General features: G+C 68.6%; 41 protein-coding genes (2 of these 41 cut by a window edge). 29 read left to right on the top strand and 12 right to left on the bottom strand.

The window, feature by feature from the left end; translation table 11 throughout:
• The 10 genes from ACFQ9K_RS08495 to ACFQ9K_RS08450 form a co-directional block, all read left to right on the top strand.
• On the top strand, window positions 1–3,567 hold the 3' portion of the coding sequence (locus tag ACFQ9K_RS08495) for a type I polyketide synthase (protein ID WP_378714728.1). The gene continues 1,782 nt to the left of window position 1, outside the view; only the last 3,567 of its 5,349 coding nucleotides appear in the window; its start codon lies off the left edge, out of view; its stop codon occupies window positions 3,565–3,567.
• Window positions 3,568–3,906: 339 nt separating this feature from the next.
• Window positions 3,907–4,695, top strand: a complete 789-nt coding sequence (locus ACFQ9K_RS08490; protein WP_378714729.1) for a 2OG-Fe dioxygenase family protein — start codon at window positions 3,907–3,909, stop codon at window positions 4,693–4,695.
• An 11-nt stretch (window positions 4,696–4,706) separates the two neighbouring features.
• A complete protein-coding gene (locus ACFQ9K_RS08485) occupies window positions 4,707–5,360 on the top strand; it encodes a hypothetical protein (RefSeq protein ID WP_378714731.1) in 654 nt (217 codons plus the stop codon).
• Complete coding sequence (locus ACFQ9K_RS08480) at window positions 5,357–6,394, top strand: BtrH N-terminal domain-containing protein (protein WP_378714733.1); 1,038 nt, start codon at window positions 5,357–5,359, stop codon at window positions 6,392–6,394. Before ACFQ9K_RS08485 ends, ACFQ9K_RS08480 begins: the two co-directional genes overlap by 4 nt.
• A complete protein-coding gene (gene lysX, locus ACFQ9K_RS08475) occupies window positions 6,391–7,263 on the top strand; it encodes a lysine biosynthesis protein LysX (protein ID WP_378714735.1) in 873 nt (290 codons plus the stop codon). The genes ACFQ9K_RS08480 and lysX overlap by 4 nt, the downstream gene beginning before the upstream one ends.
• Window positions 7,260–7,994, top strand: a complete 735-nt coding sequence (locus tag ACFQ9K_RS08470) for a hypothetical protein (protein ID WP_378714737.1) — start codon at window positions 7,260–7,262, stop codon at window positions 7,992–7,994. Before lysX ends, ACFQ9K_RS08470 begins: the two co-directional genes overlap by 4 nt.
• On the top strand, window positions 7,991–9,250 hold the full coding sequence (locus tag ACFQ9K_RS08465) for a cytochrome P450 (protein WP_378714738.1): 1,260 nt from the start codon (window positions 7,991–7,993) through the stop codon (window positions 9,248–9,250). Before ACFQ9K_RS08470 ends, ACFQ9K_RS08465 begins: the two co-directional genes overlap by 4 nt.
• Entirely contained in the window at window positions 9,247–10,023 is a 777-nt protein-coding gene (locus ACFQ9K_RS08460) for a thioesterase II family protein (protein WP_378714740.1), read from the top strand. Before ACFQ9K_RS08465 ends, ACFQ9K_RS08460 begins: the two co-directional genes overlap by 4 nt.
• A gap of 1 nt (window position 10,024) precedes the next feature.
• Window positions 10,025–11,170 (top strand): acyl-CoA dehydrogenase family protein, encoded by a 1,146-nt coding sequence (locus ACFQ9K_RS08455; RefSeq protein ID WP_378714741.1) that lies wholly within the window; start codon window positions 10,025–10,027, stop codon window positions 11,168–11,170.
• A gap of 5 nt (window positions 11,171–11,175) precedes the next feature.
• Window positions 11,176–12,162 (top strand): acyl-CoA dehydrogenase family protein, encoded by a 987-nt coding sequence (locus tag ACFQ9K_RS08450; RefSeq protein ID WP_378714742.1) that lies wholly within the window; start codon window positions 11,176–11,178, stop codon window positions 12,160–12,162.
• A gap of 352 nt (window positions 12,163–12,514) precedes the next feature.
• Here ACFQ9K_RS08450 and ACFQ9K_RS08445 read toward each other — a convergent pair whose 3' ends face one another.
• Complete coding sequence (locus tag ACFQ9K_RS08445) at window positions 12,515–13,015, bottom strand: hypothetical protein (protein WP_378714744.1); 501 nt, start codon at window positions 13,013–13,015, stop codon at window positions 12,515–12,517.
• Window positions 13,016–14,205: 1,190 nt separating this feature from the next.
• On the opposite strand from ACFQ9K_RS08445, the gene polA reads away from it, so the two are divergent.
• The gene (polA, locus tag ACFQ9K_RS08440) at window positions 14,206–16,911 is read left to right on the top strand and encodes a DNA polymerase I (protein WP_378982982.1); all 2,706 of its coding nucleotides are present in this window, start codon (window positions 14,206–14,208) and stop codon (window positions 16,909–16,911) included.
• A gap of 41 nt (window positions 16,912–16,952) precedes the next feature.
• On the top strand, window positions 16,953–18,548 hold the full coding sequence (locus ACFQ9K_RS08435; RefSeq protein ID WP_378719804.1) for an ATP-dependent DNA ligase: 1,596 nt from the start codon (window positions 16,953–16,955) through the stop codon (window positions 18,546–18,548).
• A 94-nt stretch (window positions 18,549–18,642) separates the two neighbouring features.
• On the opposite strand, the gene ACFQ9K_RS08430 is transcribed toward ACFQ9K_RS08435, so the two are convergent.
• Complete coding sequence (locus tag ACFQ9K_RS08430; RefSeq protein WP_378719806.1) at window positions 18,643–19,893, bottom strand: MFS transporter; 1,251 nt, start codon at window positions 19,891–19,893, stop codon at window positions 18,643–18,645.
• Window positions 19,894–20,300: 407 nt separating this feature from the next.
• A complete protein-coding gene (locus ACFQ9K_RS08425) occupies window positions 20,301–20,693 on the bottom strand; it encodes a RidA family protein (RefSeq protein WP_378719808.1) in 393 nt (130 codons plus the stop codon).
• 190 nt (window positions 20,694–20,883) lie between these two features.
• Here ACFQ9K_RS08425 and efeU point away from each other — a divergent pair, with 190 nt between their 5' ends.
• The 6 genes from efeU to ACFQ9K_RS08395 all read left to right on the top strand — a co-directional run bounded on the left by efeU (window position 20,884) and on the right by ACFQ9K_RS08395 (window position 26,518).
• Window positions 20,884–21,786, top strand: coding sequence for an iron uptake transporter permease EfeU (gene efeU, locus ACFQ9K_RS08420; RefSeq protein WP_378719810.1), 903 nt, complete (start codon window positions 20,884–20,886; stop codon window positions 21,784–21,786).
• A 32-nt stretch (window positions 21,787–21,818) separates the two neighbouring features.
• Window positions 21,819–22,940 carry an iron uptake system protein EfeO gene (efeO, locus tag ACFQ9K_RS08415; protein ID WP_378719811.1) on the top strand — a complete coding sequence of 374 codons (1,122 nt, stop codon included), beginning with the start codon at window positions 21,819–21,821 and terminating at the stop codon, window positions 22,938–22,940.
• Window positions 22,921–24,198: an iron uptake transporter deferrochelatase/peroxidase subunit gene (efeB, locus tag ACFQ9K_RS08410; RefSeq protein WP_378719813.1), complete on the top strand. Its 1,278-nt coding sequence runs from the start codon at window positions 22,921–22,923 to the stop codon at window positions 24,196–24,198. Before efeO ends, efeB begins: the two co-directional genes overlap by 20 nt.
• Window positions 24,199–24,266: 68 nt before the next feature.
• Complete coding sequence (locus ACFQ9K_RS08405) at window positions 24,267–24,776, top strand: NUDIX domain-containing protein (RefSeq protein ID WP_378719814.1); 510 nt, start codon at window positions 24,267–24,269, stop codon at window positions 24,774–24,776.
• A 181-nt stretch (window positions 24,777–24,957) separates the two neighbouring features.
• Window positions 24,958–25,764 (top strand): SDR family NAD(P)-dependent oxidoreductase, encoded by an 807-nt coding sequence (locus ACFQ9K_RS08400; RefSeq protein WP_378719816.1) that lies wholly within the window; start codon window positions 24,958–24,960, stop codon window positions 25,762–25,764.
• Between the two features lie 34 nt (window positions 25,765–25,798).
• Complete coding sequence (locus ACFQ9K_RS08395; protein WP_378719818.1) at window positions 25,799–26,518, top strand: DUF2306 domain-containing protein; 720 nt, start codon at window positions 25,799–25,801, stop codon at window positions 26,516–26,518.
• Here the strand turns inward: ACFQ9K_RS08395 and ACFQ9K_RS08390 are convergent.
• Window positions 26,481–27,005, bottom strand: coding sequence for a cytochrome P450 (locus ACFQ9K_RS08390; RefSeq protein ID WP_378719820.1), 525 nt, complete (start codon window positions 27,003–27,005; stop codon window positions 26,481–26,483). The two genes, ACFQ9K_RS08395 and ACFQ9K_RS08390, sit on opposite strands and share 38 nt — an antisense overlap.
• Here ACFQ9K_RS08390 and ACFQ9K_RS08385 point away from each other — a divergent pair.
• The gene (locus ACFQ9K_RS08385; RefSeq protein ID WP_378719822.1) at window positions 26,929–27,240 is read left to right on the top strand and encodes a cytochrome P450; all 312 of its coding nucleotides are present in this window, start codon (window positions 26,929–26,931) and stop codon (window positions 27,238–27,240) included. The two genes, ACFQ9K_RS08390 and ACFQ9K_RS08385, sit on opposite strands and share 77 nt — an antisense overlap.
• Here ACFQ9K_RS08385 and ACFQ9K_RS08380 read toward each other — a convergent pair.
• The 5 genes from ACFQ9K_RS08380 to ACFQ9K_RS08360 all read right to left on the bottom strand — a co-directional run bounded on the left by ACFQ9K_RS08380 (window position 27,221) and on the right by ACFQ9K_RS08360 (window position 30,717).
• On the bottom strand, window positions 27,221–27,913 hold the full coding sequence (locus ACFQ9K_RS08380; protein ID WP_378719823.1) for an aquaporin: 693 nt from the start codon (window positions 27,911–27,913) through the stop codon (window positions 27,221–27,223). The two genes, ACFQ9K_RS08385 and ACFQ9K_RS08380, sit on opposite strands and share 20 nt — an antisense overlap.
• A gap of 30 nt (window positions 27,914–27,943) precedes the next feature.
• Window positions 27,944–28,189, bottom strand: coding sequence for a hypothetical protein (locus ACFQ9K_RS08375; protein ID WP_378719824.1), 246 nt, complete (start codon window positions 28,187–28,189; stop codon window positions 27,944–27,946).
• A gap of 144 nt (window positions 28,190–28,333) precedes the next feature.
• Window positions 28,334–28,921, bottom strand: coding sequence for a hypothetical protein (locus tag ACFQ9K_RS08370; protein ID WP_378719826.1), 588 nt, complete (start codon window positions 28,919–28,921; stop codon window positions 28,334–28,336).
• 111 nt (window positions 28,922–29,032) lie between these two features.
• Complete coding sequence (locus ACFQ9K_RS08365) at window positions 29,033–29,782, bottom strand: ABC transporter permease (protein WP_378719827.1); 750 nt, start codon at window positions 29,780–29,782, stop codon at window positions 29,033–29,035.
• A 158-nt stretch (window positions 29,783–29,940) separates the two neighbouring features.
• Complete coding sequence (locus tag ACFQ9K_RS08360) at window positions 29,941–30,717, bottom strand: IclR family transcriptional regulator (RefSeq protein WP_378719829.1); 777 nt, start codon at window positions 30,715–30,717, stop codon at window positions 29,941–29,943.
• A 353-nt stretch (window positions 30,718–31,070) separates the two neighbouring features.
• Between ACFQ9K_RS08360 and ACFQ9K_RS08355 the strand changes: the two genes are divergently transcribed.
• From ACFQ9K_RS08355 to ACFQ9K_RS08320, 8 genes are all read left to right on the top strand, one after another.
• A complete protein-coding gene (locus ACFQ9K_RS08355) occupies window positions 31,071–32,276 on the top strand; it encodes a glycoside hydrolase family 76 protein (protein ID WP_378719831.1) in 1,206 nt (401 codons plus the stop codon).
• Window positions 32,277–32,599: 323 nt separating this feature from the next.
• Window positions 32,600–35,725: a type I polyketide synthase gene (locus tag ACFQ9K_RS08350; RefSeq protein WP_378719833.1), complete on the top strand. Its 3,126-nt coding sequence runs from the start codon at window positions 32,600–32,602 to the stop codon at window positions 35,723–35,725.
• 22 nt (window positions 35,726–35,747) lie between these two features.
• Window positions 35,748–36,719: an AfsA-related hotdog domain-containing protein gene (locus tag ACFQ9K_RS08345; RefSeq protein ID WP_378719835.1), complete on the top strand. Its 972-nt coding sequence runs from the start codon at window positions 35,748–35,750 to the stop codon at window positions 36,717–36,719.
• A 137-nt stretch (window positions 36,720–36,856) separates the two neighbouring features.
• On the top strand, window positions 36,857–43,345 hold the full coding sequence (locus tag ACFQ9K_RS08340) for an SDR family NAD(P)-dependent oxidoreductase (protein WP_378719837.1): 6,489 nt from the start codon (window positions 36,857–36,859) through the stop codon (window positions 43,343–43,345).
• A 99-nt stretch (window positions 43,346–43,444) separates the two neighbouring features.
• On the top strand, window positions 43,445–45,442 hold the full coding sequence (locus ACFQ9K_RS08335; protein WP_378719839.1) for an AMP-binding protein: 1,998 nt from the start codon (window positions 43,445–43,447) through the stop codon (window positions 45,440–45,442).
• Entirely contained in the window at window positions 45,439–51,864 is a 6,426-nt protein-coding gene (locus ACFQ9K_RS08330) for a type I polyketide synthase (RefSeq protein ID WP_378719841.1), read from the top strand. Before ACFQ9K_RS08335 ends, ACFQ9K_RS08330 begins: the two co-directional genes overlap by 4 nt.
• Window positions 51,865–51,940: 76 nt before the next feature.
• Window positions 51,941–52,828, top strand: a complete 888-nt coding sequence (locus ACFQ9K_RS08325; protein ID WP_378982977.1) for an alpha/beta fold hydrolase — start codon at window positions 51,941–51,943, stop codon at window positions 52,826–52,828.
• Window positions 52,828–54,129, top strand: coding sequence for an FAD-dependent oxidoreductase (locus tag ACFQ9K_RS08320; protein WP_378982974.1), 1,302 nt, complete (start codon window positions 52,828–52,830; stop codon window positions 54,127–54,129). The genes ACFQ9K_RS08325 and ACFQ9K_RS08320 overlap by 1 nt, the downstream gene beginning before the upstream one ends.
• 22 nt (window positions 54,130–54,151) lie before the next feature.
• Here the strand turns inward: ACFQ9K_RS08320 and ACFQ9K_RS08315 are convergent, their stop codons facing one another.
• Both ACFQ9K_RS08315 and ACFQ9K_RS08310 read right to left on the bottom strand, forming a co-directional pair.
• Window positions 54,152–54,967 (bottom strand): MBL fold metallo-hydrolase, encoded by an 816-nt coding sequence (locus ACFQ9K_RS08315; protein ID WP_378723509.1) that lies wholly within the window; start codon window positions 54,965–54,967, stop codon window positions 54,152–54,154.
• Window positions 54,968–54,973: 6 nt separating this feature from the next.
• On the bottom strand, window positions 54,974–55,537 hold the full coding sequence (locus ACFQ9K_RS08310) for an ester cyclase (RefSeq protein ID WP_378723508.1): 564 nt from the start codon (window positions 55,535–55,537) through the stop codon (window positions 54,974–54,976).
• A 115-nt stretch (window positions 55,538–55,652) separates the two neighbouring features.
• Here ACFQ9K_RS08310 and ACFQ9K_RS08305 point away from each other — a divergent pair, with 115 nt between their 5' ends.
• Window positions 55,653–56,330: a TetR/AcrR family transcriptional regulator gene (locus ACFQ9K_RS08305; RefSeq protein WP_378723507.1), complete on the top strand. Its 678-nt coding sequence runs from the start codon at window positions 55,653–55,655 to the stop codon at window positions 56,328–56,330.
• Here the strand turns inward: ACFQ9K_RS08305 and ACFQ9K_RS08300 are convergent.
• The gene (locus tag ACFQ9K_RS08300; RefSeq protein ID WP_378723506.1) at window positions 56,320–57,117 is read right to left on the bottom strand and encodes a GNAT family N-acetyltransferase; all 798 of its coding nucleotides are present in this window, start codon (window positions 57,115–57,117) and stop codon (window positions 56,320–56,322) included. The two genes, ACFQ9K_RS08305 and ACFQ9K_RS08300, sit on opposite strands and share 11 nt — an antisense overlap.
• A 26-nt stretch (window positions 57,118–57,143) precedes the next feature.
• Between ACFQ9K_RS08300 and ACFQ9K_RS08295 the strand changes: the two genes are divergently transcribed.
• Window positions 57,144–57,671: the 5' portion of a hypothetical protein gene (locus tag ACFQ9K_RS08295; RefSeq protein WP_378723505.1), read on the top strand. Its footprint extends 207 nt past the window's final position; the window shows 528 of its 735 coding nt (coding positions 1–528); the start codon lies at window positions 57,144–57,146; the stop codon falls past the right edge of the window.

Here is a 57,671-nt window from a genome sequence, read left to right as displayed (position 1 = left end):
TGGACGGTAACCCGCACGCAGGCAATGACCTTCGCGATGCAGGTGGCACTGGCCGAGGTGTGGTCGGAGCTCGGCCTGCGTCCGGGCGCGGTGATCGGGCATTCGGTCGGCGAGATCGCGGCCGCCACGGCGGCCGGGAGCCTGGACCGCGCGGCGGCGGCACGATTCGCCTGCCGCCGGGCCCGCGCGCTGGAGCGGATCGCCGGGCGCGGGGCAATGGCGATGGTGCCCATGGCCTTCGACGACGTCGAACAACGGGTCACCGGGCGCGACGGCGTGGTCGCCGCGATCGCCGCCAGCCCGCTGTCCACGGTGGTCTCCGGTGACATCGACGCGGTCGACGCACTGGTCGCCGAGCTGGCGGCCGAGGGCATTCGGGCCCGTCGGGTGAACAGCGATGTCGCGTTCCACAGTTCGCACGTGCGCGAGGTGCTGGACCAGGTGGGGGCGGCCGCCGACGAGTTGCACGCCGCCGCCGCGCGGGTGCCGCTGTACAGCACCGCGCTGGCGGACCCGCGTTCCGACGCGCTTCGCGAGGGCAAGTATTGGGTCACCAATCTGGCCGATCCGGTGCGCTTCCAGCAGGCGGTCCGCGCCGCGCTCGACGACGGCGCCCGGGTGTTCGTCGAGGTCTCCGCGCATCCGGTGGTGGCGCACTCGATCACCGAAACCGCCTTGGACGCAGGCATTCCCGACGTTCAGGTGGCGATCACGCTGCGCAAGAATCAGCCGGAGCAGCGCACGGTGCTGGCCAACCTGGCCCGCCTGCACAGCGTCGGCTGCCCGGTGACCTGGTCGTACACCGGCGAATTGGTGGACGTCCCCGGCGTGCGCTGGCAGCATCGGCCGTTCTGGATCTTCCCGGACACGCCGCCGGAGCGCGGTGTGGGCCGGGGCCACGATCCGGACACGCACACGCTGGTCGGCGGGCACACCACTGTCGCGAGCGCTCCGGTGCAGCGGGTCTGGCAGACCGAGCTGGACATGTCCAACCGGCCGTACGTGCAGTCGCACAAGGTAGTCGGTGTGGAAACGGTACCGGCGTCGGTCGTGTTGAACTCGTTCATCGGCGCCGCCACGGCTGAGGGCGAACCGGCGTGCGGGTTGCGCGACATCGTGTTCCGCACGCCGTTGGCCGCCCATCCACCGCGGGTCGTGCAGGTGGTGCTGGAACAGGACAAGGTCCGCCTGGCCAGCCGGATCAAACGCGACGAGAACAGCATCGGTCACGACGACGAATGGCTGACGCACACCACGGCGACGGTGGTCCGCGCACCGGTGGTCGGCGCGACCCGGCTGGAAGACCCGGACGCGATCCGAGCCCGCTGCCCGGTCTCCTGGACCTGGTCCAAGGTGGACGGGATCTTCCGCGCGATGGGCGTGGACGGCTACACCTTCCCGTGGGTGGTCGAGGAATTGGTCCGCGGCGACGAGGAACAACTCGCCACCGTGACCGTCGACCACACGCCGAAGCTGCACCCGTCCAGCTGGACCGCGGTGATCGACGCGGCGCTCACCGCCAGCGGCGTGCTGGTGATGGCCGAGGACTCGTCCGTGTTGCGCACCTCGTCGCACCTGGAATCGCTCGTCTTCCGCGGCGACCCGCCGGGTCGCGTCTACGTGCACACCACCCGCGATCCGCGCACGCCGGACACCATCAACATGGTGGTCGCCGACGAGAGCGGCGAGGTGGTCTGCGCGGCAACGGGATTGCGCTATGTCAAGGTGCAGGACATCGGCTCCGGCGCCGTCGGCCCGCGTCAGCTGGTGCACGGAATGACCTGGGAGCCGGTGGAAGTGCGGGCCGACGCCCGAGTTCCGCGGCAAGCCCTGCTGATCGGCAGGCCGGCCGGCTGGCCCGCGTTGACCGAGGCGCTCGCCGGGCGCGGCGTGCCGGCCAGGGCGGTGGCGGGTCCGGCCGCGATCGATGACGGTCTGCTCGCCGCCGGTGATGTCGTTATCGTCGCGCCGCAAGCGCTGCTGGCGGGGGAGACGCCCGAACTGGCGGCCCGTCGTTGCGCGGAGACGCTCGTCGACGCCGTGCAGCGGGTGGCCGCGATCCCGGACGCGCAGCGCAGGCCCGCCGTCTGGGTGCTCACCGAAGGCGTGCGCGACGGCGGCGCCGAGGCCGCGCTGTCGCACGCGCCGCTGTGGGGTGCGGGCCGGATCGTCGCGGGCGAGCGTCCCGATGTGTGGGGCGGTGTCATCGATATCGCCGAGGCCGCCGCACCCGAGTCGGTGGCCGCGCTGATCGGCGCGTTGCCGCCCACCGAGGACGTGCTGTCGGTGACCCCGGACGGCGTGTTCGCGGCCAGGCTGCGCAAGATCGAACGCCCGGCCGAGCACGAGGCGGTGGACTGCAGGCCGAACGGAACCTATTTGATCACCGGCGGTCTCGGCGCACTCGGTTTGGAGGCGGCACGTCATCTGGTCGAGCGGGGCGCCCGCCGGCTCGTGCTGATCGGCCGCCGCGGCCTGCCGCCACGCTCGGCATGGGATTCGGTGTCGGACCCGGCGGTCGCCGCGCAAGTCGCGGAGGTCGTCGCCCTCGAGGCGGCCGGAGCCACGGTACGGGTGCTGCGCCTGGACATCTCGGATGCCGAGGCGACGGCCGCGGCCCTCGACCCCGGCACGCTCGACCTGCCGCCGGTGCGCGGCATCGTGCACTGCGCCGGGGTGGTGTCCGACGCGCTGGTGGAGAAAACCCGTCCGGCGAACCTGGACACGACCATGGGCCCGAAGGTGGACGGCGCGATGGTCCTGCATCGCCTGTTCCCCGCGGGCACGCTGGACTTCTTCACCATGTTCTCCTCCTGCGGCCAGCTGGCCAGGCTCACCGGCCAGGTCAGCTACGCGGCCGCCAACTCGTTCCTGGACGGGCTGGCCGCGCTGCGGCGCGCGCAGGGTGAGTTCGGCGCGAACAGCATCGCGTGGGCCCAGTGGATCGGCCGGGGGATGGGCGAAACCACCGGCAAGACAACGATTCTGGAGGCCGAGTCGCGTGGGCTCGGCGGCATCACGGTCACCGAGGCGCTGCGCAGCTGGAGCTACGCGGACCGGTTCGGCCTGCCGTATGTCGCGGTCATGCGGGTCATGCCCGACCACACCCTGCCGATCTTCGCCCATCTCTCGGCCGCCGAGACGGGCGCGGAAAGCGTAGGCGGCGGCGCGGTGGACTGGACCACCGTGCCCGCCGACGAGCTGGCCGGTCTGGTCCTGGCGGAGACGCACGAGCAGGTGGCGGCCGAGCTCAACCTCGCGCCGGACGACATCGCGATCGACCGGCCGCTGCTCGAGCTCGGCGTCGACTCGGTGCTCACGGTCGCCCTGCGGGTGCGGCTGCACCGGTGCTTCGGGGTGGACCTGCCGCCGACCATCCTGTGGAGCAACCCGACCGTCCGCGCGCTGGCCGAACTGCTGGCGACCGAGGTCGGGGGAGCACGGGCGGACGAGGAAACGGTCGTCGAGGGCGAACCCACGCCCGCGGCGGACGCCAACGGTAGCTCGGTACCGGCCGAGGTGCTGGAGGTACCGGTAGCAGCCCCGGTGACCGAACCGGTCGGCTGAGGCTGGTCGCGGCGGCGGCAACCTCGCCGCCGCGATCCGACCGGGCCCGGGACGGTGCGATACGCCCGCCCCGGACCCGGCCATGGCCGCGCAGACTCTATAAATACCACAGTGTCTGCATATATCCCCGGAACGCTTCGAATTTGCCAAAGTCCCTGTTAGAGAGGCTAACTGCCGCAGCGGGCGGGGGCGCCACTCGACAAGGCATCGATATAGTTTGTAGTATCTTGCTTAGAAAGACTGTGGGCCCTTTGTGTAGAGATTGTCATCGACACAGGTCTGGGTCGACCGGCCTTCGCGCACGTTGAATCCACGTTGAATCGCCGAGGGGAACCACTGATGGACGACTCCGACCGGGCATCCGAGCATGCGGTCGTTGCCGGTGCAACGGCGCTCGGCAGTCCGCGCACGGACGATTTCACCCGGCACGGCTGGGCGCACGGCCGGCTGCGCGTGCGCACCGAGGGACCCGGCTGGAAACAGTTCGCGGCCGCCTGGGACGACCTGGTCCCGGATGCCTATCTGGACTCGGCCCGGTGTCGCCGCAATCGCCGGTACGGCCGGGTGCTCGCGCATCGCGACGGCACCCTGGAACCGTTGCGCGGCTCGCAGTTTTTCCAGAGCAAGGCGGTCAACCCGGTGTTCGGCGGTCAGCTGCGAGTATTCGAGCCGCTGCCCGAGGCGTCCTTCGCCAGCCTCGAGTTCGCCGACATCCTGCGCGAGTCGGTCGTTTTCGTCAACCGGGTGGCCGGGACGCACGACTGGGAACTCGGCATCCACTTCATCCGGGTGATCGCCGATCCGTACCAGGGCGCGGACCCCGCGCCGGAGGGCAGGCACTCCGACGGCCACGCGTACGTGTCGATCCATCTGATCGGCAGGCACCAGTGCGTCGGCGGGGAGAACCAGGTGTTCCGGCGCGGACTGCCGGACGCGGAGTACGCCGTGACCATGACCGAACCCCTGGAAGTCCTGATGTTGTCCGACACGACGATGGAGCACGGGGTCAGCGAGATCCGGGCGATGGATCCGCGTCTGTCCGGCTGGCGCGACACCTTGATCGTCGATTTCAACCTCGTGCCCGACCCCGCGGAAGTGCCGGGACGCACGCACAGCTCGATGCACTGACCGGAGGTTCCATGAGCCAGTTGTTCACGACCGACACCACGGTCGACCGCCTCGTGCGCCGGCTACCCGCCGGGCAGGCACGACCGGAGTTCTGCCTGATCGACCTCGATGATCTGCTCAACAACCGGGCCATCACCGGCACCGCCGATCTCGACCACGGACGGCTGAACGCCTGGGGCAATTCCTTTCCCGCCGAGGAACTTCCGCCGCCAGGCGCGCAGATCGAGGTGGCGGGCATCCCGTTCGTCTGGGCGAACGCGCGTCCCGAAGGCGACAACGTGCGGTGCGAGGGGCAGCTCATCGATCTCCCACCGGGGCAGTACGACTGGGTCTACCTGCTCGCCGCCTCGGAACGGCGCAGCACGGACACGCTCTGGGCGTACTACGACGACGGCCACGCCGACCCGCTGCCCGTGGGCATCTCCGACTTCCTCGACGGCACACCGGCCTTCGGCGAGCTGTCCGCGTTCCGCACCACCCGCATGCACTACCCGCACCACGTCCAGCATGGGCTGCCCACCACCATGTGGCTGACCCGGGTCGGCCTGCCCCGGCGCGGCACCGCGCACGCACTGCGGTTCCCGCGACTGGTCGCCATGCACGTCTTCGCCCTCACCCTGCTCACCGGCAGCGCTGGACGGTCCACGAACGGTGCGGCGAAATGACCGGCCCGGCAGCGACAATCGAGCTCTGGACGCGTGACCTCGGCAGCTGCCTGCACGCCACCTTCGCGACCGTGCTGCTGCACGACGGGCATGATCCGGTCACCGTGCTCGGGGCGCCCTGGGAATTCCGCCGCCGCCCCGGCGCCTGGACCTTCGAGGAGTACTACTTCCTCGCCGAGCCGGATTCCCTGGCCAAACGGCTCGCGCTGTTCCATCCGTTCGAATCGTCCTGGCAGCGCAGCGCGGACGACACCCTCGACGACCTGCGCGCGGCCCTCGCCGCGGGGGTGCTGCCCATCGCGGCGGTGGACAACTACTGGCTGCCGTTCCGTCCCGCCTTCCACGACGTGCACGCCGCGCACCTGCTGGTCGTCTACGGCATCACCGACACCGAGGTGTTCGTCTCCGACGCACAGCCACCCGCGTTCCAGGGACCCATCCCGATCGCCGACTTCCTGGCGAGCTGGGGGTCGCTCAACCCGCCCGACGACTCCGACGTGTTCTTCAGTGCCAGTCCCAGTGACCGGCGCTGGCTACGTGCCACCATGCGCGGCCCAGTTCCGGTGACCGATCTCGACTGGCTCGGAAACGTGCTCCGGGGCAACGTAACCCGGTATCAGCAGGATTACACCGGCGATATCCAGTCCGGGCTGCCCGGCCTGCGCCGCTACCTCGACGAACTATGCGCGCTCACGCCCGGCTCCGAACTGGCCGCCGCGGCGCTCAGCGAGCTGTATGTGATCAGCTGGAACATCCAGGCGCAGTCCGGCCTGCACGCGGAATTCCTGCGCCGCCAAGCGATCCGCTGGCGGATCCACGAACTCGCCGAGGCCGCGGCGGGCGTCGACGCGGTCGCGCACGGCTGGACCGGCGTGCGCATGACCGGCGCGCACTCCCGGGTCTGGGATCGCCACCGCTTCGACGAACTGCGCAGGCACAGCACCGAACTCACGCGCCGCCTGGCGCACGCGCTCGATCAGCTCGAGCTCGCGGCGGACGCGGTGTCGGTCCGGAATCGAGAGGGGCGCCCGTGAAGACCACCGATCTGCCGATAGCCGTTGTCGCCTCGCGTATTCGCCGGGAGGAGAAACTCATCCTCGAGTCGTTCCGGCGGCGCGGCCTGCGCTACGAACACGTCGATCCGCGCAAGCTGACCGTGCTGCTGGCCGACGGCAGGCCGCCCTACCGCGCGGCGCTGATGCGCGAGGTCGGCCACGGCCGCGCGGCCTCGGTCGCGTCGACGCTCACCCTGCTCGGCGTGCCCACGTTCAATCGCCCGGACACCCTCGAGGTCTGCGGCGACAAACTCCGGACCGCACTGGCGTTTCACGCTGCGGGACTGCCGATTCCGCAGGCGGCGGTCGCCTGGGGCACCGAATCCGCCCTGGCCGCAATGCCCAAGCTCGGTTATCCCGTGGTCGCCAAGCCGGTCACCGGGTCATGGGGTCACCTCACCGCACGGATCCACGATGACGAACAGGGCCGGGCCATCCTGGAACACCGTGCGGCCCTGCCGAATCCGCAGCAGCACGTGTTCTTCCTGCAAGAGCACATCGACAAGCCCGGGCGTGACATCAAGTCCTACGTCGCCGGCGATCGAGTGGTCTGTGCCATCTACAAGAACGCGGTCGACGACTGGCGCACCAACACCGCCATCGGCGGCATCGCGACACCCTGCCCGATCACCCCGGAGCTGACCGAGCTGGCCGTGGCGGCGGCGCACGCGGTCGGCGGCGGCTTCCTCGGTGTCGACCTGCTGATCGATCAGGACGAGCGCCTGTACGCGAACGAGGTGAACCACACCCCGGAGTTCCACGGCGCCATCGACGCGACCGGAGCCGACGTCGCCGGGTTCATCGTCGACTGGTTGCTCGCCGAGATCGAGTCGGTGGAGGCGCGATGACCAGCCCGATCCTCGCCCTGTGGAGCGCACCGCGGTCCCGCTCCACCGTCTTCTTCCGGATGCTGCTGGAACGCGACGACCTGCGCCTGCTCCACGAACCGTTCTGCAACATCGCCAATGACGGCCACACCGAGGTCGGCGATGTCGTGGTGCGGTCCACCGCCGATCTGATCGACGCCATGCTCGACCTGTCCGGACAGCAAAAGGTGTTCTTCAAGGACACCACCGACTGCCGGTACGACCTGATCTTCGACCGGCAGGATTTCCTGAAGAGCGTGCGGCACACCTTCCTGCTGCGCGATCCGGCGGAGATCATTCCCTCGTACGCGGCGCTGCGGCCGCAGATGGAACTGCACGAGGTCGGCGTCGAGTACCTGCATCGAATCTACGAGGCGGCCGTCGCGGCCGGTGACGATCCGGTGGTCCTGGACTCCGCGGACTTCGTCGACCAGCCGGAGCGGACCGCGCGCGCCTACTGTGCGGCGGTCGGTCTGCCCTTCCACGCGGGCATGCTGAGCTGGCAGCCGGGGGAGCGACCGGAATGGCGGCAGTCCGCGCGCTGGCACAGCGGCGTCAGCGCCAGCTCGACCGTGCGGCGCGAGCAGACACGCTACGACCGGACCATCGACACCGATCCCGTGCTGCGCCGCTACTACGAGCATCACCTGCCGTTCTACGAATACCTGTGGGAGCGGCGAGTCCGCATCGACTCTGAGAGGCCCGGCCGATGATCATCTCCACGCCGCCGTTCTGCCCGGTGCAGTTCCAGGATCCGGATCTGCTCGACTCCGCCTTTCACGCCTCGACGGACATGCACGCGGTGTGGGCCCACCTGCGCGATCACCAACCGGTCTACCGCGCCGATCCCGGCCGCGGCCGCGCACCGTTCTGGGTGGTGACCAGGCACGAGGACGTCAGCCGGGTGCTGCGCAGTCATGCCGAGTTCTCCTCCCGGCGCGGCACCATCCTCTGTGTGCTCGACCTGAACACCCCGGACATCGCCACCGACGACATGCTGGCCGATACCGATCCACCGCGGCACGGCGAACTCCGGGTGCCGCTGAACAAGGCGTTCAGCCCGAGTGTCGTTGCCGGACAGGAGAAGCTGCTGCGCGACCTGGCCAGGGAGACGATCCTCGCGGGGTTGGACGCGGACGTCTCCGACATGGCCAAGCCGGCCATGATGTTCCCGATGGCCGTCACCGGCACGCTCATGGGACTGCATCCCGATTCGTGGGAGCGGCTGGCCGAGCTGGTCATGATGACGATCGCCTACGACGATCCGGCCTATTCGACCGGCACCGCCCAGTCGACGGTGCGCCAGGCGCGGCACGAGCTGTTCGAGTTCTTCCGCGACGAGTTCGCCCGCCGCCGCCGCGACGACGACGATCCCGACGTGATCGGCACGCTGCGGGCGATGAACCTGACCGAGGGCCCGCTGTCCGAGCGGCAGGCGGTGCTGAACTGCTTCGTGCTGCTCATCGGTGCGAATGTCACGACGCCGCACGCGCTCGGCACCCTGTTCACGCTGATGGCCGAGCATCCGGCGAAATTCCAGGCGGTGCGGGAGAATCCGAAGCTGCGCGCGACCTGCCTGCACGAGCTGCTGCGCTGGGCGTCGCCGGTGACCGCGCTGATGCGTTATGCCACAACGGATGTGCAGATGCACGGGCAGACGATCAAGGCCGGTGAGCCGGTCAGCGCCTGGCTCGGTTCGGCGAACCGGGACGAGCGAGTCTTTCGCGATCCCTACACCTTCGATCCCGGTCGGCGCCCGAATCGGCACGTCGCCTTCGGCGTCGGACCGCACTACTGCATCGGCGCCGGCCTGGCCAAGGTGGGCCTGGAGATCTTCCTCGACGAACTGCTCGACCTGGTGGACACGGTCGAAATCGCCGGTGACGTACAGCATGTCGCCTCGCACTTCGTGCCCGGTTACAAGAGCATGCCGGTCCGCCTGACACCGCGGAAAGTGACCGCGCGGTGACCGGCCGAAGCGCCGCGCGGCTGTGGTTCGACAACCGATTCCGTTCCGCCAGTGCGACGCACAGCCTGTACTGCTTCCCGTTCGCGGGTGGCTCCTCGGCCTACTACGCCGACTGGGTGCCCGGGTTCACCGGATCGGTCGAGCTGGTGCCGGTGCTGTTGCCCGGTCGCGGCGTGCGGATGAGCGAGTCGCCCGCCAACGATCTCGGCCTGCTTGCGGACGAGATCGCCGAGGCGATCGCGGCCGAGCCCACCGAGGTGCTGTTGTTCGGGCACAGCATGGGCGCCATCCTCGCGTTCGAGGTGAGCAGGCGGCTCAGCGGCGGCGCGCGGCCGGTGCGGCAGTTGTTCGTCACCGGCCGTCCCGCGCCTACCATCGTGCGGCCCCTGAGTCCGGTCAGCGACCTGCCGCGGCCCGAATTCATCCAGATGCTGCGCGAATACGGCGCCGCGGAGCCGGCGATCTTCGAGCACCAGGACCTGTTGGACGTGCTGATGCCCATGATGCGTGCGGATTTCGGCATGATCGAGCGCTACCGGTGCCGGCCGGGAGCGCCGCTGGCCTGCCCGATCTCCGCCTGGTGCGGGGACCGCGACCCCGAGGTGCCGCCGGCCACGATGCGGCCCTGGGCGGATCAAACCACCGGGGAATTCCGGCTTTCCGTGCTGCCGGGCGGGCATTTCTTCCTCAGCGACAACCACGCCGAGATCGTCCGGGCCGTGCACGCGGCGAGCCGGCAACCGCGCCCCCAGCTACCGACGAGGAGCTCCTGAGATGGATTTCGATGTGCCGCCGGAGACCGTCGAGTTCGCCGCCGAGGTCGACGAGGTGCTGGGCGCACCGCAGACCGCTCGGCTGCTGGCGGAGATCGCCCGACGACGCGACGGTATGGACGGCGATCCTCGCGAGCTGTACCGGCACCTCGGTCGCGCGGGCATTCTCGCGCCCGCCTGGCCGGTCGAATACGGCGGCCGCGCCGCGGATTTCACGGCGACCGTGACGCTGCTGGAAAAGCTGGTCGCGCACCGGATCCCGCAGAACCTGTATTGCATCTCGGTGCTCAACGTCGGGTCGCTGATCCTCGCCGCGGGCAGCGAGCAGCAGCGGCAGACACTGCTGCCCGCCATGGCCAGTGCCGATCTGACCGCGTGCATCCTGTTCACCGAACCGGACCACGGATCCGATCTGGCCGGCATCACCACCACCGCGGTGCGCGCCGACACCGGCTGGGTCATCAACGGGCGCAAGACCTACAACCTCAAGAGCGCCTACGCCGACTTCGCGCTCTGCGCGGTGCGCACGGACCCGCAGGGCAGCCCGTACGAGGCGATCAGCCTGTTCCTGGTGCCGCTGGACGCGCAAGGCGTCGTCGTCCGACCGCTGCCCAGCCTGGCCGACGAGCAGTTCCACGACATCTGGTTCACCGATGTGCACGTGGCCGAGGACGCGCTGTTCGGCGCGGTCGGCGCGGGCTGGTCGCTGATCACCCAGATGTTCGCCGCCGAACGCACCGGGCTGGATTACTATGCGCGCGGCAAGCATTGGCTGGACGTGGTCACCGAGCGGCTCGCAGAAGACGGCGCGCGGACCGGCCCCGTCGGCGCCGACCTGGCCCGGCACCGGACCCGGATCGAGGCGAGCGGGTTGCTGAGTTGTCAGGTGATGCAGAACCTTCAGGATGGCAACGCCGACATCGCGGAGTCGTCGTTCGCGAAGTGGCACTGTAGCGAGACCGCTCAGCGCATCGCGTGGTGGGCGTTCGACACCCTCGGTCTCGACCTGCTCGAGCCCGGTAATCCGGTGCTGGAGGCGGCTTTCCGCGAGGCACCGGGCATGACCATCTCCGGCGGTGCGTCGGAGGTCATGCTCGACATCGTCAGCAGCGCACGCGTATTCGACCACGGCCGCACAGGGGGCTGACCGCTATGGACCTGCGACTCGATCCGCTGCAAGAGCGACTGCGCGACGCGGTGGACACCGTATTGACCCGCACCGGCGAACCGTCGGCGCAGCTGGCGACGATCGGCGTGCCCACCCTCAACGCGCCGGAACGGTTCGGCGGCCTGGCGCTGGGGCTCACCGCCGACATCGTGGTGAACGAACGCCTCGGGTTCGGGCTGGAGCCGCTCGGTTGTTACCGTGCGACCGCGTTCGCGCTGGACCTGCTCGACAGTGATGACACACGGACAGAACACCTTTCGGAGGTCATCGCCGACCTGCACAAGGGACTGCGGCACGCCGCGGTGATCGGCGCCGACGGCCCGGCGCGCATCCGGGTGACGCCGGACGGGAAGCTGTGGGGCGAGTCGGAACCCTTGCCCCGCAGCACCATCGGGTTGTGCGTGGTGCGGGCGGATGACGGTGCCTGGCACCTCGTGCTGCCGGAAACCGGTAGCTGCACGGTCGAATCCATCGACCACTTCGGGCTGCCCGCCTCGCGGGTGCGGTTCGACGGGGCCGCCGCCGAGGTCGTGCCCCTATCGGCGGCGCAGTGGGAACGGGCGCTGGGGGCGGCGCGAATCCGGCAGGCGGCACTGCTGCTCGGCCTCGCCTACCGGATCGTGGAGGTGGCCAGGACACACGTCAACGGGCGCATCCAGTCCGGAAAGCCGCTCGCGCAGCGGCAAACGGTCGCGCATCGGCTCGCGGCGCTGCTCGGCGAGGCGGACGGCTGGCGGCTGGTGCTGCACAAGGCCGCCTGGACATTCGACCGCGGCGAACGGTGCGGTACGGCGGCGGTGCTGGCGGTCGCGGCCGAGCATGCGCGCCTGGCCGGCCGCACCGCGTTGCAGCTGCACGGCGTCCGAGGCATGCTGGCGCATTCGACCGCGGCGAATGTCTATCGGATCACCGCGGTGGAGTCGGTACGCCTGGGCACGCCCGCGGCGCTCTGGCTCGAGGCCGCTCGCTGATCGGCACACCTGTGGCACCCGCTCAGCGCACATCTGCGCGCACGAATCCGGTTGGGGTAGAAGATCTCCGCTGTGCCGTCGCAGGATCCGGCAGCGGGGCCGTCAGCTGGGTCAATTCGCCGTCCGGCGGAGCGGTCGGCAACGCGGAGTATGTGTGGTCTGTGTGGTTTTCATCGACGCACGCACGCCCCTCGACAGAGACGACGATCGATCGAAAAGGCCACGTAGAGGCGTGCGCGTGGCACCAAGTTCCACTTGACAGCACGCGCACGACACTAAATACTATGTGTGGTTAGTCGCAGTAGGTAGTGAGAGGAGTCAATTCACAGCACAGACTCTTGTCACCGGGGCACTAGCTGGCGACCGGAGGTTCCAACACTCCTGAACGCCGCAGCCGGTCGACCCAAGACTGTGCGGTATACCGAGGGACATCGAAATGTTTGGCTAATTTGCCGACACTCCCGGTCTCCAGAAACACTGCCTGGACTTCATCCACGGCCGGCATCTTGCGATACGGACGGTTGTTGGCGTCATTGCTGCTGCTGTTGCCGCTTCCACTGCTGCGCCGTGGTTGCACCGGCTTGTCGTTTCGCGGCGTGGCCGGCTGCACGTCGGTGATCAGCGCGGACGCCGCCACCGTGCTCAGCAGCGCCTTCGCCAACTGCTCGAAGTTGATGTCGCGCACGGCATGCGGCAAGGTCGCGCCCTGTTCGGAGGCGTGCACAGTCAACTCGACGATGTGTGGTTCGGACTCATCGTTCGATCTGATGACTGCGCTGATTCGGGGGTCGGGCGCGTGATCCTTGTCGCGCGTCATCACGGTGATCATGTAGTCTCGCGATTCGCTGCTCATCTGCACACCCCAGTCGGAGTCCAAAGGTCGCTCAGCTTCCTGTGTATCGGTCGGAAATCTTCAGCTACTTCCGAGCGGTCATCCGGGTCGATCGGACCCACGAGTGACACGGACGACATTTTCTATATGTGCTCACACGTTACACCGAGTGTGGGATACTTACGACACCCTGCGTCGATTCTGTTATCTTAAACACTGCTGATCGTAATGTACATATACACGCGTGCGCACTCGGGCGGATGACCGATGTGTCGCCGAGTCGGCGAACCCGTCTTGCCGCAGTGTCGTCGCTTTGCCGACACGACTCTGCGTTGTCGCTGGTCGCAGGCTTACGCTGATGGCTTCGATGGTAGTCGAAGACTGCGCGGGCGGATAGGGTGCGGCGGCGGACGCGGCGTGGGCGCGGGTTCGGTTTTCCCCCAGCACATTCGGCGTCTCGCGAGGTAGCGGGCGGTCCGGCGGGTCAGGGGCACGTCCCGGACATCCCGCTCCCCGGACGTGCGCGGGACTGGGGACCGGCCGGTACCTCCGGGTGACCGATCCAGGCGGAGTCTTGTTCCGTCGCACGCGAACAGCTGTGGCGGCGAGGTTGCCGATACTTGTAGACGGTGGGCGAGATACGTTGTAAAGTCGGCGATTCCACCGACTCAGATCTCTTCTGGAGGCACAAAGCCGTCATCAGGATCAGCGGCGAGAGATTACCGCAGTCGCACGATGCCACGACGTCGAGCATGGGCGTGGCCTGCGCCGTAACCGTCGGCTGGCCATTGCCTTTGCCGCCCGGATGACGCCTTTGCGACATCAGAAATGGAAAACGAGAACCGTTCACTTTGTGCGTTCGGCTGCCGTTCCGCGGCCGAGGCAGGCCGCGGCGCTGCGTAGTTGCCCGAAATAAGGTCTTTGCGCTGCCGCAACGATCAGTGGGCACCGAGATTCGCGACGTTTACCGCGCGGCCTATTCGGGCGATCGATCCCGGTTAACCCGAACATTTGCGCACCGCGCCCGGGATCGGTCCTTTCGAGTTTGTTTCGAACTCCGCCCGCGCGGCCGCACCGAAGACGGTTGAACGACATGCCATTCGGCTATCGACCAATCGGCACCGAACGGGCAAATCGCGCGGGACGCGACCCCCAGCGACGTCCCGGCAAAGATACGCACCCGATACCGCTTGTTACCTAGACTCGGAGAGGTGACCCCAGGCAACGCCGACCAGCGTCCGAGCGCAGATTCCACCCCGAATGCAGACTCCGCCGACGCACGGCCGACGCTGTTGCTGCTGGACGGACACTCGCTCGCCTTCCGCGCCTTCTTCGCGCTGCCCGCCGCGAACTTCAAGACTGTCACCGGACAGACGACGAACGCGATATACGGCTTCACCGCCATGCTGATCAACCTGCTGCGCGACGAACAGCCCACCCACGTCGCCGCGGCCTTCGACGTCAAAGGCAAGACCTTCCGCACCGAGGCCTACCCGGAGTACAAGGCCAACCGGATGAGCACGCCGGAGGAGTTCCGCGGCCAGTTCGAGATCATCTGGGAGATGCTGACCGCCCTCGGGATCCCGGTGCTGACCATCGCGGGCTACGAAGCCGACGACGTCCTCGCCACGCTGGCGACACAGGCCGGGGCGCAGGGGTTCCACGTCCTGATCGTCACCGGCGACCGCGATGCCATTCAGCTGGTCGACGACAACGTCACGGTGCTGCTGACCCGCAAGGGTGTCTCGGAGCTGACCAGGTTCACCCCGGCGGCGGTGCAGGAGAAGTACGGGCTCACGCCGGCGCAGTACCCGGACTTCGCGGCGCTGCGCGGCGACCCGAGCGACAATCTGCCCGGCATCGCCGGGGTGGGGGAGAAGACCGCCGCCAAATGGGTGCGTGCATACGGCGATCTGGCCACCCTGGTGGAGCGGGTCGACGAGGTGCCGGGCAAGGCCGGGGACGCGTTGCGCGCCAACCTGTCCAGCGTGGTGCTCAATCGCAGGCTCACGGAGATGGTCCGCGACGTCGAACTGCCCTACACCCCGGAACAGCTGATCCGGCAGCCGTGGGATCGCGAGCAGATCCATCGGCTCTTCGACCGGCTCGAGTTTCGGGTGCTGCGCGATCGGTTGTTCGAGACCCTCGCGCCGTCCGAGCCCGAGGCCGAGTCCGGCTTCGAGATCAGCGGCGGCGCGGTGGCGCCGGGCACGGTCGCTGAGTGGCTGGCCGAGCACGCGAAAGCGGGTGCGCGCTACGGCGTTTCGGTGACCGAGAACGCGGCCGGCGATCCGACCGCGATCGCCGTCTCGACCGATGCGGGCGCGGGCGGCTACTTCGACGTCGTCGGGCTGACCCCGGAAGATGAACGGGCGCTCGGCGATTGGCTCGCGGATGCCGACACGCAGAAGGCGATGCACGAGGCCAAACCCGCGCTCCACGCGCTGCGCCGGCGCGGCTGGCGCCTCGGCGGACTCACCAGCGACACCGCGCTCGCGGCCTACCTGGTCAAGCCCGGCCAGCGCGTGTTCGACCTCGGTGATCTGTCGCTGCGGTACCTATCGCGGGAACTACGGGCGGACACGGCCGCCGAACCGGGTGCCGACGCGCCCGCGCAGGCCGCGATCCTCCAGGCGTGCGCCATCTGCGACCTCGCCGAGGTCTTCGACGCCGAACTGGCGGCCATCGAATCCACCCCGCTGCTCACCGAGATGGAACTGCCGCTGCTGGAGGTGCTTTCCGGGCTGGAGGACGCGGGCATCGAGGTCGACATCGACGAGCTGACCCACTTGCGGTCCGAGTTCGCCGCCCGGGTCGCCGATGCCGGCGAGGCCGCCTACGCGGTGATCGGCAAGCAGATCAACCTCGGCTCGCCCAAGCAGTTGCAGGTGGTGCTGTTCGACGAGCTGGACATGCCGAAGACCAAGCGCACCAAGACCGGTTACACCACCGACGCCGACGCGCTGGAATCGCTGTTCGAGAAGACCGAGCACCCGTTCCTGCAACACCTGCTCGAGCATCGGGACGCGACCCGGTTGAAGGTGACCGTCGAGGGGCTGTTGAAGTCGGTCGGCGACGACGGCCGCATCCACACCACGTTCAACCAGACCATCGCCGCGACCGGCCGGTTGTCCTCGACCGAGCCGAATCTGCAGAACATCCCGATCCGCACCGACACCGGACGTCGCATCCGGGACACGTTCGTCGTCGGCTCCGGCTACGAGTCGCTGATGAGCGCGGACTACAGCCAGATCGAGATGCGCATCATGGCGCACCTGTCCGGGGACGCGGGCCTGATCGAGGCGTTCAACTCCGGTGAGGACCTGCACACCTTCGTCGCGTCCAAGGCCTTCGGCCTGCCGATCGCCGAGGTCACCCCGGAGCTGCGCCGCCGGGTCAAGGCCATGTCCTACGGGTTGTCGTACGGCCTCGGGCCCAACGGGCTGGCGCAGCAGCTGAAGATCAAGCCGGCCGAGGCCAAAGAACAGATGGACGTCTACTTCGACCGATTCGGCAACATTCGCGACTACCTGCGGCACGCGGTGGTCGAGGCGCGCAAGGTCGGCTACACCTCGACGCTGTTCGGTCGCCGCCGCTACCTGCCCGATCTGGATTCGACCAACCGGCAGCGCCGCGAGTCCGCCGAACGCATGGCGCTCAACGCGCCCATCCAGGGCACCGCCGCCGACCTGATCAAGGTCGCGATGATCAACGTGCACAAGGCGATTCAGGATGCGGGGCTGCGTTCGCGCATGCTGTTGCAGATCCACGACGAACTCGTCTTCGAGGTCGCCGCGGACGAGCGCGACGCGCTGGAAGCCATTGCCCGCGAACACATGTCGAACGTGATCGAGCTGTCGGTGCCGCTGGCGGTCTCGGTGGGCGTCGGCCGCAGCTGGGACGCCGCCGCGCACTGAATTCCCGGCAATTCGCCGTCGCGCGGGTTACCGTCGGACCCGTGCTGCTGTCGCAAGTCGTCGAGGCGTCCGGCGCCGTGCGGGCGACCTCCTCCCGCAAGAGCAAGATCGCCACGTTCGCCGCGCTGCTGGCGCAGGCCGAGCCGGCCGAACGTGCGCCGGTGGTGGCGTGGGCGTCCGGTGAGTTGTTGCAGGGCCGCATCGGGACCGGGTGGCGCACGCTGCTGGCGCTCGACGTCGAGCCTGCCGCCGAGCCGGGCCTGACCGTCGCCGCGGTCGACGAGACGTTCACCGAGCTGGCCGGCACGAGTGGTTCCGGTTCGACGGCCCGGCGGCGGGAGCTGCTGGTCACGCTGTTGTCCGCGGCGACCGGTGCGGAGCGCGAATTCCTGGTGCGGTTGCTGACCGGTGAGCTGCGGCAGGGTGCGCTGACCGCGGTGGTCGCGGAGGCGGTCGCGGTGGCCGCCGAGGTGCCGGTCGATCTGGTACGCCGCGCACACATGCTGTCGGGGCAGCTGCCGGTGGCGGCGGTGGCCGCGATGACCGGCGGCGCGGCGGCGCTCTCGGAGTTCCGGCTGGAGGTGGGCCGGCCGATCCAGCCGATGCTGGCCTCGCCGGGCGGCACTCTCGATGACACCTTCGCTGAGTTCGCCGGTGACGTCAGCGTCGAGCAGAAGCTCGACGGTGCGCGGATCCAGGTGCACCGCAAGGGAACTCAGGTGTGGATCTTCACCAGGACGCTGCGCGACATCACCGCGAAGGTGCCGGAGCTGGTGCAGCTGGTCGCCGGATTGGATTGCGACAGTGTGGTGCTCGACGGTGAGACCCTGGCGCTGACGGATGCCGGACGCCCGCGCCCGTTCCAGGAGACGATGAGCCGGTTCGCGCTGACACCCGACGCCGAATCGGCGGTCAGCGAGGCGACCGCGCTCGGCCAGGCGGTGCCCGAGGCCACCTCGACCCGTGACCTGCTGCTGCGCCCCTACTTCTTCGACTGCCTGCACCTCGACGGTGTCGATCTGCTCGACGCGCCGCTGTCCGAACGCCGGGCGGCGATGACGAAAGTCGTAGGTGAGCACGGCATTCCGGCGCTGGTGCGGCCCGATGCCGAAGCGGTGGCGGAGTACTTCGACGCCGCGTTGACGGCAGGCCACGAGGGCGTCGTGATCAAGCTGCTGTCTGCGCCGTACGCGGCCGGCCGCCGTGGTCGCGCGTGGCAGAAGATCAAACCGACGCACACCCTCGACCTGATCGTGCTCGGCGCTGAGTGGGGGTACGGCCGGCGCACCGGTTATCTGTCGAACCTGCACCTGGGGGCGCGCGATCCGGACGGTGGCGAGCCGGTGATGGTGGGCAAGACGTTCAAGGGGCTCACCGATGAGCTGTTGCGTTGGCAGACCGCCGAATTCCCGCTGCACGAGCGTTCCCGCGACGAGCACACCGTGTACCTGAAGCCGAACCTGGTGGTCGAGATCGCGCTCGACGGGGTGCAGGTGAGCCCGCGGTATCCCGGCGGTGCGGCGCTGCGGTTCGCGCGGGTCGTGCGGTATCGCCCGGACAAGGAATCTGCCGATGCCGACACCATCGACGCGGTGCGCGCCCTGCTGCCCGCCGGATCCGGTTCCGCGACAACGTAATCCATGCCCGGCGCACGGCAAACGCGTGACGCGCCACGCGGCACGCGGCACGCGCTCACCCTGTCATGACGATCTTTCCGCTACACCGCGGCGATCACACCTTGGCCCGGTACTCCTCGGGCACCTCGTTGCGGATCAGGTGCACGCCGCCGATGTAGATCACCGCCACCGCGAGCAGGGCCAGTGCGGCGGAGAGGAAGAAGACGTTCTGCGTCCCGATCCACACCGCGACGGCGCCGCCGAGGATCGGGCCGACCGCGTTGGCGCCCCAGACGAACGGCAGCGATACGCCGGCCACCCGGCCCATCGCCTCCGGCGGCGTCGCCATCTGAATCATCGTCATGCCGCCCACGTTGGCGACCGGTGTGGTCGCCGCCGAGAGGCCCTGCGAGATCGCGATGATGACGAACGCGAACGTCTTGTTGCCCAGCGTGGCCAGCGGCAGCAGCAGGAACGCGACGGCCAGCAGGGAGTGGGTGAGGACCACGGTCCGGCCCATGCCCAGCTTGGCGTTGATCTTCCTGGACAGCAGCGCGCCGGCGATCACCGCGACGCTGCCGATGCCGAGCGCGAGACCCAGCTGCGAGGCGGACAGCCCGAGGTTCTTGTAGGCGTAGACGATGATCATGGTCAGCGTCAGCGACACCGCCATGTTGCCGAACGTCGCCATCAGGGCCAGCGAGCGCAGCAGCCGGTTGCCGAACGTGATCACCGCGCCGGCCTTCAGTTCCCGCAGCGTGGCGCCCAGACCGCGTTCGGCGGGCTTGGGCGCGGGTTCCTTGTGCTTGATCAGTCCGAGGGTGATCGCCGCGATGGCATAGGACGCCGCGTCGATGCCGATCGCCTTCGCGGCGCCGACCAGCCCGACCAGCCCGCCACCGATCGACCGGCCGGCGACCTGAGCGATCGAGCGGCTCATCTGGGTCGCGGCATTACCCTCGGCCAGATCTTCCCGCGCCAGGATCTGCAGCATGTAGGCCTGGTAGGCGAGCTGGAAGACCACATCGAAGATGCCCTTGAGCAGAGCGACGATGTACACCTGCGTGATCGTGAGGTGCCCGAGCACCGCGGCCAGCGGCAGCGAGCCCAGGATGATCACCCGGGCGACGTTCGCGATCATCATCAGTGGCAGCCTGCGCCACCGGTCGGTGAAGACGCCCATGATCGGCGCGAGCAGAACGAACGGTATCCATTGCAGGGCGACCAGCGTGCCGACGCTGAGCGTGCCCGCGCCGAACGCGAGAACCGCCAGCGAAGGCAACGCGATGGTGCTGACTTCGCTGCCTAACAGGCTGATCGATTCGCCGCCCCAGAGTAGGCCGAAGTTACGGTTGCGAATCAACACCGACCGGCGTCGTGTCCCCGTGTCTTGTGATTCTTTGCCAGTTGTCGAAGCTGCACTCATAGGTGTCGTCTTCCAGAAAGAGGGTTAGTGTAGTCGTCACTCCTGGCACACCGTAGCAGTACGCGAAAGTCGTTGCCTCACTTCACATAATTTGGTCATTTAATGTTTGCCCGGCGACCCTCGGCAGGCGGCGGCCTCGCCCCGGGTCTGCGGGACTTGCAGAGTCCTGATCAGGCAGGAAGTGCGCAAAAGGCGATGTCGACTCGGGGATGCGTGAGATTCGCCGCCGACGCATGACACTTCACCTGTTTGCGCGGCTGGACGTAAGACACCGAGGTTGACGTCAGTAGGGCTTGACGTGTCTCGCCGAAGCCGGGCACCCGGCGCGGCCCCGGCGAGGACTGTGCCTACTCGGGGATGAGCGCGATCGCGTCGATCTCGATGAGTGCGCCGGGGCGGCCGTGTTCGGCGGTGGAGATCACCGTGATGGCTGTCCGGTGATTCCCCCAGACCGATTGCGAGGCTTCGTATCCCGCCCGCGCGTCGTGTCCGTTGACCAGATAGATATTCAGTTTGACGACATGTTCCGGCCCGGTGCCCGCGGCGGTGAGCACGGTCAGCACGTTGCGCATCGCCTGCTCGGTCTGCGCCGCGATGCCGTCGAGCAGCTTTCCGCTGCTGTCGGTGCCCAGCTGGCCGCCGACGTAGAGCGTCCGGCCGGCCGGGGCGATCACCCCCTGGGTGAACGCCGGGCTGTACGGCAGCTCTTCGGGGTCGAGGTGTGTCGTCTTCAAGGTCATGGATGTGCCTCCCTGCGATGCTGAATTTCCCACCCGGAAGCAGTTTGGCAGCAGGGGCCGACAAGTAGCCGGCATTCGGCGCGGGCGGACTCTTTCCCACCCGGGTTTCTAAACTGGCTATCTGCGTGTAAGACTAGGTTTGCCTTGCCGAACTGTGGTTAGGCTCGGTTTGGTTCGACTGGGAGTGGATTTGAGAGAGCAGGCGTTCGCTTCCGACGCACCTTCGGTCGCCGCACAATTGTTCGGCAGCGGATTGATCGGACTGCGCGAGGGACTCGAAACCGGCATCGTGGTCATGATTTTGGTCGCGTTCCTGGTGAAATCACAGCGCCGCGAGGCGCTGAAATGGGTCGCGCTCGGAGTCGGTGCCGCCATTGTGATGGTCGTCGCGATCTTCGCCGGCATCCGCTACGGCACCTCGACGGTGACCGGCCTGGCCGCGGAGCTGATCGCCGGGCTCGCCTCGCTGGCCGCGGTGGTGATCGTGACCTGGATGGTGCTGTGGATGCGGACCGCGTCCCGGACCATCTCCGGTGAGCTGAAGGCGGAAATGTCACGGGCCCTGGACGTCGGTCCGGTGGCGATCGTGGCGCTGGCGTTTCTCGCGGTCGGGCGCGAGGGCGTGGAGACCGCGCTGCTGATGGTCGGTTACGCGGAGAACACCACCGGCAGTTCGTGGCCGTTGATCGGCCTGTTGCTCGGCATCGTGGTCGCCGCGGTGCTGACCGTGCTGATGTATCTGGGCGCCGTGCGGATCAATTTCGCCACCTTCTTCAAATACACCGGCGCGCTGCTGATCGTGGTCGCCGCCGGGATTCTCGCCTACGGCATCCGGGCGCTGCAGACCGTGGACTGGCTGCCGGGATTGGCCCAGAACGCCTTCGACATTTCCTCGTGGTTCTCCATGTCGAGCTGGTACGGCACCGTCGCGCAGGGCATCTTCAACTTCCGCGCCGATCCGACCGTGCTGCAGGTTGTCGCGTGGATCCTCTACGTGGTCGTGGTGTTGTTCCTGTTCCTGCGCCCGGTCCCCGCCGCAAGCCTCAACCGGGGAAATCCCCGGACCCCGACAGATACCGCGGCCACGCCGTGACGACGAAAGGTCCACGCTCCGTGCGTTTTCCCATGATTCCCGTAGCAGTCGCGGTGACGGTGCCCGCGTTGCTCGTTTCGTGCACCAGTAAGACCGACAACGCATCGGCAAGCGATATCGCGGTCACCGCGAACGACACCAGCTGCGAGGTGGCCAAGGATTCGGCCGAAACCGGCCAGGTCACGTTCCGGATCGCGAACAACGGCACCAAGGTCACCGAGTTCTACGTGTACGGCGCCGGCGAGCGCGTCATCGGGGAAATCGAGAACATCGGCCCCGGCCTCACCCGTCAATTGATCGTTTCCGTGCCCGATCCCGGCAAATACCAGACCGCGTGCAAGCCCGGCATGGTCGGCGATGGCATCCGGCACGATTTCACCGTTACCGGGCAGGCGCAGAAAAGGGACGAATCGGGCAAACTCGCCGAGGCGGCCGACGGTTACAAGCGCTACATCCTGAGCCAGGTGAGCGCGCTGCAAGAAACCACGAAGTCCTTCGTGGCCGCGGTCAAGGCCGGTGACATCGAGTCCGCCAAGAAGCAGTACCCGATCACCCGCACCTATTACGAACGCATCGAACCGGTCGCCGAGAGCTTCCCGAACGATCTCGATCCGCGCATCGATCTGCGCGAGGCCGATGTCGCGGCCGGCGACAAGTGGACCGGGTTCCATCGGCTGGAGAAGGATCTGTGGGCACAGGGCCTGCAACCCGACACCAACCAGATCGCCGACCAGCTCCTGGCCGACATGGGTGAACTGGCGGCCGGCGTGAGCGCGGCCAGTTACACCGTCGATCCGGTGCAGGTCGCGGGCGGCGCGCAAGGGCTGCTCGACGAGATCGCGCGGACCAAGATCACCGGCGAGGAGGACACCTTCTCGCACACCGATCTGTGGGACTTCCAGGCCAACGTCGACGGTTCGCAGGCAGCCATCGCCAGCCTGCGGCCGATCCTCGACGAGCGCAACCCCGAACTCGGCACCCAGATCGACCGGCGCTTCGCCGAACTCGACAGCGAGCTGGCCAAGTATCGGCTGGGCGACGGACATGTCAGTTACGAGACGGTCAACAGCGATCAGCGTGCCGCGCTAGCGCGGCAGATCGACGCGCTGTCCGCCGTGGTGAGTCAGGTGCAGGGTGTCGTCGCAGGATCGTGACCCAGGGCGGGGTGGAATTTCCCGGCGCGGACTGATCGGGTCGGCGGGGTTCGGCGTCGCCGCCGCCGGCGCGGGTGTGCTGGCCGGGCGGATGTCGAGCACCGCCGCGGCGGCCAGTGCCTCCGGCATCGTGCCGTTCCGCGGCGCGAACCAGGCGGGCATCGTCACGCCCACCCAGGACCGGCTGCATTTCGCGGTGTTCGATGTGCACACGCGTTCGCGTGACGAACTCATCGATCTGCTGAAGACCTGGACCTTGATGGCGGAGCGGATGACCTCCGGCCGCGAGGCGGAGCCGGGTGGCGCCGTCGGCGCGGGCGCGTACAAGCCGCCGACCGACACCGGCGAGGCGCTCGACCTGTCCCCGTCCAGGCTTACCCTCACGATCGGTTTCGGCCCGTCGCTGTTCGTCGGCGCGGACGGGGCTGACCGTTTCGGCATCGCCGCGCGCAAGCCGAGCGCGCTCGTCGATCTGCCGAAGTTCACCAAGGACGCGCTCGAACCCGCGCGCTGTGGCGGTGACATCGCCATCCAGGCCTGCGCGGACGACCCGCAGGTCGCCGTGCATGCCATCCGCAACCTGGCGCGGGCCGGCTTCGGCGCGGTCTCGGTGCGCTGGTCCCAGCTCGGTTTCGGCCGCACCTCCTCGACCTCGACCAGCCAGACGACCGCCAGGAACCTGCTCGGTTTCAAGGACGGAACCCGCAACATCAAGGCCGAAGACCACGACACCGTCAACAAGTTCGTCTGGGTCGATCGCGCCGACGACCAGGCCTGGCTGGCCGGCGGCTCCTACCTCGTCGCCCGCCGCATCCGCATGCTGATCGAGCCGTGGGACCGCACCACCCTGCACGAGCAGGAGCGAGTCATCGGGCGCACCAAGGGATCCGGCGCCCCGCTCGGTGCCCGCGACGAGTTCGACGAGCTGGACCTGCAATCCGCCGGTCCCTCCGGCCCGCTCGTGGACACCGACGCCCACGTCCGGCTGGCCTCCGCCGAAGAACTCGGCGGCATCCAGATCCTGCGCCGCGGTTACAACTTCACCGACGGCTCCGACGGTTTCGGCCATCTCGACGCCGGACTCTTCTTCATCGCCTACTGCCGCAACCCGCAAACCCAATTCGTCCCCATGCAAAACAACCTGGCCCGCAACGACGCCCTCAACGAATACATCAAGCACGTAGGCTCGGCAGTCTTCGCCGTCCCCCCTGGCGTCGGCCCCAACGACTACTGGGGCTCAACCCTTTTCGCTCCCTGACCCGAGCCGCAGTGCCGGATGCCGCGTCCGTACGATCCGGCATGGCGACTGACGGCTGAGGGGGACCGATGCGGGACTGGAAGTACTGCCCGAAGTGTGGTTCGGCGCTGGTGTGCTCCGGGCGCGGTCATGAGATCCGGGCCGCCTGCGCGAAATGCGGGTACGTCAAGTACGACAACCCGTTGCCGACCACGATCGGTCTGATTGTTCGGGGTGATCGGGTGTTGTTGCTGCGCAGGGGAATCGAGCCGGAGCTCGGGAAGTGGGACACCGTCGGCGGGTTCATGTCCGGCGACGAGACCGCCGAGGAGGGCTTGCGGCGGGAGGCGCGCGAGGAGATCGGCCTCGAGGTCGATCGGCTCTCGTTCGTGGGCTCGTTCTCCTCGGTGTACGGCGCTACCGGGCTGCGCACAATCGGTCTCGCGTTTCGATGCGCCATCGCCGATGGCCGGCCGATCGAGTTGTCGGGGGAGAACACCGAGTATCGCTGGTTCGATCTGGCGGAGCTCCCCGACGTCGCTTTCGCGGACGTGCGAAAGGCGTTGGCGCAGTTGCGATCCACGCACGCATCGGGTTGATCTCGGCCGAACGTAGTCGGCGAATCTCGCCGGCCGCCGGTCGGGTGGACCGGTAGGTCCGTTGCCTTCGGCCCATCGTCTTGCAGCGCAAAACTTACATGCGTTACCTCTTGCGCTCACTGAGCTAACAGTCGTAGCCTTACGCTGTTAGTTCATCGGATCCGACGAGTGAGGTAGGCGGATGGGCAAGGTGTGGTTCATAACCGGGGTGTCGCGGGGGTTCGGGCGGGAGTGGGCTTCGGCGGCGCTGGAGCGGGGGGACCGGGTTGCGGGAACGGCGCGGGATCTGGCGGCGGTGGCGGATCTGGCCGCGGAGTTTCCGGCGACGTTTCTGCCGTTGCGGCTGGACGTGACCGATCGGGCGGCCGATTTCGCGGCGGTCGAGCGGGCGGCGGGGCATTTCGGGCGGCTCGATGTGGTGGTGAACAATGCGGGGTTCGCGCAGTTCGGCATGGTCGAGGAGCTCAGCGAGCGCGAGATCCGGGCGGAGCTGGAGACCAATCTGTTCGGGGCGCTGTGGGTTACCCAGGCGGCGCTGCCGATTCTGCGGGCGCAGGGGAGCGGGCACATCATTCAGGTGTCGAGTCTGTGGGGGCTCGTGGCGTCGCCGAGTGTGGGCGCGTACAACGCGTCGAAGTGGGCGTTGGAGGGCCTGTCCGAGGCGCTGGCGGCCGAGGTCGCCGATTTCGGTATTCACGTCACGGTGCTCGAACCAGGCACCTACGACACCGGGTTCACGTTGAGCCGATTCGCTACCGCTAACCCCGCCTACGACCGGGTGCGCGCGACCGCCGCCGACGCGGGGCAGAGCTTCGGCAAGCCCAGCGCGACCCGCTCCGCCCTGCTGACCCTGGTGGACGCGGAGCAGCCGCCGTTGCGGTTGCTGCTGGGCGACACGGCGGTGCGGGTCGTGGCGGACGAGTACCGCTCCCGGCTGGCGGTGTGGCGCGAATGGCAGTCCGTTTCCGCGGCGGCGCAGGGCAATTGACTTCTTCAACCTCAGCTGAGCATCGGAGTTCCTTATGTCCGTAGTCATGTCGGCGAGCGTGCGCCGGCGTTGGTGGTGGTTCCTGTGGGGCCTGCTGGTCGTGTTCGCGATCGGCATCGCCGCCTTCTTCGTGACCCCGTACCTGATGAACAGTTCGACCGTGCCTATCGATCGAAGCATCGTGGGGTACTACCTGAGCCTGGTCGTGCACGCGGTGCCCGCCGGCCTGGCCCTGGTCATCGGGCCGTGGCAGTTCGTGCCGCAGCTGCGGGCGCGCTTGCCGAAGTGGCACCGGCTGGCCGGCCGGGTGTACCTGATCTCGGTCGTGGCGGCCGCCGCCGCGGCGTCCTATGCCGCGGCGGTGACGCCGAGTGGCTTCGCGTTGCAGGTCGCGTTCTACATGCTGGTGGTGGCGTGGCTGTATACGGCCGCGCAGGGGTATCGAACGATTCGGCGCGGTGAGGTGAAACTGCACCGGATCTGGATGATCCGCAACTACGCGCTGACCTTCGCCGCCGTGACGCTGCGCCTGTACCTGCTCGCCGGTACGGAGTTGGCGAAAGTCATTCCGTCACTGGAGTATCGGGACATCTACACGGCGAGCGCGTGGGCGTCCCTACTGGGCAACGTGCTGGTCGCGGAATACTTCATCATCCATGCCACGCTGGACCCGTTGGTCCGCAAGCGGAATGGCCGAGCCCCGCTCGCCGGGCCGGCTATTGCCCATCCACCGCGAGCGTCCCGAATCGGCTGACGTTCGCGTGGTTGTGTCCATCCGCGCTGGTGATCACGACCTCGGTCGGGTTGGTCAGCGCGATGCAACAGTAGTTGTCCCTGTCTCGCTGCACGGTTATCGACAACAGTCGCCGGTCGGTTTCCTGCTGCCACTGTGTCATCTCGTCGTACAGTCCGCGCATGGAAGGATTTTCGAAGTAGACGAGATTGTGCTTGTTGTTGTCCGACATGAGCCCGGTCTCCATTCGTGCCATAGGGGAAGTTGCGACGCCGACGTAGCCTCCAGCGTAGGCGTCACAAAAGCGCTCCAGCGCAGTATGTTTCGTTCGGAAGCCGAACCTGTGGTGCCAGACCAGGTCGGAGTAGGGCTGGGCCAGGTGCAGGCGGGGGAAGCGCTGGAGCAGTGCGGAGAACGCGACCGCCGCCTCCATGCGGGCCAGGGGCGCGCCGACACAGAAGTGGGCGCCGTGGCCGAAACCCGGGTGCTGGCGTGCGTCGCGGCTCAAGGGTTCCGAGTTCCCGGCCGTCGACGCCCGCATCGACGCGGGCGACGACCTGCTCCTGCTGCCCTTGCTCAGCCAGCGCGATCCGCGCCACTGGGCAGCCCCCGACGAATTCCGCCCCGGACGCTGGGACCGCATCGACCCCGAAACCCATCCCGGCTACTTACCTTTCGGCCACGCCTCGGAGCGATGCTGGGGCCGCCACAGAAGACGGTCGGCTAGAGGTCCGCGCGATTGAGCAGCCGGAACGCCAGGCCCGCCGCGGCGCCGCCCAGCAGCTCGACGAGCGGATAGAGCAGCGTCCACGGGCCGAACAGTCCCATGACCTGACCGCCGAAGAGCACGGCGGGATTGAACACCGCGCCGGAGAGGCCGCCCACCGCGATGGCGCCGGCCGCGACGGTGAATCCGATGGCCAAGCCGTAGAACGAGTTGTTCGGATGGTCGGCGCTGGTGGCCACATTCAGCACGACGTAGGCGAGGGCGAAGGTGAACAGGAGTTCCGCGACGAGCGCGTCGGCCAGCGGGTGACCGGTCGGGTTCACGGCCGGTCCGCGAGCCCCGCCGACGACGAGGCGTACGACTACCGCCGCCACCAGCCCGGCCGCCACCTGGGCCGACCAGTAACCGGCGGCCGCCGCGGCGCCGATGCGGCCGCGGACCAGTGCCGCCAGCGTCACCGCGGGGTTGTAGTGCCCGCCGGAGATGTGGCCGCCCGCGTAGACCATGACCATGAGCGCCGCGCCGATCGCCAGCGGCGCGAGCGGACTCCCGCTGTGCACCGCCGATCCGACCGTGAAGACGAGGAAGAAGGTGCCGATCGCTTCGACGGCCAGCTTGCGGGCGATGTCCCGGCCGGGTGTGTCGAGCTTGGTGCGTGCGGCTGTAGCGGTGGGGGCTGAGGTAGCCATTGTCCGATCTCCACTTGTACTTGCGATCTGCTATGTCTCGGCCGGCGTTCGCAGTTCGTATTCCCGCAGCAGCGCGGCGGCGCCGTCATGCCGGCGCAGTCGGCCGTCGGGATCCAGGCAGACCTCTCCGCAGAAACTCGAGGCGGTGCGGGTAAGGTCCGGCAACAGATGTCCGCACACCCAGAAGGCCGCTGCCGCAGCGTCATACGCCACGGGGAATCGGCAGATGCCGACGTCGGCAACGGGTGCACTGGAGGTCGCGGATCGCTCGTTCATTCCTGACTCCTCGCGTCTGCCAGCCGCGCAGGCAACCTGTGAGCGTCGTCGCAGAAGCCTGCTGTCAGGTGAAACGTATTGCCCGCCTGGATGGTTCAGTCGATCAGCCAGCCCCCTTTACTGGCTGTCGGCCGCGGATCCGGTCTATTGCGTTGGTGGCGACCAGGTTTCGAGGTCGGTGAAGTCTGGTGGCGGCTCGGTGGCGCGGCGCTCGGTCAGCGCGGCCGCGTCCCGGCGCACGGCTCGCCGGGCCCGCCAGCCGAAGAAGTGGCTGTCGGCGCGCATTGCCCGCACACAGATCGCCAATTCGGGCTTGATCTCGTACCGGATCGGCAGCGTGATCGCCATCTCCGCGTCGGCGGACACGAGTGGCTGGCGCCACGCCCATTTCCGGTGGACGCGGCCGAAGATCCGGGATCGTTCCCAGAGCGCGCGGTAGGCCGCGGCGGTGGTGGGGGATTCGAGCTCGAGCCAGCCGAGGTGAAAACCGACCGCGCTCATGATCTCGCCGTGCTGGGTGTCGAGCTTCGTGCGGGTCGCCGCGGTCGAATCCGTCCGCCGGGCGACCCGGTACGGGATCTCCTGGTACTGGCGGATCGTGCGGAGCGCCTCGGCGTAGGTCTTGATCCGCTGCTCGCGCCGGGCCGCGAGTTGATTGATCACATACCCGGCGAGAGCCGCGGATGCGGCGATGATGGCGGTGATTATCCCGACGATCGCAGCGGCGTTCATGCGTCCCCCGGTCGAGGCCGAAGATATGGTTCATCCGATTGTCGCGCGGGGACGACCGGCTCGACTTCGAATTGATCGGATGGTGACGTCGGATTCGGTGAGGTCGCGGCGTCAGCGGGCAACCCGCCGGTGCACGCGTCCGGTGGCGACGAGTTCGATGGTCGCCGCCACTGCGCATGATTGAGCCAGCAGTAGGCCCAGTAGCACGAGGACCTGGACGGCGGCGGCGTGGGCGGCGGAGCCGCTGGCGACGAGGACACCGACAAAAGCGCCGGGGAGGGTCACCAACCCGACGGTTCGGGTTTGGTCGACGCCGGGTAGCAGCGCGTCGGTCGCGGTGGTCCGGATGATCTCCAGCCGCGCGTCGCGCTCGAGGAATCCGAGGCTCAGCGCCGCTTCCACCTCGCCGAGGCGTTCGGTCAGCGCGTCCAGCGCGCGTCGGGCGGCCAGCGAGGTCGCGGTCATCGTGCCGCCGAGGATGATTCCGCCGATCGGCACGATGGCGACACCCTGCACCGGAACGACACCGCTGACCAGCATCGGCAGCAGCGTCGCCAGCAACCCGGCACCGATCGAGGCCGTCAGCCATGCGGCGGATCGCCCCGCCCGTGCCCGCCGGGCGGCGGTGAGGACCGCCGCGCCGAACATGACCACCAGCACCAGGATCGACGACCACAGCGCGGCCAGGGCCGCCGCCAAGATCAACGCGACCACCGCCAGCTGCACCACCGCGCGTCCGGCCGCCAACGGCGCGACCCACACCGGCCCGAGCCACGCCAACCGGTATACCGCCGCTGCCGCTCCCACCAGAACCACGCACAGCACCGCCAGGCCAACCCCCGGCGTCGCCATCGAATTCATCCTCGGACCTCCGTCGACTCGTGCGCGCTGACGGCACCATCATTGGTGAACTCGCGCGGCAGCGTTCGACCGACCGGTCGGTGACTACCGCCGGTTCGAGATCGGGGCCCGGGGCCTGGCCTGCGGAGTCGTGCGGATGGCGGCTACGCACCGCAGGCTCACGCGCTCCGCGGGTTCAGCGTCTCCGCCAGGTCCCGCTCCAGTGCAGTGGCGAGGGTGGCCGTGGCGCGGCGCATCGCGGGGGTCGTGGTGCTGCTGCCGCGACCGGCCAGACCCAGCGCACCGATGAGTTCGCCCGCGGCGTCGTGCAACGCGACGGCCGTGCAGCCCCACCCCAACCTGGATTGTTCCTGCTCGACGGCGATTCCGGTGTCCCGCGCATCGGTGAGCAGCGCGCGCAGCCGCACCGGGTGCGCGGGGGAGTATCGAGTGAGCGGTGCGCAGCCGGTGGTCAGGACGCGTTCGGCTTGCTCGGCGTGATGGGCGAACTGCAGCCTGCCGGTCGCGGTGAGCACGACACTGGGGCCGAGCGAGGCCAGCGACGGCCACGCGGTTTCCCGCATCGAATGACGATGTGCCGCACCGAAAACGGATCCGGCATTGACGAGCTCACCGTTGTGCAGCGCGCAATAGAAGGCGATCTCGCCGGGCGCCCGGGCGTACAGGTCTTGCAGGTACGGCTGCGCGGTGTGCGCGGTGCGCTGATGCCAGGTGGAACGCAGGGCCTGCTGGATCAGCCGGTCACCGGACCGATAACCCTCCGGCGTCCGGGTCAGCATGCCGCGCTGGACGAGCGCGTCGGCGATCCGGCGAACCGTCGGCTTCGGAATGCCGGTGTGCTTGGTGAGCAGGGCGAGCGTGATCGGCGCCGGTGCGCCGCTCACCGCGTCCAGAATGGCGACGGTGCGACCGACGACTGTGCGGTCATCCTGCATGGCAACCCCCGTTCCGGTGTCGGCGGGCACCGGCTCCCCAGGTGCCCGCCCGGTATATCGCAGAGGTCACCCCGATCGTGTCATCGACGTCTGCCACCTTGCCCGCCCCGCCTTGCGTACCGCGTTTCCGGCCGCCGCATTGATCTATATCGGCAAACCGCCATGCTGAAACGTAGATATGCGCATCTACCGATGTAGCCAGGCATTCGGTGATCGACTCGACAACCGATCTCGCGTCCAGAGCAGGCCGGGACGGGGAATCGCTACCGCGCCGGAACAGGCGGCGCAAGATAGAATCCACCCGCACGGTTTCTGCCTCTGATGATCATGCTCAGTAAAGGGAGTCCGAGCGGATGGATCGCCGGGACAAGGGGATAAGCCGGCGCAACGTGCTGGTGGCGGCGGGAGCCTCGGTCGTACTGACCGCGCTGGCGGAGCCCGCGCAGGCCATGACGATCACGCGGAAGGTGTCCGCGGGCCCGGACGATCCGGGGCAGCGGGCGGACCTGGCGGAGCAGGCGATCGTGCAACGGCACGTGCGCACGCTCTGGGGCAGGCCACAGTTGCGGATGGGCACGCTGTACTGGCCGGGGACCTGGCTGGATCAGTCCTTCGTGAAATGGTGCTACTGGTGGCAGGCCCACCTGCTGGACTGCGCGGTGGACGCCGCGCATCGCGCCCGTACTCCGGAACGGATCGACCGAGTCATCGCCCTCGCCCGCGGTATTCGGGTTCGCAACCTGACCGGCTGGACCAACCGCTACTACGACGACATGTCCTGGCTGGTGCTGGCGCTGGAGCGGGCCGACCGGCTGCTCGGCGTCCGATTCACCGAAGCGGTCGACGACCTGCGGTCCGATCTGATCGGCGGCTGGGACCCCGCGGTCGGCGCGGTGCCCTGGCGGATCGACGACGAGTACTACAGCACCTCCGCGATCGGCCCGGCGGGCATCGCCATGGCGCGGCTGGGGAATCTGTCCCGAGCCGAAGAACTCGCCGACTTCCTGGAGACCCGGTTGCGCGACGGCGACACCGGCCTGATCTTCGACGGCATCCACGAGCCCGGCGGCCGGGTGGATCGCTCCGCCCTCACCTACTGCCAAGGCGTCGCCATCGGACTCCAGACCGAGTTGGCAATCCGCACGGGCGAATCGGCGCATCGACGGCGGGCGGCGTCGCTCGTCGCCGCGGTCCGGGACCACATGACCGACGCGGGGGTGATCGCGGCCGCCGCGGCAGACGACTCCGGCTTGTTCATGGGCATTCTCGCCAGGTATCTCGCGGAAACCGCACTGGCCCTCGGCGATTCCACCGCCGCGAGCATCGTGCACGCCTCCGCGCGGGCGGCCTGGAGGCACCGCGCCGAAGTGGACGGCCTGCCGTTGTTCGGCGTGGACTGGCGGCGCCCGGTCACGGTGCCCCCGCCGCCCGGCACCTTTCCGCAGCTCATGTATTCCGCTGCCGCGTCGTCGAGGAACCTGAGCCGCGATCTCTCGGTCCAGCTGAGCGGGTGGATGCTGCTCGAGGCCGATTATCAACTCGCCGCCGCCGGGCTCTGAGCCGCGGTCGAATTCGTCGGACTTATCGAAACTTTCGCATACCGTCCGGTTGGATTCTTTGTCCGATTACCCCCGGATGGGGGGTTTTGGCGCGCCCGCGAATTATGCGCGGCTTATCAATACATTATGCAAAGGTGGAGTTCTATAATTCGCCTGTAAGTTGTTCCGGTTGACAACTTTTGGCGCCGCGGTAATGCTGTCAGCGGAGGTCGAAGATGAACTTTACGCCCTTGATCGACGCTTCGAATATTGACGAACAAATCGATTCCGTTGGCCGGCCGTTGCCGTCGATCTCGACCCTGGCGGGGAATCGAGGATGACCGATGGCCGACGAAGCTGAACTACGCAGGTACCTGAAGAAGGCGGCCCGCGAGCTGTACGAGACGCAGCGGCGGTTGCGCGAGCTCGAGGCGAAATCCAGTGAGCCGGTGGCGATTATCGGGATGTCGTGCCGGTTTGCGGGCGGGGTGCGGTCACCGGAGGACCTGTGGGACTGCGTGATAGCGGGGCGCGATCTGGTCGCCGGGTTTCCGGCCGACCGGGGCTGGGATCTGGATTCGATATTCCAGGCGGATCCGGGCGTATTCGCCGAATCCACCGCCGGTCACGGCGCCTTTCTGGATCGTCCCGGTGAATTCGACGCCGGCTTCTTCGGTATCAGCCCGCGCGAGGCGCTGGCGATAGACCCGCAACAGCGGCAGGTGCTGGAAGTTGCCTGGGAGACCATCGAGCGCGCCAGAATCGATCCGGCGGAGTTGCGGGGTACCGATACCGGAGTATTCGTCGGCCTGACCAGCCAAGGCTATGGATTCGGTTACCCGACCGGGATGGGCGACGCGGAATCCTATTTGGTGACCGGAAATATCTCGGCGATGGCGTCCGGCCGGGTCGCCTATCTGCTCGGCCTGCACGGGCCTGCGGTCACGCTGGACACCACGTGCTCGTCGTCGCTGGTGGCGCTGCACCAGGCGGTTCAGTCACTGCGCTCGGGGCAGACCTCGATGGCCCTGGTCGGGGGCGTCACGGTGATGGCGACGCATCTGACCTTCGCGATGTTCGCCCGGCAGCGCGCGCTCGCCGCGGATGGCCGCTGTAAGGCCTTCGCGGCCGGCGCCGACGGCACCGCCTGGGGCGAGGGCATCGGCATGGTTCTGGTCGAACGGCTCTCGGACGCAGAGCGTCTGGGCCACCCGGTGCTGGCGGTGGTGCGGGGCTCGGCGGTGAACTCCGACGGCGCGTCGAACGGGCTGACCGCACCCAACGGCCTGGCCCAGCAGCGGGTGATCGCGGCGGCGCTGGCCGACGCGCGGGTGCGACCGGACCAGGTGGACCTGGTGGAGGGACACGGCACCGGCACGGTGCTCGGCGACCCGATCGAGGTGCAGGCCCTGCACGCCACCTACGGCAAGCAGCGTTCCGCGGATCGGCCGCTGTGGCTCGGATCGGTGAAATCGAATGTGGCGCACACCCAATCGGCCGCCGGGGTGGCCGGGCTGATCAAGGCGGTGGCGGCGATCCGGCACGGCGTGGTGCCGCCGACCTTGCACGTCGACGAGCCGACCGGGCACGCGGACTGGTCGCCGGGCACGATCCGGCTGGCCACCCGGGCCTGTCCGTGGCCGGAACACGACGGTCCACGCCGGGCGGGCGTGTCGTCGTTCGGGATGAGCGGCACCAACGCCCACGTCATCCTGGAACAGCACGTGCCGCCCGAACCGGAACTCGCCGCCGATCGTGCGGCACCGACCTCGCCGGTGGCCTGGGTGCTGTCCGGGAAGAGCGCGGCCGCACTGGCCGGCCAGGCATCCCGGCTGCATGCCGCGCTGACGGCCGATCCGGAGCTGAGTCCCGCCGCGGTCGGCTATTCGCTGGCCACCACCCGGACCGTTTTCGACCATCGTGCCGTGGTGGTCGGCCGCACCCGCGCCGAACTCGTCGATCAGCTGGCCGATCTCTCGGCGTCGAGTTCGGTCATCCGTACGCACGCGCGCGGCGCGGGCAAGATCGCGATGATGCTGCCCGGCCAGGGCAGTCAACGGATCGGCATGGGCAGCCAGCTGTATCGCGAGTTCCCGGTCTATGCCGCGGCTTTCGACGAACTGTGCGCGAGTTTCGCCCCACTGCTCGACCGTCCGTTGCGGGAGGTCGTGTTCGACCCGGCCGGGGAGCGGCTGCTCGATCGCACCGAATACACCCAGCCCGCGCTGTTCGCGGTCGAGGTCGCGCTGTTCCGGCTGCTCGAATCCTGGGGTCTGCGACCGGATTTCGTGATCGGGCACTCGATCGGCGAGCTGGCGGCCGCGCAGGTGGCCGGCGTCTTCGCGCTGCCGGACGCCGCGACGGTGGTCGCGGCCCGCGGTCGATTGATGCAGCAGCTGCCGCCCGGCGCCATGGTGTCGCTGCGGGCCCGTGCCGACGAGGTGTTCGAGTCGCTGGCCGGGTGGGAATCGGACGTCGCGGTCGCGGCGTGCAACGGGCCGAACGCGACGGTGATCTCGGGCAGCGAGGCGGCGGTGCTGACCGTCGCGCGGCAGTGGCGTGACCGTGGACGACGGGTGAAGCGGTTGCGCGCCGACCGCGCCTTCCACTCACCGCACCTGGACGGCGTACTGGCCGAATTCGGCGAGGTCGTCGCGGGGGTGCCGCGGGGTCCGGCGTCGATTCCGGTGATCTCCAACCTGACCGGTGCGCCGGTGTCGGCCGACGAACTGGGCTCGGTCGACTATTGGGTGCGGCAAGCCCGCGAACCGGTCCGCTTCGTCGACGGGCTGCGGCATCTGCTCGCGGCGGGCGTCACCACGGTGATCGAGGTGGGGCCGGGCACGGTGCTGTCGGATATGAGCTACGAGTGCGTCGACGATGCCCGCTGCGTGGCGATCCCGGCGCTGCGATCGGCGACCGGCGAGGCCGACGGCCTGGTCAAGGCGGTCGCGGGCGCGTGGGTTCGCGGCATTCCGGTGAACTGGGGCGCGACGTTCGCGGAGTCCAGAACCGTCGACCTGCCCACGTATGCCTTTCAGCGGCAGAACTATTGGCTCAACACCGCCTTGGCGGGCGAAGCATCCGCTGCGGTAACGGAGTTCGGCACCGAGCCGGACCCGGCCGTGGGTGACCTGCCCACCGCCTCGACATTGATTGTGCGAGAACGGCTTTTGACCCTGCCCGCCGCGGAACGGCCGGACTTCCTGCTCGACGTGGTCACCGCGCAGTTGCGCGAAATCGTGGTGGACCGGCTCGATGCCGAGATCGACCTCGATGCGTCCGTTTTCGACCTCGGCCTGACGTCGCTGTCGGTCCTGGAGTTCCGCAGCAGGCTCAATGTGGCTGCCGGAATAACGGTCTCGGTCGAGGATCTGCTCCGCGATCCGACACCCCGTGCCGTAGCCGCATTGCTGGCCGCCGCCGTCCACCTGCCGGATCGGCCCGAATCAACCGTGCTCGCGGTGTGAACGCGCACCGAAAGGAACGCCGATGACGAAGAATCTGCTGGAATCCGGGCCGCCCCGGCGCGACGGCCTCACCTTCGATCAAACCGTGCCGCGCACCCTCGCCCATCGCCGCGCGCTCGGTGAGGTGTATGTCGCGGACACCGTGCAGGTGGGGCCGGGGGAGTTCCTGGCCGCGATCCAGCTGCCGCGCGCGCATTCGCTGTGGTTCGACCGGACGGTCGATTACCACGATCCGCTGTCCACCGTCGAAGCGATCCGCCAGGCGATGCTCGTCGTCGGCCAGCGCTACCGGCAGGTACCGGCGGACACCCCGCTCACCCTGCAGCGCTTGGCTTTCGGAGTGGAGGACCTGAGTGCGTTCCGGGACAACCGGCGCTCGCCGCTCGAGGGCATCGTCCGGATCCACTCGGAGCAGGGGCATCACGGCGACTACTTCGTCGACACCGCGTTCGAGGCGACCCTGACCATCGACTCCGCGTCTGCGTTGACTGTCAGCGGCAGCGGGATCGTGTTCACCAGGGACGCCTACGACGGCATGCGCACGGTCCAGCGGGCCGAACGCGCCACCGGGGTGACCGGCGCCGGACCCGTCGTCACCCTGGTCGAGCCGGTGCGGGTAGGCCGCCGCGATCACCGGAACGTGGTGCTGGCGACGGTGCCGCACGACGACGGTGTGGTGCTGGTCGTCGATCAGAGCCACCCCTCGTTCTTCGATCACCCGTACGATCACGTTCCCGGGCCGCTGCTGCTGGAGGCATTCCGGCAGGCGGCGATCCTGGCGAGCGGCAGTCCGGATACCCCGGTGGTGACCGCGGCCGAGGTCGAGTTCACCGGATTCGCCGAGTTGGACGCGATCGTCGAGTGCGCCACCGAGGTCGACCACGAATCCGGCTCGGACGGAACCGAAGTCGTCGTCGACCTCCACCAGTTCGGCAAGCAGGTCGCGCACGGCCGCGTCGAGTTGTCGCCCTATCCCGCCGACAGTTACCGATAAGCATCCTCATCGATCTCTCCGAATAGGCCAGAGCGCGTGCAGAACCGTTCGGCCACAACATAACTCGTGAAGCCGGGGCATCCGTCGCGCACGTTCGCGGCCGGACCGGATTCGTGCATGCAGGAAGGCGAACAACGATGGCAACCGAATCCGAACTCCGCAAGTACCTCAAGCGGGCCGCGATCGACCTCCAGGACACGCGACAGCGGTTGCAGGACGTGGAATCCCGGATGCACGAACCGATCGCCATCGTGGGCATGGGGTGCCGGTTCCCTGGCGATATCCGGAATCCGGCCGAACTGTTCCAGGCGACGGTCGAAGGGCGCGATCTGATCTCCGAGTTCCCGGCCGATCGCGGGTGGGATATCGAGTCGGCTTATCACCCGGATCGGGAGCACAAAGGCACGTTCTATGTCCGTCGCGGCGGGTTCCTCACCCGTCCCGGCGATTTCGATGCCGGATTCTTCGGCATCTCGCCGCGCGAGGCGCTGGCGATGGATCCGCAGCAGCGGCAACTGCTCGAGGTCGCGTGGGAGGCCATCGAGCACGCGAGCATCGATCCGGCCACGCTGGCCGGCAGCGCCACCGGTGTGTTCGCGGGGGTGATCACGCCGACGTTCCGGTCGGAGCCCGACGATATGAGCGGGTTCCACGGAATGATGCTGACCGGCAACACCGGCAGCATCGCCACCGGACGGATCGCCTACATCCTCGGCCTGGAAGGCCCTGCGGTGACGGTGGATACGGCGTGCGCGTCATCGCTGGTCGCGGTGCACCAGGCGGTGCGCTCGTTGCGCGGCGGTGAGATCTCGCTGGCGCTGGCGGGCGGCTCGACGATGATCACCGGGATCGCCGATTGCGTGGAGTTCTGTGCGATGGGCGCGCTCGCGCCGGACGGCCGGTGTAAGTCGTTCGCGGACAACGCCGATGGGTTCAGCGTCGCCGAGGGCGTTGGCGTCCTGCTGCTCGAGCGACTGTCCGACGCGCGCCGCAACGGCCGCCGGGTGCTGGCGGTGATCCGGGGTTCCGCGGTGAATCAGGACGGGGCGAGCAACGGGCTGACCGCGCCGAACGGTCCGGCGCAGCAGCGGGTGATCAAGCTGGCGCTCGCCGACGCCCAGCTGGCCGCGCGCGAGGTCGACGTGATGGAGGCGCATGGCACCGGCACCGCACTGGGTGATCCGATCGAGGCGACCGCGCTGCTGGCCACCTACGGCCGGGAACGGGTGAACGAGCCGTTGCTGCTGGGTTCGGTGAAGTCGAATATCGGGCACAGCATGGCGGCCGCCGGGGTGGCCGGTGTGATCAAGATGGTCGAGGCGGTGCGGCGCGGCGTCGTTCCGCCCACCCTGCATGCGGACACCCCGAGCACGCAGATCGATTGGGACAGCGGACGGGTGGCCTTGGTCACCGAGCCGCGGGCGTGGCCGGCGAACGGGCACCCGCGCCGGGCCGCGGTGTCGTCGTTCGGTATCAGCGGGACGAACGCGCACCTGATCCTGGAGCAGGCGCCGGTCGAGGAGCCCGCGCCCCGGCCGGAACGCGCTGTGCCGCCGGTCATTCCCTGGGTGGTCTCGGCCAAGAGCCGGGACGCGCTGATCGGCCAGGCGCGGCGGCTGGCGCACTGGGTTCAGCAGGAGCCGGACCTGGACCCTGCCGATGTCGGTCTGTCGCTGGTGAATTCGCGGACCCGGCATCCGCACCGGGCGGTGGTGCTCGGGCACGGTCGCGACGAGCTGATGGCCGGGCTCGCGAATCTGTTGGCAGGCAACGAGGTTCCCGATGTGGTGACGGGCGCGGGCGGGGTCAAGGGCAAGACCGTTTTCGTGTTCTCCGGGCAGGGTTCGCAGCGGCCGCAGATGGGCCGCGAGCTCTACGACGCTTACCCCGTGTACCGGGCGAAGTTCGACGAAATCTGCGCCCTGTTCGACCCGTGGTTGCCGCGATCGCTGCGTGCGGTGGTCTTCGCCGCCGCGGACAGTGACGATGCGGCGCTGCTCGATCGGACCGATTTCACCCAGGCCGGGCTGTTCGCCGTCGAGCTGTCGCTGTTCGAGCTGCTGCGGACCTGGGGTGTGAAACCCGATGTGGTGCTCGGGCATTCGATCGGCGAGATCGCCGCCGCCGGTGCTGCCGGAGTGTGGTCGTTGCCCGATGCGGTGCGGCTGGTGGCCGCGCGCGGCACGTTGATGGCCGCGTTGCCCACGGGTGGTGCGATGATCTCGCTCGCCGCCGGCGAGGAGGTCGTCGCGCCGCTGCTGGCCGGACGGGACGGTCAGGTGGGTATCGCGGCGGTGAATTCCCCTGATTCCGTGGTGATCTCAGGGGTCGAAGCGGTGGTCGAGGAGATCGCGGCCGGCTTGGTCGCCGACGGGGTCAAGGCGACGCGACTGCGCGTGAGTCATGCGTTCCACTCACCGTTGATGGCGCCCATGCTCGCCGAATTCGAGTCCGTGTGCGCTGAACTAAGCTACCAAGAGCCGACGTTGCCGGTGGTCTCGAACGTGACCGGTGGCATCGCGACGCCCGATGAGCTGCGCGCTCCCGAGTATTGGGTCCGGCACGTCAGCGCGCCGGTGCGATTCGCCGCAGGGGTCGCGGCTGCCGCCGAATTCGCCAGGGCCGGTGCGACCTTGCTCGAGATCGGACCGGCTGCCGGGCTGACCGGCCTGATCACCGACACGGTGGCCGAGCAGGACGACGCCGACGTCGTCGCCGTTCCGGTCGCGCGTGCCCAGCGCCCTGAACCTGTCGCGCTGCTGAGCGCGGTCGCGGCGGCGCACGGCCGGGGCACGCCCGTGGACTGGTCGGAGCTGTTCACCGGGACCGGCGCCCAGATCGTGGAATTGCCCACGTACGCGTTCGATCACAAGAATTACTGGGTCACCGGCGGGAACGGATCGGGTGATCCGCGGCAGTTCGGGGTGGGCGCGGTCGAGCATCCGCTGCTTGGCGCGATGGTCGGTGTGGCCGATGGCGGCGGGGTACTGCTGTCCGGCCGGTTGTCGCTGTCGTCGCACGCGTGGCTGGCCGATCACCTGGTCGGCGGACAGGTGCTGTTGCCGGGGGCGGTGTTTGTCGAGCTGGCGTTGTTCGCGGCGGGGGTCGTGGATGCGACGCGGATCGGTGAGCTGGTGTTGTCCGCGCCCTTGGTACTCGGCGAGCGGGGCGCGGTACAGCTCCAGATTCGGGTGACCGAGGGGGAATCGGCGGAAGAGTGGCGGATCGGCATCTTCGCTCGGGCCGAGGGCCAGGGAGACGAGGAATGGACGAATCACGCGTCCGGGGTGTTGGATTCGGTCGCGGTGCCCACCGACCTCGGTGCGGCGCTGCGCGTGTGGCCGCCGGTCGGCGCGGTCCCGATCGAGGCGGGGGATGCGTACGCGTCCTTCGCCGCCGCCGGCTACGCGTATGGGCCGGTGTTCCAAGGGGTGCGGTCGGTGTGGCGGCACGGGGAGGCATTGTTCGGCGAAGTGGTGCTGCCGGAGGGCGCGGCCGGCGACGCGGGACGGTTCGGGTTGCATCCGGCCCTGTTGGACGCGGCATTGCAGGTGTCCCTGGTGGGGGACTTGGCCGCCGGCGAGATCGGGCCGCTGCGTTTGCCGTTCGTCTGGGAGGGGGTGTCGCTGGCGGCGGTGGGCGCCTCGGTCGTGCGGGTGCGGGTGACGCACTCCGGTGATCGACTGGCGGTGGTGCTGGCCGATCCGGCCGGCGAGCTCGTCGCACACGTCGAATCGCTTGCGCTACGCGATATCTCGCTCGATGCGCGGGCCGGCTCCGCCGCGTCGGTCACCGATGCGCTGTTCGAATTGCACTGGGATGCCGCACCGCAGACCACCATCGCCGCCAGTGGCGACTGGAGCACGCTCCATGACCCGGTGGCGAGCGACAGTCGGCCGTGGGAAGTGCAGCGGTGGAGCGATACCGGCCGCGACGTCATCGTGCTCACCTGTCCGCAGGACAGCCCGATCGCCGATCCGCAGGCCGGCTTGACCGGTGTGCTGGAACGCGTGCACGCGCTGCTGGCCGAACCGGACTTCGCGGCGGCGACACTCGTGGTCGTCACTCACGGCGGCGTCGCGGTCGACGGCGGCGCGGACATCGATCCGGGCCAAGCCGCGGTCTGGGGTCTGCTGCGCAGCGCACAGAGCGAGCACGAGGATCGGATCGTCCTGCTCGACCTGGACCCTTACCCCGACCGCGCGGTGGAGTCCGCCCGCGCGGAACGCAGGTCGGCGGTGGCCGCCGTGCTGGCCGCCGGCGAGGCACAGGCGGCGGTGCGGCGCGGTGTGGTCTTCGTGCCGCTGCTGGCGCGGGCGGGCGCGGATACGGCAACGGGCGCGCACCTCGCCGGGACGGGGTCCGGGTGGCAGCTGGGCGTCCTGGACAAGGGCACGCTCAACGGCGACAACATGGTGCTCGCGCCCGCGAGCGATCCGACGGAACTGGCACCGGGGCAGGTGCGCGTCGCGGTACGCGCGGCCGGGATGAACTTTCGCGACGTGCTGATCGCGCTGGGCATGTATCCGATCGACGGCGCGCCGATCGGCGGTGAGGGAGCCGGCGTCGTTGCGGCCGTCGGTCCCGGCGTCAAGCGATTCGAACCGGGTGACCGGGTGATGGGTTTGTTCACCGGAGTCGGGTCGAGCGTCGTCGCCGATCAGTCCGGGGTCGTGCGGATTCCGTCGGGCTGGAGTTTCGAGCAGGCGGCGGCGGTACCGGTCGTGTTCGCGACGGCCTATCACGCGCTGGTCGATCTGGCGCAGCTGCGCTCCGGCGAGCGGGTGCTGATCCACGCGGGGACCGGCGGTGTCGGCCTGGCGGCGATCCAGCTGGCCCGGCATCTGGGTGCCGACCTGTTCGTGACGGCGTCCGAGCCGAAGTGGCCGGTGCTGCGGGACCTCGGCTTCGACGAAGAGCGGATCGGGAACTCGCGAACCCTGGACTTCGAGCAGAAGTTCCTCGCCCAGACCGCAGGCCAGGGCGTGGACGTGGTGCTGGATTCGCTGGCCGGCGAGTTCGTCGACGCGTCACTGCGATTGCTGCCGCGCGGTGGCCGATTCCTGGAGATGGGCCTGACCGACCTGCGTGATCCGGACCGGATCGCGACGGACTGTCCAGGCGTGCGGTATGCGGCGTTCCAGCTGATGGAGCTGCCCGCGCACCACCTGCAGAAGATCCTGGGCGAGCTGTTCACGCTGTTCGAAACCGGTGTACTGCAACCGCTTCCGGTCACGCGGTGGGATGTGCGGCGCGCGCCGGAGGCGTTCCGGTATCTGTCGCAGGCGCGGCATATCGGCAAGAACGTGCTGACGGTACCGCGGCAATCGGACCGCGCCGGCACCGTGTTGATCACCGGCGGCACCGGCGGGTTGGGTGCCATGGTGGCCCGGCACCTGGCCACCCACCACGGCGTCGAACATCTGCTGCTGGCTTCACGGCGTGGTCCGGCGGCCGACGGCGCGGCCGAGCTGGTCGCCGAATTGCGCGAAGCCGGAGCGAGCGCGGACGTGGTGGCGTGTGACGTCGCCGACGGAGATGCCGTGCGCGCGTTGGTATCCGGTATCGATCCGCGCCGTCCGCTGACCGGGATCGTGCATACGGCAGGCGTGCTCGACGACGGCCTGTTCACCGACCTGACGCCCGAGCGCGTCGGGAAAGTACTCGCGCCCAAGGCGAATGCGGCCTGGCACCTGCACGAGGCGGCGAAGGACCTGCCGCTGTCGATGTTCGTGCTGTTCTCCTCGATCGCAGGCACGGTCGGTTCACCGGGTCAGTCGAATTACGCCGCGGCGAACGCGTATCTGGACGCGCTCGCGCTCTATCGGCGGCGGCGGGGCCTGGCGGCCACCTCGATCGCCTGGGGCCTGTGGGAGCAGTCGACCGGAATGACCGCGTCGTTGACGGACCTAGATCGCGGGCGATTGCGTGCCGGTGGATACCTGCCGATCGCCACCGGCGACGGCCTGGCCATGCTGGACGCGGCGCTGAGCACCGGGCAGCGGTCGGTCGTTGCGTCGCGGATCGATACCGCGGCCTTGCAGAAGGCGGAAACGGTGCCGCCGATGCTGCGCGGTGTCGTGCGCCGGATGCGCAAGGCCGCGGCTGCGGGGCAGGCCTCGGGCCTGGTCGCCGGCCTGTCCGGTGTGGGTGCTGCCGAACAGATCCGGATACTGCTGGATCTGGTGCGCACGCAGGCCGCCGCGGTGCTCGGGCACGCCTCGGCGGAGGCGGTCGGCGCCGATGATGTGTTCAAGGACTTAGGATTCGATTCGCTGGGCGCAGTCGAGTTCCGGAACCGATTGAAGAACGCGACCGGCTTGAAACTGCCGACGACGGTGGTGTTCGACTACCCGACCGCGGCGGCCTTGGCCGGGTATATCGCCGCCGAGATCGTTCCGGTCGAGGATGTCGTGGACCGGATCGTCGCCCAGGTGGATGTGCTGTCGGGGGTGTGCGACGGGGCCGAGCTGGATCGGTCCGAGGTCGCCGCCGTCACCGAGCGGCTGACCGAGATCATCCGAGGTTTGCAGGGCGGCAGTGGTTCTGGTCTCGACCTGGACGCCGCCGACGACGACGAGATCTTCGACTTCATCGACCAGGCGCGTCCCACCGGCTATGTGTGACGCACCGCGGTGACGGCCCGGTGCTGACGCCGTCCCGATTTCGGCAAGACACTATCGATATCGAGGGATCTCATGCTACGAACCGATCTCATCCGTCCAGTGCCGGACATACTGCGGGACAACGCGATTCGATTCGGTGACCAAGTCGCCTTCACCGATCCGGTGCGATCGGTCGGCTATGCGGAGCTGGAGCGGCGGACCCGTCGGCTCGCGGGCAATCTCGGCTGCCGGCGCGGCGATCGGGTCGTGCTGATGCTCGGCAACAGCGTCGAGATGGCCGAGGGGTATTTGGGTGTCGCGCGAGCGGCCGCGATCGGCGTGCCGGTCAACCCGTATTGTTCCGACGCCGAACTCGAGCACATCGTGCGCGACAGCGGAGCGAGTGTGCTGATGGCCCAGGCGAGTTGCGTAGCCAGGCGCCGGGAGCTGCTGGGCCGGTACCCCGGCCTGCGCCTCGTGGTCGCGGGCGAGACGGGCGAGAACACGCGCGCCTTCGAGGAATTGGCCACTACCGAACCGGTCACGGCCGCGCGGGACGACCTCGGGGTCGATGACATCGGCTGGATCCTGTACACCTCGGGCACCACCGGGCAGCCGAAGGGCGTGGTCACGACGCTGACCAAGGCGCTGTGGGGCACGGTCGCGGGCTACATCCCCGGGTTCGGGATGAGCGCCGACGACCGGTTGCTGTGGCCGATGCCGTTGTCGCACTGTCTCGGTCATCATCTGGGCGTGCTCGGCGTCGCCGCCGTCGGCGCGGGCACGCTGCTGATCGACGGGTTCGCGGCGGGGCCGCTGCTCGACGCGCTCGGCTCGATGTCGCCGACCGTGCTGGTCGGCGTGCCCACGCTGTTCCAGCAGCTGGTCCGGGTGGGCGCCGACGCGATGCCCGCACATACGTTGCGGGCGTGCTGGTTCGGTGGTGCCCCCGGCTCGGCCGAGCTCGGCCGAGCGGTCGAAGCCGCGCTGGGCGTGCCGCTGCTGAACACCTACGGTGCCAGCGAGGCGACCGGGGCGATCACGGTCAATCCGCCGTCGAACCGCAACACCCCGGCGTCGGCCGGGCTGCCGATCCTGGGGGTGAACACCCGGATCGTGGATCCCGGCACCGGTGTCGACGTGCCCGCCGGCGCCGAGGGGGAACTGTGGGTCGCCGGTCCCGGTGTGATGGTCGGCTACTACAACCGGCCCGATCTGACGGCCGAGGTGCTGCGCGGCGAATGGCTGCGCACCGGTGACCTCGCGCGCCGCGACCCGCTGGGGTTTCTCGACATCACCGGCCGGATCAAGGAACTCATCATCCGGGGTGGCGCGAACATCCATCCGGTCGAGATCGAGAACGTGGTGAAACGTGTGGCCGGCGTGCGGGATGCGGCGGTCTGCGCACGGCCGCACGACACACTCGGTGAAGTGCCCATCGCCCTGGTGGTTCCCGATTCGGTGGAGTTCGAGGTCGGGGCGGTGTTCGCCGAATGCCGGAAAAGCCTCGAGCACGCCAAGGTTCCGTTCGAGGTGTACGAGATCGACGCGGTGCCGCGGACCATGTCGGGGAAGATCCTCCGCCGTGAGCTGCCTACGCTGGCGAACCGGCTCCTGGGCAGCGTCGAGACCGAGTCCGCGGGCGACGCCGATGGGTGGGTCCAGCCCGACGCCGCGGTCCGCGCCGAGCTGGCCGCCCGGCTCGCGGGCTTGGCACCCGCAGACGGTGTCGCCCTGCTGTGCGACCGGATCTTCGACGCGGTGGCGTCGATCATCGGCGACGCTCATCGCGACGTCGACGGCACGTTCACCGACTGGGGGATCACCTCGGTGGGCGCGGTGGGATTGCGTAACCACTTGGTCGCGGGTACCGGGCTGGATCTACCGGCAACGGCCGTATTCGATTACCCCACAACGGAAATCCTCGCGGGGCACCTACGGTCGCTGCTGGTCGGCGAGTATCGGCCCGCGCGGCTCCCGACGCCCCCGCCGGCCGCGGACTTCGCGCGGCGCATCGCGGAGATCGAGGCCATGGATCCGGCCGAACTGGTCCGGCTGGCCTCGGTCGGCGCGCAGCCGGATCCCGAGGCGACCGACGACAGCGACGGTGCACAGTGACGACAACCGAGAATCTGGTCGAGGCGCTGCGCAATTCGCTGCTGGAGCAGCAGCGACTGCGGCAGGTCAACGCGGAAGCCGAGGCCGCACTGGCGGAACCGATCGCCATCATCGCGATGGGCTGCCGCTATCCGGCCGATGTCCGTACGCCCGAGCAGCTTTGGGACCTGGTCGCCGCCGGCGTCGACGCGACATCGGAGTTCCCGGCCGACCGGGGCTGGGATCTGGCGAACCTGTTCGATGCCGAGCCGGGGCAACCGGGGAAGAGTTACGTGCGCCGAGGCGGATTCCTGCACGACGCGGCCGAATTCGATGCCGGGTTCTTCGGCATCTCGCCGCGCGAGGCGGCGATCATGGATCCGCAGCAGCGGCTGCTGCTCGAGGTGTCCTGGGAGACGTTCGAGCGCGCGGGCATCGACCCGATGTCGTTGCGGGGCAGTGATACCGGTGTCTTCGCCGGCGTGATGTATCACGAGTACGGCACCGATGTGGTGGGCTCGGCGGGATCGATAGTCTCGGGCAGGCTCGCCTACACCCTCGGCCTCGAAGGGCCCGCGATCACCGTGGACACCGCGTGTTCGTCCTCGCTGGTGGCGATGCATCTGGCGGCACATTCGCTGCGCACGCGGGAGTGCGGGCTGGCCATCGCCGGCGGGGTGGCGGTGATGACCGCGCCGACGTCGTTCGTGGAGTTCGCCAAGCAGCGCGGGCTGGCCCCGGACGGGCGGTGCAAGGCGTTCGCCGCGGCGGCGGACGGGGTGGGTTGGTCCGAGGGCATCGGCGTACTGCTGCTCGAACGGCTCTCCGATGCCCGGCGCAACGGCCACACCGTGCTGGCGCTGATCCGCGGTTCGGCGGTCAATCAGGACGGGGCGAGCAACGGGCTGACCGCGCCCAACGGGCCGGCGCAGCAGCGGGTCATCCGGCAGGCGCTGGCGAATGCGCGGGTGGCGGCCGGTGACGTGGATGTCGTCGAGGCACACGGTACCGGGACGACGCTGGGTGATCCGATCGAGGCGTCCGCGCTGCTGGCGACCTATGGACGGGCGCGGGCCGCCGCGGAACCGCTGTGGCTCGGGTCGGTGAAATCGAATATCGGGCACACCCAGGCGGCCGCGGGGGTGGCGGGGGTGATCAAGATGGTCGAGGCGATGCGGCGGGGGACGATCCCGCCGACCCTGCACATCGACGCGCCGAGCCCGCACGTGAACTGGTCCGCCGGCGGGGTGGAACTGGCGACGCGGACGCGCGCGTGGCCGCGGCACGATCGTCCGCGCCGGGCCGCGGTGTCGTCGTTCGGGATCAGCGGGACGAACGCGCATGTGATCCTGGAGCAGGCGCCCGCGACCGAATCCCTCGGCGAACCGGAACGGGTTGCGCCGCCGGTCATTCCGTGGGTGCTCTCGGCCAAGACGGTGGAATCCCTTGCCGGGCAGGCGCAACGGTTGCAGGACCTGGTGTGTTCGGCGTCGAGTCCGGATCCGGTCGACATCGGGTTCTCGCTGGTGACCTCGCGATCGTCGTTCGCGCAGCGCGCCGTGGTGCTCGGGGACAGTGGGGAATCGTTGACCGCCGGGATTGCCGAGATCGCCTCCTGGGATGCCACGGCGACGGTGCGCGGCCGCGCGGATGTGCGCGGTAAGACGGTCTTTCTCTTTCCCGGGCAGGGGTCGCAGTGGGCCGGGATGGCGGCCGCGCTGCTCGAATCCTCGCCGGTCTTCGCCGAGCAGATCGGCCGGTGCGCAGCGGCATTGGCCGAGTTCACCGATTGGTCGCTGCTGGATCTGTTGTGTAGCAACGATATCGATGAACGGCCGGAGATCGTGCAGCCCGCGCTGTTCGCGGTCATGGTCGCGCTGGCTCAGCTGTGGCGCTCGATGGGGGTCGAGCCGGACGCCGTGATCGGGCACTCGCAGGGGGAGATCGCCGCCGCGCACGTTGCCGGGGTGCTGTCGCTGCGGGAGGCGACGCGGATCGTGGTGATCCGCAGCCGCGCCGTGTGCGCCATCGCGGGTCGTGGCGGGATGGTCTCGGTGCTTCGTCCGTTCGCCGAGGTCGAGGCGGTGGTCGAAGCCCGGTGGGCGGGGAAGCTGTCCATCGCGGTGGTCAACGGACCGACCTCCACGGTGGTGTCCGGTGACAACGCCGCGCTGGCGGAGCTGCTGGCGCACTGCGCGGCGACGGGAATCGGCGCGCGGCGGGTGGCCGTCGACTTCGCTGCGCACTCGGTGCAGGTCGAGCCGTTGCGCGCGGAGATCCTGCGGGAGCTGGGGGACGTGGCGTCGCGCGCCGGCGATATCGCGGTCATCTCGTCGGTGACCGGCGAGGTGCTCGACGGTGCCGCGATGGATGCCGAGTACTGGTACCGGAACCTTTCCGAGACCGTGCGTTTCGCGAGCGCCGTGCGAACCGCGTACGCGTTGCGGTGCCGCGGTTTCGTGGAATGCAGTCCGCATCCGGTGCTCGGCGTCGACGTGCAGGAGTTCCTCGACGAGACCGAGGACGCGCGGCGCAGCATGGTGGTCGAATCGCTGCGACGCCACGACGGTGGGCTGAGACGGTTCCTGACTTCGGTTGCGGCGGCGCATGTTCGGGGTGTTCCGGTGGATTGGCCGCGGGTCTTCGCCGGGTCCGGGGCGGTGCGGGTCGACCTGCCGACGTATGCGTTCGACCGCCGGCGCTACTGGTTGGAGACGACACCGGCGGTCGCGGTGTCGGGGCTCGGCCTGGGTGCGGTGGCGCATCCGCTGCTGGGTGCGGTGGTGGGGGTGGCCGACGGCGGCGGTCTGCTGCTGTCGGGTCGCTGGTCGGTGCCGACGCACGCGTGGTTGGCCGACCATGCAGTGGATGGTCGAATCCTGGTGCCGGGCGCGGTGTTTGTCGAGGTGGCATTGTTCGCCGCGGACACGGTGGGCGCGTCGCGGGTGGGGGAACTGGTGCAGTCCTCGCCGCTGGTGCTCGACGAGCAGGACGGGGTGCAGATCCAGGTTCGGGTTACCGATGGGGAGTCGCCAGGGGAGTGGCGGATCGGGATGTACTCCCGGGCTGCGGGTTCGGCCGAAGAATGGACCTGTCATGCCACCGGCGTTCTGGATTGCGTAGCCGTGCGGTCCGACGCGGGCGCCGGTCTGCGCGTGTGGCCGCCCGCGGGTGCGGTGCCGGTGCAGGTAGGAGACGCGTACGCGGCGTTGGCCGGCGCCGGATATACGTACGGCCCAGCTTTCCACGGGGTGCGGTCGGTGTGGCGGCGCGGGGGCGAGTTGTTCGGTGAGGTAGTGCTGCCGGAGGGAAGTGCTTGCGACGCAAGTCGGTTCGGGCTGCATCCGGCGTTGCTGGACGCGGCCCTGCACGTTTCGCTGGTGGGGGAGTTGGCGTCCGGCGGTGTGGGGGTGCGGTTGCCGTTCGTCTGGGAGGGGGTGTCGCTGGCGGCGGTGGGTGCGTCGGTGGTGCGGGTGCGCGTGCTGCGGAACGGTGACCGGATGGAGGTCGTACTGGCCGATCCCGCCGGCGAACTCGTCGCGCACGTGGAATCCCTGGCCTTGCGTCCGCTCGCGGCCGAAGGCGTCGTCAACCCGATTCGCGGGCTCGCCGACCTGTACGCCGTGCAGTGGATTCCGCTGGCCGGCAGCGTGATTCCGGAAGCCGGCGATCCGTGGGACACCGTCGAGGCGCGTGGTGGATGGCGGCTGGAGCGGTCGGTCACCGCCCCCGAAATCCTTGCCCTGACCTGTCCATCGGAGGGTGCGGAGGTTACCGAGCCGGGTAGCGACGCCGTTCGCGCGGGAGTGGTCGACCGGACGCATCGGCAGGTGCGTGAAGCACTCGAGCTCGTCGGAAAAATACTGTCGGACAGCCGATTCGGTGCCGCGACCGTGGTCGTGGTCACGCGCGACGCGGTCGCGATCGACGGCGGTGCGGAGATCGATCCGGCGAGTGCCGCCGTCTGGGGCCTACTGCGTAGTGCCCAGAACGAGAACCCCGGTCTGATCGCGCTGCTCGATATCGATCCGGAGACCGACTGTGGCGCGGCCGTGCTCGCGCTGGCCCGGTCCGGTGAGCAGCAGGCCGTTGCGCGCCGGGGAGTGCTCCAGGTCCCTCGGTTGTCCCGCGTCGGCGCGGATACCGTCGGGCACGCGGACCTGGCGACCTCGGGAGCGCCATGGCAGCTGACCACCGTGGGCACCGGCGCGCTGCACGGTGACAATCTGGTGCTCGAATCGGCCGGTCCGGCGCGCGAATTGGCCGCCGACGAGGTTCGGGTGTCGGTGCGCGCGGTCGGGGTGAACTTCCGGGACGTGATCATCGCCTTGAATATGTATCCGCGCGCGGGAGTCGCGGTCGGTGGCGAGGGCGCCGGAGTCGTCTCGGCGGTCGGCTCGGATGTGACGCGGTTCGCGCCCGGCGATCGGGTGATGGGTCTGCTCCCCGGTACGGGGTCGTCCGTGATCGCCGACCAGTCGTCGCTGGTCGGTATTCCGTCGGGCTGGAGTTTCGAACAGGCCGCCGCGGTGCCGGTGGTGTTCGCGACGGCGTATTACGCGCTGGTCGATCTGGCGGGGTTGCAGCCGGGTGAGCGGCTGTTGGTGCATACGGCGACCGGCGGGGTGGGTTTGGCGGCGATTCAGTTGGCGCGGCATCTGGGGGCGGAGCTGTTCGTGACGGCCTCGGAGCCGAAATGGCCGGTGCTGCGGGAGCTCGGATTCGCGGACGGGCGGATCGGGAATTCCCGGACGCTGGAATTCGAGGACAAGTTCCTGGCGCAGACCGACGGGCAGGGCGTCGATGTCGTGCTGGATTCGCTGGCCGATGAGTTCGTCGACGCGTCCCTGCGGTTGTTGCCGCGGGGCGGTCGTTTCCTGGAGATGGGGGCGAACAACCTGCGTGATCCGGACGCGACCGCGGCCGCGTATCCGGGGGTGCGGTACCAGCCCTTCGATCTGTCCGATCTGTCCGCACAACACTTGCAGCGGATCCTGAGCGAGCTGTACACGCTCTTCGAAGCCGATGTGCTGCAACCGCTTCCGGTGACGCGATGGGATGTCCGGCGGGCGCCCGAACTGCTTCGGTTCATGTCGCAGGCGCGGCATATCGGCAAGAACGTGCTGACGATTCCGCAGGCGCTGAACCGTGCCGGAACCGTGCTGATCACCGGTGGCACCGGGGGTTTGGGTGCGGTGGTGGCTCGGCACCTGGTGGCCCGCCACGGTGTCGAGCATCTGGTGCTCGCCTCCCGGCGCGGTCCGGCGGCCGCCGGGATCGCGGAGTTGGTGGCGGAACTGCGCGAGTCCGGCGCCGCCGTCGAGGTGGTGGCCTGCGACGTGACCGACGGGGATGCGGTGCGCGCGTTGGTGTCCGGCATCGATCCGGGCCATCCGCTGACCGGGATCGTGCACGCGGCGGGCGCGCTGGACGACTGCCTGTTCACCGATCTCACCGCCGAGCGCGTCGGGACGGTGCTCGCGCCGAAGGTGGATGCGGCGTGGCATCTGCACGAAGCGGCGAAAGACCTTCCGCTGTCGATGTTCGTGCTGTTCTCCTCGATCGCGGGGGTGCTCGGTTCGCTCGGGCAGTCGAATTACGCTGCGGCGAACGCGTTCTTGGACGCGCTGACGGTGCATCGCCGCAGGCGGGGACTGGTGGCGACGTCGATCGCGTGGGGCCTGTGGGAGCAGGCGACGGCGATGACGGCGTCGTTGACGACCGCGGACCGGGGTCGGCTGGCGGCCGGCGGGTTCGTGCCGATCGGCACCGACGACGGGATGGCCATGCTGGACGCCGCCCTCGGGTCCGGCCAAGGCTGCGTGGTGGCGTCGCGGATCGATACGGCCGTATTGCGGCAGGTGGACACCGTGCCGCCGATGCTGCGCGGCATGGTGCGGCGGACGCGCAAAGCGGCGGACACCGGGGTGGGGCCGGGTAATGGGCTGGTCGCGAGTTTGACGGGTTCGACTCCCGCCGAGCAGAACCGGATCGTGCTGGATATGGTGCGCTCGCATGCCGCGGCCGTGCTCGGCCACGCCTCGATCGAGGCGGTGGGGGCCGATGATGTGTTCAAGGACCTGGGTTTCGACTCGCTGGGCGCGGTCGAGTTCCGGAATCGATTGAAGAACTCCACCGGTCTGAAGCTGCCGACGACGGTGGTGTTCGACTATCCGTCGCCGGCCGCGTTGGCGGGATTCATCGCGGCCGAGATCGTTCCCGCCGAGGACGTGGTGGGGCGGATCGTGGCCCAGGTCGACGCGCTGTCGGGGGCTTGTGCCGGTGCGGAGCTGGATCGGTCCGACATCGCCGCGGTCACCGAGCGGCTCGCCGAGATCATTCGAGAATTGCAGGGCAGCAAGGGGTCCGGGATCGATCTGGAGGCTGCCGAGGATGACGAGATCTTCGACTTCATCGACGGCGCGCCGACGGTGCGCAAGTGAACGTCTCCGAGTCCTCGCTCGACAGGACAGCGCGCCAGGCGTTCTGGTGCGATCAACGGAAAGTAGGTACCGAAGCGTGATTTCGACCCGGACGCTGCAACCCACGTCCGATACGACGTTGTCGATGGTGGTGTCTGCGCCGGCGAAACCTGCGGCGGTCGCGGTGGTTCTGCCCGCGATGGGTGTCGCGGCGAACTACTACCGGGACTTCGCCGCGCAGCTGGCCGGGCAGGACATCGCGGCGATCGTCGTGGATCTGCGTGGCCAGGGCGACAGCGTGCCCAAGAGCGGTCGCGGCGCGAACTGGGTGCACGCCGACCTGGTCGACGTGGATCTGCCCGCCGTGCTCGACCTGGCCGGCAACGAGTTCGCCGGTCTGCCGCTCTTCCTGGTCGGGCACAGTTTCGGTGGGCATCTGGCGCTTCAGCGGGCGGCGCGGGCACCGGGAGGTCTCACCGGCGTGGTGCTGATCGCCAGCGGTTCGGTGTGGTACCGGACCTATGCCGGCCTGATTCGTACGCGAAACCTGTTGTTCGGGCAGTGGTTCGGGCTCATCGCCCGGACGCTGGGTTACTTTCCCGGTGATCGTCTTGGCTTCGGCGGCCGCCAAGCGGCGGGGGTGATGACCACCTGGGCGCGTCAGGTCCGCGGCGGCATCATGACCGATGACGGGATCACCACGGGCACCGGCGTGTTCGAGTTCTCGCTGCCCCTGCTGACCGTGCGCATCGAGCAGGACGACCTGGCGACCGAGGCCGGCGTACGCGCCTTGGCCGCGGCGGCACCGCAGGCACCGCATACGGACTGGATCTACACCTCGGCCGAGGCAGGCGGCCGGCTGGACCACTTCCGCTGGGCAAAGCACAGCGGTCCGCTGGCCGCCCGGCTGCGGTCGTGGATGAACACCATCGGCACCGGCGCCGAATCCGCGCCGGGCACAAAGCTTTCGGAAAGGAACTCTTGATGAGCGCCGAAATCGGGCCGCGGACGGCGCTTGTCGTCGGCGGCGGCTGGTCGGGTATCGCCGCCGCCTGGTATCTGCACCGCAGCGGGGCGGCCGTCACCCTGCTCGATGAGCAGCCGACACTCGGTGGCCGGTCCCGCACCGTGCACCTCGGCGATCGCCGGATCACTTTGGGCGGCAAGAACATCGGCAGCAAGTACGCGGAGTTCAGGGAGTTCGTCGCGGAGATGAAGGGCGGGGAGTTCGAACACTTCGGAATCAACTCCTCCCGCGTCGTGCACGGTCGCGTGGTCACCGTCGACGGCAAGTCACCGGTCGCGGGGATGCTCGAGCTCGCGCGACGGGCCGGTCCGTTCGACATCTACCGGTTCCTGCGGCTGGTCGGGTATGTGCGCGGCGACGACGCCAACCGGTTCGTGCGCGGGCCGCGGTTCGTCCAGCTCGGTGAACGACGGGGCGATCCGGCGCTGGACGGCTACTTCGGCCGCAACCTGCTGGACGCGCTCATCCGGCCGATGACGGTGCGGATGAACGGCGCCGAGCCCGACGAGATCCAGCTCGCGGACTTCGGCGCCAATCTCGGCATGCTGCTGGATCGGTTCGATCAGCTCACCGACGGAATGGAGCCCGTCTATCGCCGGTTCGAGTCGACGGTCACCGTCGAAAACGGCACCAGGGCAATCGGATTGCTGACCGAGGGTGGTCGAGTCACCGGCGTGGACGCGATCGACGCGGCCGGTCGGCCGCAGGCCTACGCGGCCGACCTCGTGGTGATCGCGGTCCCCGCTCCCGCGGCCGCGGAGTTGCTGCGCACCGAATTGTCGGTGGTCGCCGATGAACTCGCGCGCGTCCGATACCACCCGGCGACCGTGGTGGTCACCGAGTACGACCGCCCGGTGTTCGGCCCGGTCGCCCGGTCCCTGGTCTTCGAGCCCGACAGCGCCGTCAGCAACGCGGGCGCCTACGGCGTCGACGACCGGCACATCGTCCGCTACACCTTCAGCGGCCGCGCCGCCCGCCCATACCTGACCGAGGACTTCGACAAGCTCCGTGTGCGCGCCGAAGCCCAACTGTCACCGCACTTCCCGGCGTTGACCGAGTCGAAGGCCGTGGCCCAGGCAGGCCGACATTGGGAACACGCGTTCTGCGCCTACAGCCACCGGCACGCCGACCGGGTCGACCGCATCGACGCGGCGGCAAGCGCCGCCGGACTGCTCCTCGTCGGCGACTATCGCCGGGGAACATCGATCGAGGCATGTTTCCGCGGGGCCAAGGAGCAGGTGGAGTCGGTCACGCGGTAGAGACGAACCGCGACCGATGCGCTCAGTGTGCGGACGGCCCGGTCGCGTCGACCTGCTGTGCGCGGCGGAGGAGGGCGGGGTCGTGGGCGTTGACCAGGAGCAGGTCAGCGGTTGGGGCGGACCAGAGTTCGGCCAGGCGGTCGTGATTGGCGCGGACCTGGGCCCGGTTGTAGGCGGTCAGGTGTTCCATCGCGGTGAGCGCTCGGGGCGCGTGGGTGCTGCGGTCGATCTGCCCGTGGTGGTAGAAGGCGTCGCCGGCGTGCAGGATCCATCGGTTGCCGGTGTCTACGGCGAAGGCGGCGTGGCCGCGGGTGTGGCCAGGGAGGGCGATCATGACCAGGCCCGGTGTGATCTCGGTGAGTTCCTTTGCGGCGGTGAATCCGCGCCAGGGTTCGCCGTGCCCCGGTGTGTGCTCGACGAGTTGCGGATCGTGGTCGCGTTGCGTCGGCAGATACCGGCCCTTTTCCACGAAACCGCGCGGCCGCAGTGCCGCTTTCGCCTCGTCGGCGGTGAGATGAATTCTGGCCCAGGGGAAGTCGGCGATCCCGCCGGTGTGATCGGCGTCGAAGTGGGTGACCACGATGTCGCGGACGTCGCGCGGATCGAAGCCGAGGCGTTCGATCTGGCGGATGGCGGCTTCGTTCTCGTCGAAGCGCGGGCGGACGAAGAAGCGGCTCGGCCCGAACCGGCCGCCCGGATCGGCGGCGTCGCGCAGGCCTAATCCGCTGTCCACCAACGCGAGTCCGGTGTCGGTTTCCAGCAGTAGGACGTGGCAGACCAAACCGTCAGGGGTGCCGAGCGGGCGCATCGAGCCGCAGTTGAGGTGATGAATCTTCATTTCGGATCACTCGCCGAGGTTCGGTGGGGTGGTGGTGAGCAGGCGCGGATCGGGTTCGGCGCCGGTGGTGGCGACGGCTCCGGCGACGGCGCGGGCGAGGGTGAGCAGGTCGCGGGGTTTGCGCTTGTCCAGTCCGCCCAGCAGCTGCCTGAGGACGGTGAGCTGGTCGAAGTAGATGCGTTCGACCGCCAGATTCTCCTGCTCGTCGAACACGAAGTAGGCCGTCATCCTGGTCCGGTGCGCGGAGCCGGTCGGCGGGATCTTGCCCAGCGGACCCAGATGCGTTCCGAGAAGCCAGAATTCGACAATCACCGCGTCGTGGCTGTGGCGCAGCGCGATGATCTCGTGATCCTGGTCGGGGAAGGCGCGGCGGGTGTCGCGATAGTAGCCGCGGACCTCGTCGTCGCCGTCGTGCACGACCATCGGGGCGATCAGCTCGTAATGCGGGTGCGGGAACGTGGACAGGGTCGCGTCCCAGTCCTGCCGGACCTCGTCGTGGAAGTGGTCGAGCACGAGCTTCTCCCGTGCGCGCAGGACGTTTTCGGGCGGCAGGGTGAATCGGGTGGACATCGGTGTCTCCTGGAAACGCATGCTGGACTCGAAATCCACAGCGTGGGTTTTACGTGTCGCCCACAATATACCCACAGTGTGGATTTAATCAACGGTGTGCGGCAGGATGAACCCCATGGCCGGCAACGTTCCCACCGCACGCCGCGGACGACCCCCGAAGGGCGCGGGCCAGCTGACCCGGGCGGGGATCGTCGAGGCGACCCTCGCGGTCATCGACAGCGGGGGCGTCGGCGCGGTGGGTGTGCGCGCCGTCGCCCGTGTGCTCGGAGTGGATCCGAAGAGCCTGTACAACCACGTCGACGGCAAGGACGGGTTGCTCGACGCGGTCGCCGAGCACCTCTTGAGCTCGATCGAATTACCCACGTGCAGTGGCGAACTCCGCGCCGACCTCCGGGCCATCGCGGACGCATTCCGCCGCCGCGCCCTGGTGCATCCGGAGGCCGCCGCGCTGGTGCTCACCCGCCAATTGGGTTCGGTGGAAGGCCTCGCGCCGACCCAGGCGGTACTGGAAGTGCTCCGCGCCGCGGGCTGCGACCCGGAGCAGTCGGTCCACCTGCTGCGCACGATGCTGGCCACCCTCGTCGGCACCCTGCTCCGCGAGGTCAACGCGGGCCCCACCTACGGAACCCGCGACCTCTCCGGAATCGCCGCCCGCCGCACCACATTGGAACAATCCGGCCTCCCCGCCGTAGCCGAGGCCGCCCCTTACCTCGCCTGTTTCGACAGCCAAGCGGAATTCGACTACGCGATGGACCTCGCGCTCGACGCCTTGGTCGCGCGGATCAGGGCATGAAGTGCGCCGTACCGGGCACGAGCCGGTACACGGAGGTGCCCCCACCGGCCTTTCGGCAGGATACGGCCTGGAAGCCGGAGGCGATCAAATCACCGAGGACGGCGGCTATTCGGCAGCGCAAGGCCGCGCAATCGATCCCGCACGGATCCTCGTACTCGGTCGGAATAGCGACGAGCATGGCCCCGGTGTCGCCCCGCGGGTCGGGTTCCGGGCTGCCCAGGGTCAGGCCGGACGGGGGCTGCGGCCACCGCAGGGCCGGTTTGGCGAGCTCCCAGCGGGTGATTATCCGGTCGGTGGGGTGGCCGCGGTCGCGCCCGGAGTCCTCGATGCCGTAGAGGTTGGGCGCGAAGCCGCATCCGCGAGCACCGAGAACGTCGAGATAGAAGTATGCGTTCGCGGCGCGCAGCGGATCGTAGGCCCATTGGATGGTGCGCAATCCACGCGTGAGTGCGCTGCCGCGCAGAAACTGCATCAGTGCTCTACCTATGCCGGTGCTCTGCTGATCGGCGCGTACCACCAGCAGTTCCATGTAGTGATATATCGACGCGATGCGGCCGCCGCCGTCCAGATCCAATCCGGGAAAGCCATAGCTGAAACCGACCAGCTCGCCATTCTTGCGGGCGCCGAGCGCGATGCTTCCATTTCGGGCCAATGCGGTCAGCAGCCTGGAGCTGGGTGCGGGATCCTCCGGCCGTAACGCGAAGACGTCCCGGTACAGCGCGATCGGGTCGCCCAGACTATCGGGCTCGATCAGTTCGCTGACGATCAAGTCGCTAGTCGCGGTCATGCCGCGAGATTACCGAATGATTCCATATGGAAGCGGATGAAACCGCAGAGGTTCACCATTCGGTTATCAACTGGCAATTGAGCGAACCGACCGGTCTGATTGCGTCGATCCTGGACATCGCCGGGCGACGGTGGCACCATGGCTTTGCTCGACGTGGTCGGCGGAAATGCTGTTCCGGCAACAATTTTGCGCGTTCGATCGCGCCGGTGCGAGTCGGCCGGAAGGAAACGTCAGCAATGGTCGCTAATCTGATATCCGGGACCGCGGTCTTCCTTGCGCTCGGTTCGATCATCGTCGCGCTTCGGACCTATCGTGAACAGGTGCGGGCGCGGCAGACCCAGTGGTTACTCGAACTGCGCCAGAAGATGCTGGACAACAATGACTTTCGCCGGATAAGGATGGATATCACCGATCGGCTCGCCTCCGCCGGTAGCAAAGACACTCCGCTCTCGTCGGCGATCAGAAAGAAGCGGGCGTCCACCGATGACCTCACTGATTCCGAATTGGAGTTGATCGTTGCGGTGGACGAATATCTGGACTTCTTCGAAGTTCTC

Origin of the sequence: Nocardia sp. NPDC056564 (assembly GCF_042793755.1) — a bacterium.
Taxonomy (GTDB): Bacteria; Actinomycetota; Actinomycetes; order Mycobacteriales; family Mycobacteriaceae; genus Nocardia.
The sequence above is the reverse complement of the archived record's forward strand: the minus strand, read 5'-3'. Positions and strand labels throughout refer to the sequence as shown.

What these genes read in the sequence shown, in the direction of transcription:
- ACFQ9K_RS08490 (WP_378714729.1), top strand. Translation starts at nt 3,907, where the DNA reads ATGGACGACTCCGACCGGGCATCCGAGCATGCGGTCGTTGCCGGTGCA.
- ACFQ9K_RS08485 (WP_378714731.1), top strand. Translation starts at nt 4,707, where the DNA reads ATGAGCCAGTTGTTCACGACCGACACCACGGTCGACCGCCTCGTGCGC.
- ACFQ9K_RS08480 (WP_378714733.1), top strand. Translation starts at nt 5,357, where the DNA reads ATGACCGGCCCGGCAGCGACAATCGAGCTCTGGACGCGTGACCTCGGC.
- ACFQ9K_RS08470 (WP_378714737.1), top strand. Translation starts at nt 7,260, where the DNA reads ATGACCAGCCCGATCCTCGCCCTGTGGAGCGCACCGCGGTCCCGCTCC.
- ACFQ9K_RS08465 (WP_378714738.1), top strand. Translation starts at nt 7,991, where the DNA reads ATGATCATCTCCACGCCGCCGTTCTGCCCGGTGCAGTTCCAGGATCCG.
- ACFQ9K_RS08455 (WP_378714741.1), top strand. Translation starts at nt 10,025, where the DNA reads ATGGATTTCGATGTGCCGCCGGAGACCGTCGAGTTCGCCGCCGAGGTC.
- ACFQ9K_RS08450 (WP_378714742.1), top strand. Translation starts at nt 11,176, where the DNA reads ATGGACCTGCGACTCGATCCGCTGCAAGAGCGACTGCGCGACGCGGTG.
- ACFQ9K_RS08445 (WP_378714744.1), bottom strand. Translation starts at nt 13,015, where the DNA reads ATGAGCAGCGAATCGCGAGACTACATGATCACCGTGATGACGCGCGAC.
- ACFQ9K_RS08425 (WP_378719808.1), bottom strand. Translation starts at nt 20,693, where the DNA reads ATGACCTTGAAGACGACACACCTCGACCCCGAAGAGCTGCCGTACAGC.
- efeO (WP_378719811.1), top strand. Translation starts at nt 21,819, where the DNA reads ATGATTCCCGTAGCAGTCGCGGTGACGGTGCCCGCGTTGCTCGTTTCG.
- ACFQ9K_RS08405 (WP_378719814.1), top strand. Translation starts at nt 24,267, where the DNA reads ATGCGGGACTGGAAGTACTGCCCGAAGTGTGGTTCGGCGCTGGTGTGC.
- ACFQ9K_RS08400 (WP_378719816.1), top strand. Translation starts at nt 24,958, where the DNA reads ATGGGCAAGGTGTGGTTCATAACCGGGGTGTCGCGGGGGTTCGGGCGG.
- ACFQ9K_RS08395 (WP_378719818.1), top strand. Translation starts at nt 25,799, where the DNA reads ATGTCCGTAGTCATGTCGGCGAGCGTGCGCCGGCGTTGGTGGTGGTTC.
- ACFQ9K_RS08385 (WP_378719822.1), top strand. Translation starts at nt 26,929, where the DNA reads ATGCGGGCCAGGGGCGCGCCGACACAGAAGTGGGCGCCGTGGCCGAAA.
- ACFQ9K_RS08380 (WP_378719823.1), bottom strand. Translation starts at nt 27,913, where the DNA reads ATGGCTACCTCAGCCCCCACCGCTACAGCCGCACGCACCAAGCTCGAC.
- ACFQ9K_RS08375 (WP_378719824.1), bottom strand. Translation starts at nt 28,189, where the DNA reads ATGAACGAGCGATCCGCGACCTCCAGTGCACCCGTTGCCGACGTCGGC.
- ACFQ9K_RS08370 (WP_378719826.1), bottom strand. Translation starts at nt 28,921, where the DNA reads ATGAACGCCGCTGCGATCGTCGGGATAATCACCGCCATCATCGCCGCA.
- ACFQ9K_RS08365 (WP_378719827.1), bottom strand. Translation starts at nt 29,782, where the DNA reads ATGAATTCGATGGCGACGCCGGGGGTTGGCCTGGCGGTGCTGTGCGTG.
- ACFQ9K_RS08360 (WP_378719829.1), bottom strand. Translation starts at nt 30,717, where the DNA reads ATGCAGGATGACCGCACAGTCGTCGGTCGCACCGTCGCCATTCTGGAC.
- ACFQ9K_RS08355 (WP_378719831.1), top strand. Translation starts at nt 31,071, where the DNA reads ATGGATCGCCGGGACAAGGGGATAAGCCGGCGCAACGTGCTGGTGGCG.
- ACFQ9K_RS08350 (WP_378719833.1), top strand. Translation starts at nt 32,600, where the DNA reads ATGGCCGACGAAGCTGAACTACGCAGGTACCTGAAGAAGGCGGCCCGC.
- ACFQ9K_RS08345 (WP_378719835.1), top strand. Translation starts at nt 35,748, where the DNA reads ATGACGAAGAATCTGCTGGAATCCGGGCCGCCCCGGCGCGACGGCCTC.
- ACFQ9K_RS08340 (WP_378719837.1), top strand. Translation starts at nt 36,857, where the DNA reads ATGGCAACCGAATCCGAACTCCGCAAGTACCTCAAGCGGGCCGCGATC.
- ACFQ9K_RS08320 (WP_378982974.1), top strand. Translation starts at nt 52,828, where the DNA reads ATGAGCGCCGAAATCGGGCCGCGGACGGCGCTTGTCGTCGGCGGCGGC.
- ACFQ9K_RS08315 (WP_378723509.1), bottom strand. Translation starts at nt 54,967, where the DNA reads ATGAAGATTCATCACCTCAACTGCGGCTCGATGCGCCCGCTCGGCACC.
- ACFQ9K_RS08310 (WP_378723508.1), bottom strand. Translation starts at nt 55,537, where the DNA reads ATGTCCACCCGATTCACCCTGCCGCCCGAAAACGTCCTGCGCGCACGG.
- ACFQ9K_RS08305 (WP_378723507.1), top strand. Translation starts at nt 55,653, where the DNA reads ATGGCCGGCAACGTTCCCACCGCACGCCGCGGACGACCCCCGAAGGGC.
- ACFQ9K_RS08300 (WP_378723506.1), bottom strand. Translation starts at nt 57,117, where the DNA reads ATGACCGCGACTAGCGACTTGATCGTCAGCGAACTGATCGAGCCCGAT.